This window comes from Pedobacter glucosidilyticus, assembly GCF_002483235.1.
GTDB classification, from domain to species: domain Bacteria; phylum Bacteroidota; class Bacteroidia; order Sphingobacteriales; family Sphingobacteriaceae; genus Pseudopedobacter; species Pseudopedobacter glucosidilyticum_B.
Genome location: NZ_DLHN01000024.1, coordinates 57,672 through 115,342, shown reverse-complemented (window position 1 = coordinate 115,342; position 57,671 = coordinate 57,672). Strand labels below are relative to the sequence as shown.

At 33.2% G+C, this 57,671-nt stretch carries 51 protein-coding genes and 1 tRNA gene (2 of these 52 cut by a window edge); 27 read left to right on the top strand and 25 right to left on the bottom strand.

The features are described 5' to 3' along the window. The 4 genes from B2745_RS09870 to B2745_RS09855 all read left to right on the top strand — a co-directional run. Positions 1 to 3,118, top strand: partial view of a TonB-dependent receptor gene (locus B2745_RS09870; protein WP_304065920.1) — the 3' portion only. The gene continues 203 nt to the left of window position 1, outside the view; 3,118 of the gene's 3,321 nt are visible here — the last part of the coding sequence; its start codon lies beyond the left edge, outside the window; the stop codon is at positions 3,116 to 3,118. A gap of 36 nt (positions 3,119 to 3,154) precedes the next feature. Beyond that, complete coding sequence (locus B2745_RS09865; RefSeq protein WP_304065918.1) at positions 3,155 to 4,888, top strand: DUF4394 domain-containing protein; 1,734 nt, start codon at positions 3,155 to 3,157, stop codon at positions 4,886 to 4,888. A gap of 141 nt (positions 4,889 to 5,029) precedes the next feature. Next, a complete protein-coding gene (locus tag B2745_RS09860; RefSeq protein WP_304065917.1) occupies positions 5,030 to 6,550 on the top strand; it encodes a DUF4394 domain-containing protein in 1,521 nt (506 codons plus the stop codon). Between the two features lie 127 nt (positions 6,551 to 6,677). Further along, complete coding sequence (locus B2745_RS09855) at positions 6,678 to 8,846, top strand: S46 family peptidase (RefSeq protein WP_304065915.1); 2,169 nt, start codon at positions 6,678 to 6,680, stop codon at positions 8,844 to 8,846. Positions 8,847 to 8,865: 19 nt separating this feature from the next. Here the strand turns inward: B2745_RS09855 and B2745_RS09850 are convergent, their stop codons facing one another. The 3 genes from B2745_RS09850 to B2745_RS09840 form a co-directional block, all read right to left on the bottom strand. Then, positions 8,866 to 9,912 carry an acyltransferase family protein gene (locus tag B2745_RS09850; RefSeq protein WP_304065912.1) on the bottom strand — a complete coding sequence of 349 codons (1,047 nt, stop codon included), beginning with the start codon at positions 9,910 to 9,912 and terminating at the stop codon, positions 8,866 to 8,868. A 7-nt stretch (positions 9,913 to 9,919) separates the two neighbouring features. Next, the gene (locus B2745_RS09845) at positions 9,920 to 11,095 is read right to left on the bottom strand and encodes an AIR synthase related protein (RefSeq protein WP_304065910.1); all 1,176 of its coding nucleotides are present in this window, start codon (positions 11,093 to 11,095) and stop codon (positions 9,920 to 9,922) included. 256 nt (positions 11,096 to 11,351) lie between these two features. Beyond that, positions 11,352 to 13,526, bottom strand: a complete 2,175-nt coding sequence (locus B2745_RS09840; protein WP_304065908.1) for a glutamine synthetase III — start codon at positions 13,524 to 13,526, stop codon at positions 11,352 to 11,354. 503 nt (positions 13,527 to 14,029) lie between these two features. On the opposite strand from B2745_RS09840, the gene B2745_RS09835 reads away from it, so the two are divergent. The 4 genes from B2745_RS09835 to B2745_RS09820 all read left to right on the top strand — a co-directional run bounded on the left by B2745_RS09835 (position 14,030) and on the right by B2745_RS09820 (position 18,420). After that, the gene (locus tag B2745_RS09835) at positions 14,030 to 15,343 is read left to right on the top strand and encodes an ammonium transporter (RefSeq protein ID WP_304065906.1); all 1,314 of its coding nucleotides are present in this window, start codon (positions 14,030 to 14,032) and stop codon (positions 15,341 to 15,343) included. A 95-nt stretch (positions 15,344 to 15,438) separates the two neighbouring features. Further along, complete coding sequence (locus B2745_RS09830) at positions 15,439 to 16,479, top strand: outer membrane beta-barrel protein (RefSeq protein ID WP_304065903.1); 1,041 nt, start codon at positions 15,439 to 15,441, stop codon at positions 16,477 to 16,479. A 117-nt stretch (positions 16,480 to 16,596) separates the two neighbouring features. Beyond that, positions 16,597 to 17,442, top strand: coding sequence for an energy transducer TonB (locus B2745_RS09825; protein ID WP_304065900.1), 846 nt, complete (start codon positions 16,597 to 16,599; stop codon positions 17,440 to 17,442). Between the two features lie 39 nt (positions 17,443 to 17,481). Continuing rightward, positions 17,482 to 18,420 carry a hypothetical protein gene (locus B2745_RS09820; protein WP_304065899.1) on the top strand — a complete coding sequence of 313 codons (939 nt, stop codon included), beginning with the start codon at positions 17,482 to 17,484 and terminating at the stop codon, positions 18,418 to 18,420. On the opposite strand, the gene B2745_RS09815 is transcribed toward B2745_RS09820, so the two are convergent. Next, entirely contained in the window at positions 18,410 to 18,835 is a 426-nt protein-coding gene (locus B2745_RS09815) for a hypothetical protein (protein ID WP_304065897.1), read from the bottom strand. The genes B2745_RS09820 and B2745_RS09815 overlap by 11 nt on opposite strands. 424 nt (positions 18,836 to 19,259) lie before the next feature. Beyond that, the gene (locus B2745_RS09810; RefSeq protein ID WP_304065896.1) at positions 19,260 to 19,664 is read right to left on the bottom strand and encodes a hypothetical protein; all 405 of its coding nucleotides are present in this window, start codon (positions 19,662 to 19,664) and stop codon (positions 19,260 to 19,262) included. 202 nt (positions 19,665 to 19,866) lie between these two features. On the opposite strand from B2745_RS09810, the gene B2745_RS09805 reads away from it, so the two are divergent. Both B2745_RS09805 and B2745_RS09800 read left to right on the top strand, forming a co-directional pair. Further along, positions 19,867 to 20,838 (top strand): hypothetical protein, encoded by a 972-nt coding sequence (locus B2745_RS09805; RefSeq protein WP_304065894.1) that lies wholly within the window; start codon positions 19,867 to 19,869, stop codon positions 20,836 to 20,838. Further along, positions 20,835 to 22,022, top strand: coding sequence for a polysaccharide biosynthesis C-terminal domain-containing protein (locus B2745_RS09800; RefSeq protein ID WP_304065893.1), 1,188 nt, complete (start codon positions 20,835 to 20,837; stop codon positions 22,020 to 22,022). The genes B2745_RS09805 and B2745_RS09800 overlap by 4 nt, the downstream gene beginning before the upstream one ends. Here the strand turns inward: B2745_RS09800 and B2745_RS09795 are convergent. After that, complete coding sequence (locus B2745_RS09795) at positions 22,012 to 26,898, bottom strand: C25 family cysteine peptidase (RefSeq protein WP_304065891.1); 4,887 nt, start codon at positions 26,896 to 26,898, stop codon at positions 22,012 to 22,014. The genes B2745_RS09800 and B2745_RS09795 overlap by 11 nt on opposite strands. Positions 26,899 to 26,986: 88 nt before the next feature. Here B2745_RS09795 and purL point away from each other — a divergent pair, with 88 nt between their 5' ends. The 4 genes from purL to fbp all read left to right on the top strand — a co-directional run bounded on the left by purL (position 26,987) and on the right by fbp (position 31,578). Next, positions 26,987 to 29,209 carry a phosphoribosylformylglycinamidine synthase subunit PurL gene (gene purL, locus B2745_RS09790; RefSeq protein WP_304065890.1) on the top strand — a complete coding sequence of 741 codons (2,223 nt, stop codon included), beginning with the start codon at positions 26,987 to 26,989 and terminating at the stop codon, positions 29,207 to 29,209. A 108-nt stretch (positions 29,210 to 29,317) separates the two neighbouring features. Further along, entirely contained in the window at positions 29,318 to 30,031 is a 714-nt protein-coding gene (locus tag B2745_RS09785; protein ID WP_304065888.1) for a tRNA1(Val) (adenine(37)-N6)-methyltransferase, read from the top strand. Positions 30,032 to 30,039: 8 nt separating this feature from the next. Then, complete coding sequence (locus tag B2745_RS09780; RefSeq protein WP_304065886.1) at positions 30,040 to 30,534, top strand: metallophosphoesterase family protein; 495 nt, start codon at positions 30,040 to 30,042, stop codon at positions 30,532 to 30,534. Between the two features lie 24 nt (positions 30,535 to 30,558). Beyond that, on the top strand, positions 30,559 to 31,578 hold the full coding sequence (gene fbp, locus B2745_RS09775; protein ID WP_304065884.1) for a class 1 fructose-bisphosphatase: 1,020 nt from the start codon (positions 30,559 to 30,561) through the stop codon (positions 31,576 to 31,578). A 22-nt stretch (positions 31,579 to 31,600) separates the two neighbouring features. Here the strand turns inward: fbp and rnhA are convergent, their stop codons facing one another. Further along, positions 31,601 to 32,074 carry a ribonuclease HI gene (gene rnhA, locus B2745_RS09770; RefSeq protein ID WP_026903619.1) on the bottom strand — a complete coding sequence of 158 codons (474 nt, stop codon included), beginning with the start codon at positions 32,072 to 32,074 and terminating at the stop codon, positions 31,601 to 31,603. 145 nt (positions 32,075 to 32,219) lie between these two features. On the opposite strand from rnhA, the gene B2745_RS09765 reads away from it, so the two are divergent. Beyond that, a tRNA-His gene (locus tag B2745_RS09765) sits at positions 32,220 to 32,293 on the top strand. Between the two features lie 131 nt (positions 32,294 to 32,424). Here the strand turns inward: B2745_RS09765 and B2745_RS09760 are convergent. Further along, positions 32,425 to 32,613, bottom strand: coding sequence for a hypothetical protein (locus B2745_RS09760; protein ID WP_026903620.1), 189 nt, complete (start codon positions 32,611 to 32,613; stop codon positions 32,425 to 32,427). 340 nt (positions 32,614 to 32,953) lie between these two features. On the opposite strand from B2745_RS09760, the gene B2745_RS09755 reads away from it, so the two are divergent. Then, on the top strand, positions 32,954 to 33,532 hold the full coding sequence (locus tag B2745_RS09755) for an RNA polymerase sigma factor (protein ID WP_304065883.1): 579 nt from the start codon (positions 32,954 to 32,956) through the stop codon (positions 33,530 to 33,532). Further along, positions 33,529 to 34,626, top strand: coding sequence for a S1C family serine protease (locus B2745_RS09750; protein ID WP_304065882.1), 1,098 nt, complete (start codon positions 33,529 to 33,531; stop codon positions 34,624 to 34,626). Before B2745_RS09755 ends, B2745_RS09750 begins: the two co-directional genes overlap by 4 nt. Positions 34,627 to 34,693: 67 nt before the next feature. Here B2745_RS09750 and B2745_RS09745 read toward each other — a convergent pair whose 3' ends face one another. The 3 genes from B2745_RS09745 to pdxH form a co-directional block, all read right to left on the bottom strand. Continuing rightward, positions 34,694 to 35,818 (bottom strand): NADH-quinone oxidoreductase subunit D, encoded by a 1,125-nt coding sequence (locus B2745_RS09745; RefSeq protein ID WP_304066330.1) that lies wholly within the window; start codon positions 35,816 to 35,818, stop codon positions 34,694 to 34,696. Between the two features lie 64 nt (positions 35,819 to 35,882). Next, entirely contained in the window at positions 35,883 to 36,383 is a 501-nt protein-coding gene (locus B2745_RS09740; RefSeq protein WP_304065880.1) for an NADH-quinone oxidoreductase subunit C, read from the bottom strand. Continuing rightward, positions 36,380 to 37,036 (bottom strand): pyridoxamine 5'-phosphate oxidase, encoded by a 657-nt coding sequence (pdxH, locus tag B2745_RS09735; RefSeq protein WP_304065878.1) that lies wholly within the window; start codon positions 37,034 to 37,036, stop codon positions 36,380 to 36,382. Before pdxH ends, B2745_RS09740 begins: the two co-directional genes overlap by 4 nt. Before the next feature lie 116 nt (positions 37,037 to 37,152). On the opposite strand from pdxH, the gene B2745_RS09730 reads away from it, so the two are divergent. Continuing rightward, positions 37,153 to 37,716, top strand: a complete 564-nt coding sequence (locus B2745_RS09730) for a YqgE/AlgH family protein (protein ID WP_304065875.1) — start codon at positions 37,153 to 37,155, stop codon at positions 37,714 to 37,716. On the opposite strand, the gene purE is transcribed toward B2745_RS09730, so the two are convergent. The 4 genes from purE to B2745_RS09710 are packed head-to-tail and all read right to left on the bottom strand — an operon-like array spanning position 37,713 to position 40,461. Beyond that, on the bottom strand, positions 37,713 to 38,225 hold the full coding sequence (gene purE, locus B2745_RS09725) for a 5-(carboxyamino)imidazole ribonucleotide mutase (RefSeq protein ID WP_304065872.1): 513 nt from the start codon (positions 38,223 to 38,225) through the stop codon (positions 37,713 to 37,715). The two genes, B2745_RS09730 and purE, sit on opposite strands and share 4 nt — an antisense overlap. Then, positions 38,225 to 39,364, bottom strand: a complete 1,140-nt coding sequence (locus B2745_RS09720) for a 5-(carboxyamino)imidazole ribonucleotide synthase (protein WP_304065869.1) — start codon at positions 39,362 to 39,364, stop codon at positions 38,225 to 38,227. Before B2745_RS09720 ends, purE begins: the two co-directional genes overlap by 1 nt. 33 nt (positions 39,365 to 39,397) lie before the next feature. Continuing rightward, positions 39,398 to 39,880, bottom strand: a complete 483-nt coding sequence (locus B2745_RS09715; protein WP_026903629.1) for an NADH-quinone oxidoreductase subunit B — start codon at positions 39,878 to 39,880, stop codon at positions 39,398 to 39,400. Beyond that, on the bottom strand, positions 39,877 to 40,461 hold the full coding sequence (locus B2745_RS09710) for an NADH-quinone oxidoreductase subunit A (RefSeq protein WP_304065866.1): 585 nt from the start codon (positions 40,459 to 40,461) through the stop codon (positions 39,877 to 39,879). Before B2745_RS09710 ends, B2745_RS09715 begins: the two co-directional genes overlap by 4 nt. 94 nt (positions 40,462 to 40,555) lie before the next feature. Between B2745_RS09710 and B2745_RS09705 the strand changes: the two genes are divergently transcribed. From B2745_RS09705 to B2745_RS09690, 4 genes are all read left to right on the top strand, one after another. Beyond that, positions 40,556 to 41,755, top strand: a complete 1,200-nt coding sequence (locus B2745_RS09705) for an NAD(P)/FAD-dependent oxidoreductase (RefSeq protein WP_304065864.1) — start codon at positions 40,556 to 40,558, stop codon at positions 41,753 to 41,755. Between the two features lie 237 nt (positions 41,756 to 41,992). Continuing rightward, complete coding sequence (locus B2745_RS09700; protein ID WP_304065862.1) at positions 41,993 to 42,223, top strand: hypothetical protein; 231 nt, start codon at positions 41,993 to 41,995, stop codon at positions 42,221 to 42,223. Beyond that, positions 42,213 to 42,548: a type II toxin-antitoxin system PemK/MazF family toxin gene (locus B2745_RS09695; protein ID WP_304065860.1), complete on the top strand. Its 336-nt coding sequence runs from the start codon at positions 42,213 to 42,215 to the stop codon at positions 42,546 to 42,548. Before B2745_RS09700 ends, B2745_RS09695 begins: the two co-directional genes overlap by 11 nt. 562 nt (positions 42,549 to 43,110) lie before the next feature. After that, positions 43,111 to 44,499 (top strand): hypothetical protein, encoded by a 1,389-nt coding sequence (locus tag B2745_RS09690; protein WP_304065857.1) that lies wholly within the window; start codon positions 43,111 to 43,113, stop codon positions 44,497 to 44,499. Between the two features lie 150 nt (positions 44,500 to 44,649). On the opposite strand, the gene B2745_RS09685 is transcribed toward B2745_RS09690, so the two are convergent. Both B2745_RS09685 and B2745_RS09680 read right to left on the bottom strand, forming a co-directional pair. Then, positions 44,650 to 45,123 carry a hypothetical protein gene (locus B2745_RS09685; protein WP_304065854.1) on the bottom strand — a complete coding sequence of 158 codons (474 nt, stop codon included), beginning with the start codon at positions 45,121 to 45,123 and terminating at the stop codon, positions 44,650 to 44,652. Positions 45,124 to 45,220: 97 nt separating this feature from the next. After that, on the bottom strand, positions 45,221 to 45,913 hold the full coding sequence (locus B2745_RS09680; protein WP_304065852.1) for a class I SAM-dependent methyltransferase: 693 nt from the start codon (positions 45,911 to 45,913) through the stop codon (positions 45,221 to 45,223). 57 nt (positions 45,914 to 45,970) lie between these two features. On the opposite strand from B2745_RS09680, the gene B2745_RS09675 reads away from it, so the two are divergent. Then, positions 45,971 to 46,183, top strand: coding sequence for a DUF3820 family protein (locus B2745_RS09675; protein ID WP_304065850.1), 213 nt, complete (start codon positions 45,971 to 45,973; stop codon positions 46,181 to 46,183). Here the strand turns inward: B2745_RS09675 and B2745_RS09670 are convergent, their stop codons facing one another. The 6 genes from B2745_RS09670 to B2745_RS09645 form a co-directional block, all read right to left on the bottom strand. After that, positions 46,184 to 46,390 carry a hypothetical protein gene (locus B2745_RS09670; protein WP_304065847.1) on the bottom strand — a complete coding sequence of 69 codons (207 nt, stop codon included), beginning with the start codon at positions 46,388 to 46,390 and terminating at the stop codon, positions 46,184 to 46,186. It lies immediately after the preceding gene. 84 nt (positions 46,391 to 46,474) lie between these two features. Further along, entirely contained in the window at positions 46,475 to 48,193 is a 1,719-nt protein-coding gene (gene lysS, locus B2745_RS09665; RefSeq protein WP_304065844.1) for a lysine--tRNA ligase, read from the bottom strand. 105 nt (positions 48,194 to 48,298) lie between these two features. Further along, a complete protein-coding gene (locus B2745_RS09660) occupies positions 48,299 to 48,493 on the bottom strand; it encodes a DUF4287 domain-containing protein (RefSeq protein WP_026903639.1) in 195 nt (64 codons plus the stop codon). A gap of 55 nt (positions 48,494 to 48,548) precedes the next feature. Then, the gene (locus B2745_RS09655; protein ID WP_304066327.1) at positions 48,549 to 49,841 is read right to left on the bottom strand and encodes a DEAD/DEAH box helicase; all 1,293 of its coding nucleotides are present in this window, start codon (positions 49,839 to 49,841) and stop codon (positions 48,549 to 48,551) included. A 117-nt stretch (positions 49,842 to 49,958) separates the two neighbouring features. Beyond that, positions 49,959 to 50,591 carry a hypothetical protein gene (locus tag B2745_RS09650; RefSeq protein WP_304065842.1) on the bottom strand — a complete coding sequence of 211 codons (633 nt, stop codon included), beginning with the start codon at positions 50,589 to 50,591 and terminating at the stop codon, positions 49,959 to 49,961. A 1-nt stretch (position 50,592) separates the two neighbouring features. Beyond that, entirely contained in the window at positions 50,593 to 51,471 is an 879-nt protein-coding gene (locus B2745_RS09645; RefSeq protein ID WP_304065839.1) for an SDR family oxidoreductase, read from the bottom strand. Between the two features lie 67 nt (positions 51,472 to 51,538). Between B2745_RS09645 and B2745_RS09640 the strand changes: the two genes are divergently transcribed. The 4 genes from B2745_RS09640 (at position 51,539) to B2745_RS09625 (ending at position 54,456) form a co-directional block, all read left to right on the top strand. Beyond that, the gene (locus B2745_RS09640) at positions 51,539 to 52,486 is read left to right on the top strand and encodes a Smr/MutS family protein (RefSeq protein ID WP_304065836.1); all 948 of its coding nucleotides are present in this window, start codon (positions 51,539 to 51,541) and stop codon (positions 52,484 to 52,486) included. Between the two features lie 49 nt (positions 52,487 to 52,535). Continuing rightward, positions 52,536 to 53,615 carry a lipase family protein gene (locus tag B2745_RS09635; protein WP_304065834.1) on the top strand — a complete coding sequence of 360 codons (1,080 nt, stop codon included), beginning with the start codon at positions 52,536 to 52,538 and terminating at the stop codon, positions 53,613 to 53,615. Positions 53,616 to 53,632: 17 nt separating this feature from the next. Beyond that, a complete protein-coding gene (locus B2745_RS09630; protein ID WP_304065831.1) occupies positions 53,633 to 54,097 on the top strand; it encodes a DUF4268 domain-containing protein in 465 nt (154 codons plus the stop codon). Between the two features lie 65 nt (positions 54,098 to 54,162). Next, complete coding sequence (locus tag B2745_RS09625; protein ID WP_304065828.1) at positions 54,163 to 54,456, top strand: hypothetical protein; 294 nt, start codon at positions 54,163 to 54,165, stop codon at positions 54,454 to 54,456. Between the two features lie 131 nt (positions 54,457 to 54,587). On the opposite strand, the gene hscA is transcribed toward B2745_RS09625, so the two are convergent. Beyond that, positions 54,588 to 56,426 carry a Fe-S protein assembly chaperone HscA gene (gene hscA / locus B2745_RS09620; RefSeq protein WP_304065826.1) on the bottom strand — a complete coding sequence of 613 codons (1,839 nt, stop codon included), beginning with the start codon at positions 56,424 to 56,426 and terminating at the stop codon, positions 54,588 to 54,590. Between the two features lie 126 nt (positions 56,427 to 56,552). Then, positions 56,553 to 57,671, bottom strand: partial view of a dihydroorotase gene (locus tag B2745_RS09615; RefSeq protein ID WP_304065824.1) — the 3' portion only. Its footprint extends 219 nt past the window's final position; only the last 1,119 of its 1,338 coding nucleotides appear in the window; its start codon lies beyond the right edge, outside the window; the stop codon is at positions 56,553 to 56,555.

The window sequence follows — 57,671 nt, the reverse complement described above, 5'->3', positions numbered from 1 at the left end:
TTCCCTTCTAAACATGAGACCGGGCGGTCCTTACACAGTTCAAGTAACTTATGTAGGTTATCAAGCAAAAACTTCAAGTAATATTTTCTTAACTCTAGGAGAACCGTTTGTCTTAAATATTACTTTATCACAAGCGAGTACAGAATTAAGTGAAATAGTTGTAACTGCCGGTGGTAACTCAATTTTAAGTTCAGACAGATCAGGCTCTGTTACAAATATTGGTACAGCACAAATTAATGAAATTCCTTCAATTAATAGAGGTATTAACAATTTAACCAGAGTAACTCCACAAGCACAAGGTAATAGTATTGGTGGGGGTAACTATCGTCAAAATAATATCACAGTTGATGGCGCTAATTTTAACAATAGTTTTGGTATAGGAACTAATTTACCTGGAGGTCAAGCAAATCCAATTGTACTAGACGCTTTAGGTGAAATTTCTGTTAACGTTACGCCTGTAGATGTTAGGCAATCTGGTTTTATAGGTGGGGCAGTTAATGCTACAACACGTTCTGGAACAAATGAATTTTCTGGTTCTGCTTATACTTATTTTAGAAATCAAAATAATGTAGGTACAAGAGTGGGGGGATATGATGAATTAATACCAAATCCTAATGATGTAAAAATTTACGGATTTAGACTTGGTGGTCCTATTATCAAAAACAAGTTATTCTTCTTTGCCAGTGTTGAATCTGATAAGCAATCTAGACCTGGTCAAAATAGATTAGCTTCTGTTGACCCATCTGATTTTGGAGTTAACCCAAGAGCTAATAGACCAACAAGAGCTGAGCTAGATGAAATAAGCCAATATTTAAGAGATACTTATGGTTACGAAACTGGTGGATACGATGGTTATGGTTTCGAAAGTGAGCGTTTAAACTTATTAGGTAGATTAGATTGGAATATCAATAAAGATCATAAGTTTACACTCCGTTATTCTCAGCTAGAAAGTAAAAGTCCATCTTTCTTGAGTAATTCTACAAACCCTTTTATTGGTAGCCCTTATCCTGTAAATGGTTCAAGAACAGATAATAATGCTTTAGCTTTCGAAAATTCAAATTATTTTACTGATAATAATTATTATTCATTAGTAGCAGAATTAAACTCTACTTTTGGTGGAGGTAGATTTTCTAATACTTTAAGAGCTTCATACTCTAACCAAAACGAACCAAGAACTTCAAATAGTTCTTTATTTCCTTTCGTTGACATTTTAAAAGACGGAAGACCTTTCACTTCTTTTGGATACGAGCCTTTTAGTTTTGGTAACTTAAGAGACGTAGAATCTTACAATGTTATAGATTATGTACAGACTACAATAGGGAGACATAATTTATTAGGAGGTATAGAGTTTGAAACAAGTACAACACAAAACGGTTTCCAACGTTTCGCAACTAGCTACTATATTTTTAATTCTTTTGATGATTTTAGAAATAATGCAGATCCAATTGGTTATGCAAAAACCTTTTCTTTAACTCCTGGATACGCTCAGGCTTTTCCAACTTTTAAAGATTCTAAGTATTCTTTATACGCACAAGATGACTTTACCGTAAATGATAGATTACGTTTATCTTTTGGTATTAGAGGAGATTTATACACTTATAAACAAGATTTATTAAGCCATCCATTACTAACACCATTAACGTTTGCTAACGGCGAAAAGTTAGACACAGGTGTTTTACCAAGTTCTGCTTTATTAGTATCACCAAGGTTTGGTTTTAATTATGATGTAAAAGGTGATAGAACTTTACAATTTAGAGGCGCAGTAGGTGTTTACTCTGGTGGTATTCCTAAAGTTTGGATTGTTAGCCAGGCAGGAGATTCTGGGTTACTTCAGTTTTCTGAAGTATTGCAAAATAATTTTAACCCTATACCAAATAGAAAATTTAATCCTGATATTAATGCTTATTTACCTGCTACACAACCTACACCAGGTCAAGCATTACCAAACGCAATATCTTTGTTAACACCAAATGTAAAAGCACCGCAAGCTTTTAAAACTAGTTTAGCTATGGATGTTAAGTTACCATTTGGTTTAATAGGTACTTTAGAGGGTATTTACAATTATGATATTAATCAGGTTTTCTTTAGAAATCCAAATTTAGATCCAACTAAAGCTGCCCCACTAAATACTGCTGGTTATCCTGACAATAGAATTATTTATCCTAATTCAAATACAGATAAGTATATCAATAAATTAAGCGGTGCTGGTTTGCCAAGTACAACGGAATCAGGAGCATTAAATACCTATGTTTTAGATAATGCAAGTGGAGGTTATAATTATTCTATTACTGCTAGAATAGAGAAACAATTTAGTAAAGGTTTTTCTTCATTTATAGCTTATACAAGACAAGAGGGTAAAAACTATTTTGATGGAGGTGGTGATCAACCTTCTGGATCTTGGTTAAATAATCCAACTATTAATGGCTCTAATAGTAAAGAGTTAGGGTATAATGGTTTTGTACCTGATAGAGTAGTTGCGGGCATTACTTACAAAAAGGAGTATTTACGCAATTTAGGAACAACAATCTCTTTAATTTATGAAGGCTCAAGCCAAGGTAGGGTTTCATATACCTATTCTCTGGATATGAACAGAGATGGCGCTAATGCCGACTTAATTTATGTTCCAAGAAATCCTAGTGAAATTACCTTTACTCCTTTTACAGCTGGTACTGGACCTAACGCAATCACTTATACTGCGCAACAACAAAGTGATTTGTTCTTTAGATTAATTGAGCAAGATAAATACTTAAATTCTAGAAGAGGTAAATATGCAGAGCGTAATGGTGGTTTATTACCATGGGTTAATAATGTAGATTTAAACTTGTTTCAAGATTTATTTGTTAATGTAGGTAAAAAGAAAAATACGTTACAATTTAATGTTACAGTAGAAAACTTTGGTAATTTAATTAACAGAAACTGGGGTGTACGCTATTTCTTAGTTAGAAACCAGTTATTAGTTCCTACTAATTTAGCAGCACTTGATGCAAATGGAGCAACAAGACCTACTTTTAGATTACAATTTGATGGAAATGCACCATCTCCAACAATTTTGAGAGATAATGTTGGCTTTGCATCAACATATAGTATGCAATTTGGGTTAAGGTATATATTTAATTAATATATCTATTTGTTAATTAACAATAATAAAATAAAGATGAAACTGATAAATTTAGATATAAAAATACTGGGGCTTTTCGCCTTATTCATCAGTTCTATAACTTCTTGTAAGCAAGAAGAAGAACTATCAATTAATCCAAGTGGGGTTAGACCAAATATTGCTTTTGTTGGTTTAACCAATACGAATGCCACAACTAGTCCGGCTGGACAGTTAATAAGATATAATGCAAATAATGTTAATCAGGTTGTTGGAGCTGCTGTAAATATTACTGGAGTTCAAACAGGTGAAAGCATCATTGCAATAGATTATCGTCCGGCTACAGGGATGCTTTATGGTATAAGTAACCAAAGTAGGTTATATATTTTAAATCCACTAAATGGAAATTCTAGAGCAGTAAATTCAACGCCTTTTGCTCCTGCATTACCTACTACAGCAGGTATAGTAGCAGGTTTTGATTTTGATCCAACATTAGACATTATAAGACTAATTACTAAGACTGGTCAGAATTATAGATTAAATCCTAATGATGGAAGTATATTAGCAACCGATGGTGCAATTAGTGGTGTTTCTGATGCTGTATTGGCGGAAGCTGCTTACACTAATAATTTAAATGGAGCCGCTACAACTGAGTTATATAATTTGGATTTAATTAATGCAAGGTTGTATAAACAAGTACCAAATACTGGTGCTTTAACAACGGTTGGTTCTCTAGGTGTAAGACCTATTACAATTAATACTAATTCTACATTTTCTACTGCCTACAATAACAATATTACCAACTTTAGAAATTCTGCTCTAGCAGGCTTTGATATTGCTCCAACTGGAGAGGCACTAGCTGTATTTACTAATTTAAACGGAGCTGCTCCTGCTATACCAGTAGGTGGTATTTCTGCTGGTCCTCCTGCTAATCCTTCCTCCGCAGTTAATGCTGTTCTAGGTAATCCAACCCTATTTCAAATAGACTTGGCTACCGGCAAAACAATTGATTTAGGAGTAATTCCTCTTCCCGCACCAAATAACGCACTTGCAGCAACAGCTTTAATAGGTATAGCAATAGCTCCAGCTCCGGTTGGCTATGCTATAGATGATGCTAATAATAACCTTTTAATATTTAATTTAACTAAACCAGAACCTGTGTCAAAAACTATTACTGGCTTACAAGCAAGTGAAACCATTGTAGGTTTAGATTTTAGACCATTGAATGGGCAACTATATGGCTTAGGTAGTTCTAGTAGAATTTATGTAATTAATCCAGCTACTGGTGTTGCTACAGCTGTAGGTGTTTTACCGTTAGTTCCATTATTATCAGGTACTTCTTTTGGATTTGATTTTATTCCTAATGCTGATTTAATAAGAATAGTTAGCAATACAGGTCAAAATTTAAGAGTAAACCCTACAACAGGGCTAGTATCAAATATTGATGCTACTATAAATGGATCTAATAGTGTAACATTCTCTGCAACAGCGTATAATAATAATCTTGTTCCTTCTACCAATCCTGTTTTCTTCTTGATGAATACAGCTACTGATAGTTTGTATAGAATTAACGATGCGGCAAATGGAAGAGTAACAAGAGTAGGGAAATTAAATGTAACTGCTGATGCTGCTAATGGTTTTGATGTTGGTGCTGTAAGTAATACTGCGTATGCTATTCTTACCAAAGGAACAGAAACTAGGATTTATACTATTAATACATCTTTAGGTTCTGCTACACCAGGATTAGTTTTCCCAAGAAAAGTTAGAGCCTTTACGGTAGGTTTAGGGTTCTAAAATAAAATCTATTTTGCATAAATATTAGCCACTAGCTATTGCTGGTGGCTTTTTTATTTATAAATCTTTTAAAAAAATCCATATTCATTATAACCTCGTAAATAGTTCTAAAAATTAGTAAATAACCTTAAAAGAACTATTATGACAACAACAGTTAACTATCCAACAGCTAAGCTTAAACTACTTTGCTTTTTAATTATAGCTACGCTATTTGCTGCTTGTAAAAAAGATGATGATGGTATCAGAAAGCCAGATGTATTTTTTTACGCTTTAAGCAGCAATAACCAATTGGTACAATATAATGCCAATAATACCCAAATGCCTGTTGGCAATACCCTAACAATTTCTGGTTTACAAGCTTCAGAAACTATTTTAGCTATAGATTTTAGACCTGCAACTGGTCAGCTTTATGGTTTGGGTAGTTCTAGCAGAATTTATGCTATTAATTTAAATACAGGTACCGCAACAGCTATTGGAGCTGGTGCTTTTTCTCCGGCAATAGCAGGTAATGTATTAGGTTTTGATTTTAATCCAACTGTAGATAGGATTAGGTTAGTAACTTCCACCGGGCAGAATTTACGTTTACATCCAGAAACTGGAGTAGTTGCAGCGGTAGATGGTAATATCAATGGTATAAATGGTGTGGCTATTTCATCATCTGCCTACACAAATAATAAAGCTGGGGCTACTTCAACTACTTTATTTAATATAGATGTAGTAACTCAGAAATTATATAAGCAAGACCCACCTAATGATGGTACTTTAGTTGAAGTAGGGTCTTTAGGTATTCCAGCTTCTTCAGGAAATTCTGGTTTCGATATTTCGCCAGAAGGAATTGCTTTGGCAAGCATAGCCAATGGTTCTAGTACTACCCTATATCAGGTTGATGTAAATACAGGTACAACTATTAATCTTGGAAATTTAGCCAATAATGCTGTAGGCATTGCTATACCTACAGAGCCTGTTGCTTATGCGGTTGATGATACAAATAACCTTCTGATTTTTAATCCTGCTAATCCAAACTTAATCACTAAGGCTATAACAGGCTTGGGTAGTGGAGAAAATATTGTAGGGATAGATTTTCGTCCGGCTAATGGGCAGTTGTATGCATTAAGTAGTGGAAGTAGGTTATATACCATTAATCTGGCAAGTGGAGCTGCTGCTGCAGTTGGTTTGCCACCTTTATTGCCTTACTTATCAGGGACATCATTTGGCTTTGATTTTAATCCAACAGTAGACAGAATAAGAGTAGTTAGTAATACCGGACAGAACTTACGTCTTAACCCTAATGATGGTGCGCTTGCTGCAACAGATGGTGCGCTTAATCCAGGATCTCCAACAGTAAGTGCTGCTGCTTATACCAATAATTTTGCTGGGGCTACCAGTACAGTGCTGTTTGATATTGATGTTAATAGTGATAGATTATTTACACAAATTCCGCCAAATGATGGAACTTTGGTTGGTGTTGGTATGGGCTTGGGGGTAAATGTAGATGCCGCTAACGGGTTTGATATTGGCGGAACATCTGGTGTTGGATACGCTATACTAACATCAAGTAATGTAACTAAACTTTATTTGATAAACTTAAACAGCGGAACTGCAACTGCTATTGCTGATTTTCCTAAACAAGTACGTGGTTTTGCTTTAGGTTTAGGATTCTAGCTTTTATTTTAATTTAATGGTTGGCCATCAGGATATTATTCTGATGGCTTTTTTGTTTTGTAACAATTGCATGAAAAAAAACACAATCTTGTTTTTAACGTTAATTTTGAATCATAACACTAGTAAAATGAAGAAAATCAAATTATTTGCAGTTTTATCGCTTGCTTTTTTATTACTTCTGGGTAATCTAGCTAAAGCTGATGAAGGGATGTGGATTCCGATGCTGATTGGTAAAAATTATGATCAGATGAAAAAACAGGGTTTTAAATTAACACCTGAGGACCTATATAGTATAAATAAAGCCAGTTTAAAAGATGCAATTGTTTCCTTTGGTGGTTTTTGTACCGGAGAAATTGTTTCTAAAAACGGGTTGATATTTACCAATCACCATTGCGGTTACGATGCCATCACTTCAAAATCAACACCACAAGATAATATTCTGGATAATGGTTTTTATGCTAAAAACTATGGCGAGGAGAAACCAATTCCAGGTCTTTTTGTAAACTTTTTAGTGAAAATGGAAGACGTTACCCAAAAGGTAATGGATGCGACTAAGGGCTTGTCTGATAAAGAAAAAGCTACAAAAATTATGGAAGTGGGTAAAAGTTTAGCGGCAGAAGCTACTAAAGGAACCAATTATGAAGCTTTTGTAAGGGATTTTTACAAAGGCAACCAGTATTTCCTTTATATTTTTGAGAAATTTAATGATATCAGATTGGTGGGTACACCACCACAATCTATTGGCAAATTTGGTGGCGATACAGATAACTGGGAATGGCCACGTCATACAGGAGATTTTTCAGTTTTTAGAGTTTATGCAGATAAGGATAATAAACCAGCAGCTTATGCTGCCGATAATAAACCATATACGCCTAAAAAATATCTACCTATCTCTATTAAAGGTATAGAAAATGGTGATTTTGCTATGGTTTATGGTTTCCCTGGAAGAACAGACAGATTTTTAACATCTCATGGCGTAAAACTAGCTACCGAATATGTTTCTCCTGAAATAGTAAAATTAAGAGATATACGCTTAAAAGCATGGAAAGAGGAAATGGACAAAGATGTAGCTTTTAGACTAAAAATTTCCTCTCAATATGCTCGTATTGCCAATTATTGGAAATATTTTATTGGCCAAACAGAACAGTTAAAAAGGTTAAAAATTTACGATAAAAAACAACAAGAAGAAGCTAGTTTTACTACTTGGGCAGCCAATACACCAGAATACGCTTCTTTAATGCAAAAGTACAGCGATACCTATAAAGCGTATGAAGCCTATGCTGTACATAGAACTTTTATTAATGAAGGTTTTATGGCTTCAGAATGGGTAAAAATAGGTATGCAATTAGGTCCAATTGTTAATGCTTTAGAAAGAGCAAAAAATAATCCCGAGGCTTTAAAGAGTATTAAAGATAGGGTAGAGGAAACAGTGAGTGCTTACGAAGCAGTTTATAACGAATCTGCGGATAAGAAGATATTTGCACAAATATTGAACGCTTTTTATACCGATGTTCCAAAAAATCAACATCCACAATTTATCACGCTAATTGTAGAGAAATATTGGGATGGCTCGCCAGAAGCTACATTTAAAAAGTTTGCTAACGAGGTTTGGGAAAAATCTTTGATTGTTAAACCAGAATCTTTAAGAGCTTTTTTAAATAATCCAGATTTAAAAGCTTTAGAGAAAGATCCAGGATATCAATATGCTAAAAATTTAATTCCATCAGAATATATTAAAACTAATTTTGGAAGTATCATTACTGAGTTTGAAGAAAGTAAAGCTAAACTAGATCATTTGTATCTTCAAGCCCTATTAAAGAAAAATGAGGGCAAACTCATGTTTCCTGATGCAAACTCAACCATGAGGATTTCATACGGTAATGTCCAAAATTATTCTCCTAAGGATGGTATCTTATATCAAACCACAACTTCTATAGATGGGATGATGCAAAAGTACGTTCCCGGCGATGATGAGTTTGATTTACCACAGAATTTAATAGATGCTTACAATGCTAAGAACTTTGGAAGATATGGTAAAAACGGATCTTTAACAGTTGGTTTCATTAGTAATAATGATATTACTGGTGGTAACTCGGGTTCTCCGGTAATTAATGGTAAGGGAGAGCTTATTGGATTGGCATTTGATGGTAATTGGGAAGCCATGAGTGGCGATATCGCTTTTGACAAAAACTATAAACGTACCATAAATGTGGATGTAAGATTTGTTTTATGGTGTATTGATGTACTTGGCGGTGCAAAAAATATCATTGATGAATTAGATATTAGGACTAAATAATAATGGTTAAAGCACATTATTAATTAATGGTGTGCTTTAATTTTAAATATCTTCTTTCTACAAAGAACCACGATAAATAGCCTAGCAAGAATGAAGCGAAATAAATAGACAAAATATATTTTGAGGATATATTTAGTTGAAGAAATAGATTGATAATTAAACAATGATATAAATAAGTCCCATAAGAGATATCTGTGTCGCCAATTAGTTTAAAGCTTAGTGACTTATAAGAAAAGGCTAAAGAAAATAGCGTTGAAACTAATAGAATTAAATATAAAAAGCTAGTAAACTCAAATTGATACCTTCTGATAGGTATATCATGATAAGTTATTAAAATTATAACTAGAGTAAGTCCTACTATCCAAAACGAGAACTTTTCTTCAAGTAAATTTCTTAGCTTATCAATATTTATCCATATTAATATTCCGATTCCAAAGAAAGAGAAGTTATAAAAAATGCTATTAAATATTAGTTTATAAAGAATACTCTCATGTTCTAAATATTCATTTGAATAATAGTTTATAAAAGATGAAAGAAGTATTAAACTAGCGATAATAAGCGTTTTAAATTGTTTTGTCTTCTTTTTCCACTTTAAGGCATATCCTATAATACAAAATAAAATATAGAACTGAATTTCTACACTGATAGTCCATAATGCCCCGTTTGGATGACCTAAACCAAATCTCTTAATACTTTCAGGAACAAAAAACTGAAATAGCGTAAGTTGACAAGCTAAATATTTTATAAAATCGAAATTGAAGGCTATTAATCCGAAAAAATAAAGAATTACAGTAGTTATGATAATATTAACAGCTAATCCAGGATAAATCCTTAAAAATCTTTTTTTTATGAAAGAATTAACATTATTTATTTCAAACGATCTAGTAATTAAAAAGCCGCTTATTGAAAAGAAGATAATGACACCGGGAAAGAGCCACCAAATTTTGTAGAAAAGGTTATTAAACCAAATGTTATAAAAATCTAGGCTATGAAGTACTAAAACTTGAATACAAGCAAATAATCTAATGAGATTAAAATTATTTGCTTGGTTATTCAATAAATCCATTTAGAAACTAATAAACAAACTCTCCTTTATCACTCTTAACAGTTACTTGCTTCTTATCCGATACCTCTACTCTTCCTACAATTTGTGCTTTAACACCAAAAGATGTTGATATTGCTATAATATCTTGAGCGATATTTTCATCTACATACAATTCCATACGATGTCCCATATTGAAAACTTTATACATTTCTTTCCAGTCTGTACCAGATTGTTCTTGTATCAATTCAAATAAAGTAGGGGTAGGGAATAAATTATCTTTTATCACATGTAGGTTTTCTATAAAATGGAGCACCTTTGTTTGTGCGCCTCCACTACAATGTACCATGCCGTTTATTTGACTTCTATATTTGTCTAATATTTGCTTGATGATAGGGGCATAAGTTCTTGTTGGAGATAAAACTAATTTTCCGGCGGTTAAAACAGTGGTATCATTAACTTTTATTTCATCGGTTAGTTTTTTACTACCCGAGAATAATAAATCATAAGGAACTGCTGGGTCATAACTTTCTGGATATTTTTCTGCTATATATTTATGAAAAACATCATGTCTGGCAGAAGTAAGACCGTTAGAACCCATGCCTCCATTATAAAAGCTTTCGTAATTGGCTTGCCCGTCTGAAGCTAAACCAACAATTACATCTCCAGCTTTTATGGTATGGTTAGAAATAACGTCAGAACGTTTCATTCTGCAAGTAACGGTAGAGTCTACGATGATGGTTCTAACAATATCCCCAACATCAGCAGTTTCTCCGCCTGTTGAGTAAATATTTACACCCATAGAGCGTAAATCTGCTAAGATTTCTTCTGTACCATTAATAATTTCGGCAATAACTTCACCTGGGATTAAATTTTTATTTCTTCCAATGGTTGATGATAATAGAATTTTATCAGTAGCACCAACGCAAAGTAAATCATCCAAGTTCATGATGATAGCGTCTTGTGCTATACCTTTCCATACAGATAAATCTCCGGTTTCTTTCCAATAGATATAAGCTAGAGAAGATTTTGTTCCGGCACCATCGGCATGCATAATATTACAATAAGCATCATCATCACCTAAAATATCAGGAATGATTTTACAAAAAGCTTGTGGGAAAATTCCTTTGTCTATATTTTTTATTGCGTTATGTACGTCCTCTTTACCGGCAGAAACGCCTCTTTGATTGTATCTATTATCACTCATGGTTTGCAAAGATAATAAAGTAGAAAGTAGAAAGTAGAAAGTAGGAGGTAAAAAGAATGACTTATGTAAATAATTTACCTTATGGATTATCTCTAAGGGATGTATCTGAGCTTAAAGCAAAAGGCAAAAAGCTGAAATTCTATAATGAGAAGGAGTTGATTTTTGAAAAATAAAAAAAGCGTATCCAGAAATATAGATACGCTTTTATTTTTGCTTCTAGCCCTTAGCTTTGCGCTTTAAGCCTTCTGCTTTTAGCTTATTTGATAAACAATAGCTCTCTGAATTTTGGTAGAGGCCATAAAGTATCATCAACTAATAATTCTAATTTATCAACATGATATCTGATTGGCTCGAAGTAAGATTTAACTTTCTCATCGTAGGCAACAGCTTTTTCACGGCTATCTTCTAAAACGTTAGCTTTTTTACGCTCTTCAACCATTTGCTCAACATTAGATTTAATGAAGTTGATATGTTTTGATAGACGCTCAATAATTTCTAATTGAGAAGCATAAGTATCTTTAGCTAAACCTAAATCTTTCAGTCCTTTTACGTTGGTAATCAATTCTGTTTGATATTTAACAGCAGCAGGAAGAATTACGTTAGTTACCAATTCACCAATTACGCGAGCTTCGATTTGAAGTTTTTTGTAATAAGCTTCTAATAAGATTTCGTGTCTTGCATGAGCTTCTCTTTTTGTGAATACACCAGTTTCTTCAAAAATTTTCTCTGTTTTTTCAGAAACTAATGCGTCTAAAGCTTTAGGTGTAGTTTTGATGTTATTTAAACCACGTTTTTCTGCTTCAGCAGCCCACTCATCACTATATCCATTACCTTCAAAACGAATATTTTTAGACTCTTTGATGTATTTTTTAAGGATAGTTAAGATAGCAACATCTTTTTTGTCTCCTTTTTTGATTAATTTATCAACATCCGCTTTAAACTTGATTAATTGATCAGCAACAATCATATTTAACACAGTCATTGGGCTAGAAGAGTTTGCAGAAGAACCTACAGCTCTAAGCTCAAATTTATTTCCTGTAAAGGCGAAAGGAGAAGTACGGTTACGGTCTGTATTATCCAAAAGAATCTGAGGGATTTTTGGAATACTGTGCCACATAGCAGAATCTTCTTTGGCTTTTTTAGAAATTCTTGAAGTTTCGATTTCATCAAGAACATCATTCAATTGCTCGCCTAAGAAAATAGAGATAATTGCTGGTGGAGCTTCGTTAGCACCTAAACGGTGGTCGTTACTTACCGATGCGATTGATGCTCTTAATAAATCTGCATGCTCGTAAACAGCTTTGATGGTATTCACAAAGAATGTTAAGAACATCAAGTTGTTTTTAGGAGTTTTTCCTGGAGCAAGTAAGTTTTTACCAGTGTTAGTAATTAAAGACCAGTTGTTATGTTTACCAGAACCATTAATACCAGCATAAGGTTTCTCGTGTAATAAAACTTTAAAGTTGTGTCTCTTAGCTACTTTTTCCATTAAATCCATTAATAATTGGTTATGGTCAATAGCTAAGTTTATTTCCTCATAAATAGGAGCGCACTCAAATTGAGATGGAGCAACCTCGTTATGACGAGTTTTCAAAGGAATACCTAATTGTAATGCTTCAGTTTCAAAATCTTGCATGTAAGCTAAAACTCTCTCAGGGATAGAGCCAAAGTAATGATCTTCTAATTGTTGTCCTTTAGCTGATGCGTGTCCAAATAAAGCTCTTCCGGTTAAGAATAAATCTGGTCTTGCATTAAATAATGCTAAATCAACTAAGAAATATTCTTGTTCTATACCTAAAGAAGCATTTACTTTTTCGATGCTTTTATCAAAATAGTGGCAAACTTCTGTAGCAGCTTTATCCATTACAGATAATGCTTTTAATAAAGGAGCTTTATAATCTAAAGCTTCGCCAGTATAAGAAACAAATACTGTTGGTATACATAAAGTTTTACCAAAAATGAATGCTGGAGAAGATGGATCCCAAGCAGTATAACCACGAGCTTCAAAAGTACTACGGATACCACCATTAGGGAAACTGGAAGCATCTGGTTCTTGTTGTACTAAAGCATCACCAGCAAATCTTTCAATAGCTTGACCGTCTGATGCCGGTTCAAAGAAAGAGTCATGTTTTTCTGCAGTAGTTCCGGTTAAAGGTTGAAACCAGTGAGTATAGTGTGTAACACCTTTACTCATGGCCCAAGCTTTCATAGCTGAAGAAATTTGATCTGCAATTTCTCTACTTATAGGAGAACCGCTCTCAATAGAAGCAAGTACTGCCTTAAAAGTTTCTTTAGGGAGATAATCCTGCATTTTCTTCTTATCGAAAACTTTTGAACCATAAAAATCAGAGATTTTAGATGATGGTTGTTTTACCTCAGGAATAGTTCTGGTTAAAACAGTTTGTAAAGCTTGAAACCTGATTGTTGACATTGCTTAGGTTATTTTAATGAATAAATTATGTTTTTGATTAAATTTTGGCTAAAAGTACGGTGTTTTTCCCAATTCACAATAAAAAATTAAAAAAATATGTCAAGAATTTGTGCTTTTTATTGAAAATACCATTTTTCTGAGGATATTTTTTGTTTTGCCTTCATTTTTTTGAGTCTTATCTGACGTTTTTAAGAGTTTTTTTCTCAAAAGCTTCTTAAAAATATGATGTTGGTAATTGATTTACTTTAGAGAAAATATAAAATTTTGGTTTTTTATTTAAAAAAAACTCAATATCACCTTAAATTATATGTCTTTATTTAAAATTATACTAAAAAAATAGAAATATTTTCAAAAATTTTGTATTAAATTATAAAATATACAATTTAGCAGTGTCAAAAGTGATGAATTTTTAAATAAACTTTTAGATAATTGATAATTCAAAAATTAAAATTCAATTATATAATTAATTATTAAATACAAATCCTAAACTAAATTAATCAAACATGAACAACACTTTTATTCAAATCAGTAGTAGTTTGACCGAGTTGGTGAGTTTAACACCTAACTTACTCATGATGCAGGCTGCCGAAACGGTGGATGCTGCTAAAGAAGCTTTTTTAAATGCGAGTAACATCTGGATGATGGTATGTACAGCATTGGTATTTATCATGAACTTAGGCTTTGCGAGTGTAGAAGCGGGTTTCTCTCAAACTAAAAATACAGTTAACATTCTGTTTAAAAATGCTATTACTCCTGTTTTGGGTATTTTAATGTATGCCTTAATGGGATTCAACTTAATGTACCCTGGTTTTGGTGATACACCGGGTTGGTTTGGTTTTGCAGGTTGGAGTTTAGTATTACCAGAGAACGGAAATACTTCAGCTTATGCAGCTAGTGGAGGTTATACTTATTACACAGATTTTCTTTTCCAGGCAATGTTTGCTGCTACCACTGCAACTATCGTATCAGGTGCTGTTGCTGAGCGTATCAAGTTTAGTGCTTATTTAATCTTTACTGTTGTATTTGTTGGTGTTATTTATCCAATTATGGGTAGCTGGCACTGGGGTGCTGGTGTAGTTGCATCTTGGGGTTTCCATGATTTTGCTGGTTCTACTTTAGTACACTCAGTAGGTGGTTGGGGAGCCTTAGCAGGTATTATTTTATTAGGTGCCAGAAAAGGGAAATTTGTAGACGGTAAGGTTCATACTTTCCCTGCTTCTAACATGGCCTTAGGTACTATAGGTGTATTTATCCTTTGGTTAGGATGGTTTGGTTTTAACGGTGGTTCTGTTTTATCATCAGATCCTGGAATGACTTCATTAGTACTAGTAAACACAACTTTGGGTGCTTGTGCCGGTGCTATAGGAGCATTTATCCTAGCACTGATTTTAAACAAAACTTATGATTATGGAATGGTGCTTAACGGTATTCTTGCTGGATTGGTTGGTATTACCGCAGGAGCTGATGTTGTAACTCCTATGGAGGCCATCATTATCGGTTTAATAGCAGGATTATTAGTTGTATTAGCTGTTAAAGCATTAGATGCACTAAAACTTGATGATGTGGTGGGTGCAGTACCAGTACACTTGGTATGTGGTATATGGGCCACTTTAGCTACAGGTATTTTTGGAGAAGGTATGGATGTAGTTGCTCAAATTAAAGGGATAGCCGTTTATGGTGCAGCAGCATTCGGAGGGTCTTTTATCATTTTTGCAGCCTTAAAATATACTATGGGAATCAGAGTATCTGAGCAAGAAGAAATTGAAGGTTTGGATAAATATGAGCATGGCATAGATGCTTATACCACTTCAAAATAATTAAAATATTGAAGTCGGGTTATTATTCTCTCTTTATTAACCCGGCTTCATTTTAAACAATAATAAAAACAACTTAAACTAAACAACAAACAAACATGAAAAAATTATCCTTATTATCTCTATTATTGGCAGCGGGTTTATATACTGCACATGCACAAGATAGCACAGCAACAAGTGCTTTAGAAATTTCTGGTTCTGTTGATGCTTATTACAAATATGATTTCGCTAAAAGACCAAATATAGGAACAAGTTTTGCGTCTGATCAAAATTCAGTTTCTCTAGGTATGGTTGATATTGCTTTAAAGAAAACCACTGGTAAAGCATCATTTGTAGGTGAGGTTTCTTTTGGTCCTAGAGGTCAATCTCAATCTATTTTGCCTCAAGAAGGTCTCGGAGAATCATTCCACATTCAAAATTTATATGCTACCTACGCTTTTACAGATAAATTTAGCATGACAGCAGGTTTCATGGGTACTTTTGTGGGTTATGAAGTAATATCTCCGGTAGGAAATTTTAATTATTCTACTTCTTATTTATTCACTAACGGTCCTTTCCAAAATGCGGGTATCAAAGCAAATTATGCTATTTCAGATAAAGTTGGCGTAATGGTAGGATTATTCAATGATTCTTGGAATACTTATATCGCTAATCCATCTTTTGGTGTAAACACTTTTGGTGCTCAACTATCATTATCTCCTGTTGAAGGATGGAGCGCTTACTTAAATGTGTTATCAGGTTCACAAAGCGGAACCATTTTAGATTTGACAACTGCTTACCAAATCACTGATAAATTTAAATTAGGTTTAAATGCCGCTGATTGGTCTGGTATTAATGACGATGAAGGTTACACAGGTGTAGCTTTATACCCTTCTGTAGCTATTACTGATGGTTTTGCTTTAGGTTTAAGAGGCGAATATTTCAAAGCCAAAGAAAATGCAACAGCTTTATTTGGAGCATCTGCTGACGAGTCTACAACAGCATTAACTTTAACTGCTAATCTTAAACATGGTGGTTTAACTTTCATCCCAGAGTTTAGATTAGACAATGCAAGTAATGAGCAATTCTTAAAAAGTGATGGTTTAACAGGTACTAAATCTGCATCACAATTTTCTTTAGCTGTAGTGTACGCATTTTAATCACTTCATAATTAATTCTGAAAGTCGTCTCTGTGAAAACAGGGGCGATTTTTTTTGCATTTTATTTGGATTTTCTGATTAATATTTTATATTTTTAGTAAAACAATTCTACTCTTTATGTTATACTCAAAATTTAATTTAAATAAGATTGAGTGGCTTAATCTTATTTTTGATGGCAGAAACCAAGTTTACGGAGCTTATGAGCTTAGAAAGAATTCTGGTAACTACCTAGCTAAGGCATTATTTATAGCTTCATTCGGCTTTGCTGTGCTCATTATTGGTCCATCTGCGTATTATTTTTATAAGCAAAAAACGGTAGATGTTTCACCAAATGATATTCCTAAGGAAGATGATGAGAAGCTTTATCGCGTTCATAAAATAGAACTTCCTCCAAAAACTTTAAATTCTGCTAAAGCAGGTACGCAAGTAACTACCCCAAAAGAAGCTGCACAAAAAGAAATTAAGTATACTTCTTTTAAACCAACCCCCGATGATTTAGTTACGAAAGAAGCACCTACTTTGGAGGAATTAGAAACAGGCATTATAAGTTCGGTAGATAAAGCTGGTGAAGCGGGAGGATTAAATGCTACTCATACAGAAGGTACAAATGGTATTTTAGATGCAGGTACAACTACAGACTCAGGAAATGAATATTTAGTTTCTGCAGAAGAAATGCCAGAGTTTCCTGGAGGAATGACAGCTTGGGCTAAGTATTTAAATAGAAACTTACAATATCCTGCTGTAGCTAGAGAAAATGAAATACAAGGGCGTGTTACCGTATCTTTTGTGGTAGAAAGAAACGGAGAAATTACCAATATTAAAGTTTTAAGAGGTATTGGAGCAGGTTGTGATGAAGAAGCGATAAGAGTGATAAAAAAATCTCCATTATGGAAGCCTGGTAAGCAAAATGGTAAAGCGGTGAGGGTTTCTTATGTGATTCCTATTGTTTTTAGGTTGGATTAGATAGCCTTTTCTTTATCTTAGTACTTATATACTTTAAAGGTGTCATATAATTACCAAGAATTTATAGATTATGTTCCAGAGGACTTATTTATTGAGCCAAGCTTATTTGGCAGTGAAAAGTTTCTGAGAATCATTTCAAATGTGTACGAATGTGATATAAAATATGCTGCGGTATTTTTCAAAGGAAAACCGGTATTATTCATGCCTTTACTCATTAAAAACAAAAGAGTCATATCACCTAATCATTATTTTTATCAATTTATTTGGATAAATTCTAATATAATAAATTCATGGTCACAGATAGAAGCTATGGATTTCTTTTTAGAACAATTAATAAAAAGGTATAAATCAATAAAATTCAAATTGCCACCTGATTTAGTGGATGTTAGACCATTTATTTGGAGAGATTTTAAAATAGCTTCTAAATTTACTTATATAAAAGATTTAAATTCTTTAGATTATCATCAAAATATAAAGAGAATATTAAAAAGGAATATAAATGATTTTTCGTTTCAAAAGGATGAGGATTGGGATAAGGTTTGGGTTTTACATTTTAATAATTTATTAGGTTTTGGCTTAAGGAAAAGTAGAGTTGAGAAAATTATTTCTATGATGAAAAAATTAAAAGATAATAATTTTTTACATACGTTTAATATAAGCTACAGAGGTGTTTTTGTTACGTCTATTATTTCAGTAATTGATGTTAAATGTGGTATAGCTTATTTTCCTCTCATTGGGACTACTACTAATTATTCCGAAAAAGGTTTGTCTGCTCATCTTTATGATTTAACTTTTTCTAAGTTAATAGAATTAGGTATAAATGATGTTGATTTAATGGGTGCTAATATGAAGTCAATTTCAAGATTTAAAAATAAATTTAATCCTGAATTGCGCCATTACTATGAAGTTTCTTATAAGAAGAAAATAATGAATTTTAATATAAAAAGAATATTACTGAGATTTCTGATTAAAATTTAAATTCCTTATAAAGAAATAATTTTGATTTTTGCGCTATTTTATGCCAAGTTGTGGTGGAAATTAAGACAATAGATAGTAAACATTGCTCAATAAATAAGGTATCAACAAACAAATATACAGTTAAGTGAATAATAAAAATTGATAAAATCAACAATCCGTCTAGTTTTTTAGTAAAGAATCCTATCACAAAAAGTGCTTCCATTAAGAAAATAGTTAGTGTTCCTAAACTTGTTAATATAGGATTTGATAAAAAGAAAAAATAAAATGAACTCCAGAAACTATTTGGATTTGAATATATATATGAAGCCTGACTGGTTTTAATAATTTCTAAACCGAAAGAAGCTTGAAAAAGTGAACCGTTAATTATTTTCCAAATAAATGCTGAGAAATATATCCAGCATATAAAGTATCTCATAAATTCCCAAATAAAGTTGAAATTTATATCTTTCTTAAATATAAAACATACATTTAATAGTAAAATACAACTCATATAGTGGGCATGAAATGTTAGATAAGTATTTAATACTATAAAATAGGATAAATAAAGTAAAGCATAAATAATCAAGAATGTGCGATTATAAGGGTTTATGATTGGATACACGGTAAAAAATAGTAGTAGAATAGTGAATATATATGAATAATTTTCGTTTGTTAGAATGTGACCAACATTTAATAAATGATAAATAATATATAGAGGGTCAAATCCTAAATTAAATAAGTCAGGATTCTTTAACTGATGAGGTAACACATGTGAATAATACCTCCAAAAAAATATGACTAAGAAAAAAATAAAACTAGTTCTTATAATATAAGCTCTATAAGGTGCTATGTTTCTTATCTCAGTTGTTGGCATAGTGGATGATTTGTTCTTTGTTTTTTACTTTTAAAATACATTTTTCATAGATAGCTACAACTCTATATATTTTTAGATATCTTATCTTTTGTTGAGTTACATCTTCCAGGTAAGATATAAGCCATTTTGCGTAATTTTTATGATTTTGGTATTTATAAGGGTAAAGTGAGTTTTTTTTAAAAAATTCTATTTTAGAGAGATGAGGGATTAGTTTTAATTGGAATCTATCGTAACCATTATTTCTGTAAATATATTGATGGTGTTCAATTGTATAATAAAATAGCATTCTTTTATGGTGATTCCATATTTCAGGAATATTAAATTCTTTATTATTGTATTCTAAAACATAAAATGATACTTCTTCAGTGGTAGGTAAAGTATAGGAGTACATGTTAAAAACAAAAAATGGAATAATTTCTAATTTTAAGAGATTCGCTAAAAGTGTTAAAAACATAAATATCCACAATCCATAATAAAGAATTTTATTATGGATTTTAAGTTGTTTAAAGTATATCACGTGTTTTATATAAGACTTTATCAATTGAGATTAATTAATTCCCTAAATTAAATAAGTATTTAGATTAAAACGAATAATGAAATTTGTTATATATGATGATTTGAATGAATGGAATATAATTACAAAGAGTTTAAACAAACAATCTATACTAAATAGTACTGATTTTATTGAGATTACTTGCAATGTATTTAATTTAACCCCTTTGGCTAGTATTGTTTTTAATGGTGAAATTCCAATTTTGGGTTCAGTTTTATATAAAAGAAAAAATCAGATTGTTCAACCTAACGAATATTTTTATACGTCTATATGGTTAAATTCAAAATCAGATTCTATTATTCAGGAATGTCTTCTACTTTGGATTTCTCAATTAACAAAAAAATTTAAAAGAGTTGAGTTTAATCTACCACCAGAATTTATGGATATTAGACCTTTCTATTGGAATGGGTTTAAAGCTTATGCTTATTATACTTATGTTAATTTTCTTGATAAGAAAATAAGTTTTAAATCGGCTGTACAAAATAAAATAAATAAGAGTAAAAGGTATGGTATTGAACTAAAAATTGATAACTCGCCAAATGAAGAGGTAATTAAATACCATTATAATAGTTTTATTAACTTAGGTTATTCTAAGGATTTTAGTGATAAAATTGTATGTTTTGCTGATAAACTCATAAAAAAAGGATTAGGTTGTTCTATAAATGCTAAATATTCTGATAATACAGAAATTATTGCTTCATCGATAATGATTTTAGATAGTTATTCAAACTCAAGTATTAATTTTCTTGTTACTTCTAATAAAACTTTATATCATACAGGTGTTCATAGCGCTGTTTATGCTGAGAGTTTTTACTTTTTGAAATCTAAAGGGTATAAGTCATTTGATTTATGTGGAGCTACTACCGAAGGTATAGGTAATTTTAAAAGACAATTTAATGGTCAGCTGACCCCATATTATAAAGTTAAATTTAATTATTGGAGATGGCAAGCGATTTTGACTAAACGTAAATTTGATAGATTTGTTGCGATGCTTAGAAAGAAGATGAAATGATTAAAAGTATTTTTTATAATTTTCAAAGTTCGGTTGGATATACAATATTAAATGCTTTTATAGTTATTTATACATTAAAATATATTGGTCTAGATGGTAGAGGCAATATAAGTTTATTTTTACTAAATACTTCTTTAGTACAAATCTTCACAGCTATTATAGGAACAAGTTCTATAGGTTTTGTTTATCACAGAACTTCTTTATCTTCTCTAACATTAGTAACCATATTTTGGTGTTTCATAACTGCGCCAATTGCTAGTTTTATCATGTTCTGGTTAGGGATTATCCCTCAAAACCAGCTATTTCAAACTATATCTGCTGCTATATTATTTACAATTATTCAAAATATAATGGAGATTTTGCTGGTAAACAAGTTTTACAAAAAGTATAATCTTATTAGAATTAGTCAGCCTGTATTACATATACTATTCATATTTTCATTCATTAAGCTATATGATTCGTTTAATGATATTAACTATGTGAACTTATTATTATCTGCATTACTGATAGTATCTTTTTTATCTCTTCTCTTCATTATAAGACTATTTACTTTTGAAAGGAAATTCAGTATTAAGGAAACTTTTTATCAATGCTTCAAAATTGGATTGGTAAATCAACTAAATAACTTAGTGCTTCTATTTAATTTAAGAATAAATTATTTTGTTATTAATAAGTTTCTCGGTTTATCATTATTAGGTATATTTTCTATAGTTACTTTGCTAGCAGAGTCTATATGGATTTTTTCTAAAAGTGTTGCAACTATATTTTTCTCTCAAGTGGTTAAAAATGACGGAGCGGTTAATATTAAGATAATCCGTAATAAAATGTTGACTCTTAGTCTTATAGGTACTTTTTTAATTATGGTAATTATTTTCTGTATTCCAAATTTTTTATATGTAAAAGTTCTAGGTGAGGAATTTAAGCAAATAAAGATGCTTTTATTTTATTTTACGCCAGGAATATTAGCTAAATCCTTAAATACTATTTATATAGAATACTTTGGTGTAATAAATAAAAGACAATTAAATACCGTATCTTTTTTGATTGGCTTATTAACCATTGCTATTTTAGGTTTGCTATTGACTTATAAATATGGGATAGTAGGGGCTGCTATAGCTGGAAGTATTTCACAAGTATCTTCTCTTCTTTTTTCTTTATATGCAGATCGTAAAATTATTTTATGATATAAATTTTACCTATTTTATTTTTAAAGTATTTATCTCCTTGAGAAGCCCTGTGTTCTATGTTATTACTATCTGCGATATCGACTTTATAAAAATAAACTCCATTAGCTAATCTACTTCCAAATTCATCAGTACAGTCCCATGTGTAGTCAGAAATATTATTGCCAATTCTAATATTTCCGAGTTCTTCTTTAGATATTTCTTTTACAACTTTACCACTTACTGTTAATATTTGAATTTTAATATTGTCAGGTATTTTATCTCCAGTAAGTGTGAAAACAAATTTCATCTTATCGGTAACAGGGTTAGGATAAGGATAAAAATTAGTGATAGATTGCTTATTTACTACTTCGAACTCAATCTCATAATCATTTTTTATATCTCTATTACCATTTACATCTTTGGATATAATTTTTAAGCTATATTTTCCATCTTCAAATTTTTCAGGTTTATAATCTATATTAATTTGATTTATACCATTTATATCAGATGAATTAAATGCTAGTTCTGACCCACTAAAATAAACTCTTTTATATGTGTCATTTAAATTTCGAATATAAACTTCAATTAGACTGGTATCTCTCATAATAAGAAACTTATTATTATCGTTACTTATAATTTTAATAAGAGGTTTTGGAGATACAAGTTCTCCATTGGTAATGTATTTTCCATCAAACAGTACATTTAATACTGGTGGAATTTTATCCTTATTTATTGTAAAGGAGGAAGATATTGTATTGTTGAATACGTTATCTTCTTTTAAGCCTACTTGTGATACTGATATTCTAAGTAAGCATTCTCCTGAGAAGCCTGTAGTAGGGGCTTTTATAATAAGATTATTAGTTTCATTTACAGTAAGTAGAAAAGGCACTTTCAAGTTTTTGATTAATGTTTTGTTACCGCTTATGAGTTCATATTTAATTCTTAAAGAATCAGAAGTAACTGGACCGAAATTTTTTAAGCCAATATTCCATCTTATGGAATCTCCTTCATCTAAAGATGTTTTATTCTGCTCATTTTTTAATTCAGGATAGAAAGATATATCAGCAACAGGGTTATAAGTAACTCTTAAAAAGTTTGTTTTGGGAAGTTTTGCTTCTATGTTATTATTGAACTGATAAAAAAGCTTTAGATATGGATAGGTTCTCGTATCTATTTGAGAAATGTCGACTTTTTCACTATTAGAAGTATTGAATAAATTTACCTGATTATTTAAAGTATCTATGCCAACTATTCTAACATTAAAATTGTCATTTGGTGAATTTTCTAAATTAAATTCTATTTCTTTCCAATTTTTAGCAGGTCCTATAACACTCGTTGATAAGCTACCGTTTTTTCCTGGGTAAGATATAGGATTATCTCCAGCTATAGATTGTAAAGCAGGGGGTATAGGAGATGAATAATCAGCTGTAATTTCCTTAACACTTTGTAGATTACCTTTTGTAACCCAAAAACCATAAGGTTCTCCTGCTTTTATAGTTTCTAGTTTAGTTAGTCCAAGTTTCCTAAATTCATTTAATACATATTGCGGTAATTGATTAAAAGCTGCATTAGAACCGTTATACCCCATAATATGGTAATTATCAGGTATTTGTTTAAGATATCTGACTAAGGAATCTAAATCTGTATTATTTCTAATATCATAAGTAAATTGACCTGAAGGTCCCGCATACAAGCCGCTTCCGGATGGATTAATATGATTATAAGGACTTGGGTATTGAAATCTTTCTGTATAGTTTATTGGATTAAATGTCAAAATAGATATTCCATTAAATTCTATAGGTGCATAAGATATCGCTAATCCATCTATTCTAATTCTTTTTTCAATAGTAGTAGGGACTGCATCACCTCTGGTTTTTATATTGGTAAGCATGTTTGACTTATTAAACTCCATTAAAAAAGGACTTTTTACATTTATATTGTCAAATGAATAATCTTGTAATTGTCCAATATGGCCGAAGTTAATAGCTTCATCTGGAAAATCTTTAATATAAGTAAAGCTAGAGGATGTCCAAGCGCCTCCTTCTAAAGGATCTAGGTTCAATCTCACTCGCCAATAATAAACTTTACCATTTTCAAAACTAATATTAGGATTCCAAGATGCAGATAATCCAGAAATTATTATACCTGATTTTTTGCTAAATCCTGAAGTGAAATCAGGTATTGTATCGATTTCAAAAAGATATTCAGCAGTATTTGTGAGCAAATCTTCCGACTGTGCCAATAGACTGATATTATTGGATTTTTCTACACCTTTATCGAGTGGTAAAATAGCTCTTACACTATTACCAGGAAGAAAAAAATCTTTAGATGCACTATTATTTAGATAAGATAATTCTTCTAGAGATTGATCAGGATTAACTTCAACACTAATCTTATTGTTTCCTGTTTTTAAAATATTTGTATTACTAAAAGTTACATTAATGGTATCACTATTAAAAACGGTAATTGAAGTGTCTGGCAAATTAATTTTTGTATTATTTGCTAATATTCTTGAAACTCTTAAAGTTACCTTGTTACTTACCGCTTTTGCTATATTCTTAATGATAATTTTGGCACTGAAGTTTTGATTAGCTGCCGTTTGCCCTGACGGAATTATTATTGATTCACTATCAACATGATAGTCGGATTTTTCTGGCGAATAAAATTTTAAATATGGATCACCTATAATTATAAATTGTCTTGTATGCGCCATATTGAGCCTATCATTAGGATTTTGATAGGTTTTTAGCCCTAAATTTAATCCTTTTGAAACGGACGAACCGTAATAGTCTTTAAACCAGTTATTATAATAATTTAAAGAAGCTCCATTTAGATAAGAGGCAACTCCCTCACTTGTAGTTCCAATCCACAAAACAGCTCCATTTCTTTTTTGTAGGATAAACTGCTCGCTTAAAGATGAAGTTACTGGACTAAATACTGCGCCAGTGCTACATCCATTAACTAGATATATAGCTGGCTTATTCTCGTTATTTAGCCTATTTAAGTCGGCTAAAATTATTTCTGTTGTTATAGAACTGCCATGTCCCAAGTAAGAAATTAATCCGGTACCTTTTTCAGTTTCAACCATAATTTGATTTGTAAGCACATCTGTTACCGGATTACTTACATTTTTTCTCACTCTTACTAGACTAGCTCCAAAAAACTCATTTTCGGCTCTTGAAAATAATAAGTTTTGATAGTTAAAGAATGAAGTGTTTTCTGAGCTGCTGGTACCTCCTGATATATGTAAAATATTTTTCCTCCATATTTCATTAGGTAAGGCTTCATAAACCTTTAGTTTATTTAAATAATTTTCAACCTCTTCATTGGTTTTAGCAGGTACTCTTCCGGTAGCTAAACCGGGCTCTAAGTTACTGCCATTTAAGCCAGAAGTAAGCATATTGTCTGATGCAGGATAGCCCATGGTTGGTACCAAATCATTACTAAAATTGCCTTTAGAAATTTCCATTCCTTTTCCTAGTAACAAAAGATATTCCGGTTTGATATTCCCTCTGGCTAAAGCCCAAGCACAAAAGTTTTTTAAGGCTAATGGATGATGAAAGCCATAATAAAATTCATTGTATAAGTCATCTGTATAAGCAATAGTGGTTTCAATATTTCTGGTATCGTTATAAGCTTTATAATTGTTAGCTCCTGCGGTAAGTAACTTATTCGAAACCATTAAAAAAGGCTTTACTTCAGTTGGTAAGAAATTTCTAAAAGTTACACTTATAAGGTTCGTTGTTTTTAAGTTATCTAAATCAGCTAAAAAATAATTTTTTTGTTGATTAGTGGTGTTAATCACAAAATCAGCATTTGTTGAACTTTTTATTCCTTTAATAAGGAAATCGCTCGTTAAATCCCATAAAACAGGACTTGAAAGAGCTGAGTTTCTAAACCTTAGATAACTTAAGGGTTTGTTATTATTTAATGTGAATTTTAAACTTTGAGTGTTGATAATATTGGTTCCGCGGGCATAAGTAATTTCAGCATAAGAGATAGCCTGAAAATCTGTAAGCGCACCTAAATCATCAATAGCAGAAAAAGTTATCTGGTTATTTGTTGTCGTTAGATTTATTGGGAGTGTTTTTCTAACTGTTTTGTATCCTCTAAATAAAGTGTCAAATACGGTGTTATTATTTAAAAGAATTCTTAGATGGTGATTAAAGCCACTAGGATTTGTAGAAGATGCATTTGACCTGCCTGCAACATATAAAGATAGTTGCGGTTGAAAACTACTACTCACAATATCTGCTACATTTATATTTAAGTTGGTGCTTTGTCCTTTCGCAAAAGTATTACTCATAAAGCCTTCTCCTTCAATATATTCAGAAAGGCTCATGGCTGAAAGTATGAACTCGCCCGGATAGTAGCTATCAGAAAAATTAACTCTTCTTTTGGATAGGATAAAACTTTCTTCGGTAAGACCGTTATTAGTTTCTGAAAATTCTTTTAAACGTAAGCCATCTCTGCTTTCATTATAGGTTAAGAAATAGTAATTATCATTTTCAAAAAGACTAACTTCATCATTAGGTAAATCAGCAGGATTATTGTATAAAACTTTGTCAAGAGAAGCGTCATTAGGTTTACCGTAGAAAACTATTTTATCATTGCTGTCAAAGCTATTATCAGCATCTCCTGTTACCAAAATGGCAACTTCTTTTCCCTTATTAAAAAGTTGAAATTTTTTTGGATTGATGTTTTGTGTAATTAAACCAGCTTGTATAACCTGGTTTACATCTATCCCATACAAACCTTCTTCTGAGATTTTTATTTTTAGGTATTTTTGTGATGGAACAATCCATTCATTACCAAATGGTTGCGCATACAGGTGGTTACAGAAAAACAAACAACTCAATAATAGAAATACTCTAATAAACTTAAGTTTTAGCATATAATTTTATAAAGAAGATATTAAAATCTCTTTTAGTAACTGATTTGAATTCATACCTTTGAGGCCTAATTCAAATATACGTATCAAATTGGAAAATAATAACCTCACCACCCTAGAAACCGCAAAAGATTTAGGTTTACGTCCTGAAGAGTTCGAAAAAATAAAAGAAATTTTAGGCAGAACGCCAAATTTTACAGAATTATCCATATTCTCTGTGATGTGGAGCGAGCACTGTTCCTACAAAAACTCTATCACTTGGTTAAAAACGCTACCTAAAGATGGTCCTAGAATGCTAGCCAAAGCAGGTGAAGAAAATGCAGGAATGGTAGATCTTGGCGATGGTATAGCTTGTGTTTTTAAAATTGAATCTCATAACCACCCTTCGGCTTTAGAGCCTTATCAAGGTGCAGCAACAGGAGTAGGCGGTATTAACCGTGATATTTTTACAATGGGAGCAAGACCTATTGCTCAATTAAATTCATTAAGATTTGGAGATCCAAATCATCCCAAAACACAATGGTTAATTAAGGGCGTTGTAAAGGGAATTGGCGATTACGGAAATGCTTTTGGTATTCCTACCGTAGGTGGAGAAGTGTTTTTTGATGAGTGTTACCATGTTAATCCATTGGTGAATGCTATGTCTGCCGGTATTGTAAAAGTAGGAGAAACAGTTTCTGCAACATCACACGGAGTAGGTAATCCGGTTTATATTGTAGGTTCTGCAACAGGTAAAGATGGTATTAACGGAGCCGCTTTTGCTTCAAAAGATATCACAGAAGATTCTGTAAATGATTTACCAGCAGTTCAGGTTGGCGATCCTTTTCAAGAGAAATTATTGTTAGAGGCTTCATTAGAAGTAATCAAAACAGGTGCTGTTGTAGGTATGCAAGATATGGGCGCTGCTGGTATTATCTGTTCTAACTCAGAAATGTCTGCTAAAGGTGAGCATGGTATGCGTATAGATTTGGATAAAGTGCCTACCCGTCAACAAAATATGCTTCCTTTCGAGATTTTATTATCAGAATCTCAAGAGCGTATGCTTATTGTAGTAGAGAAAGGAAAAGAAGCTTTAGTAGAAGCCGTTTTCGAGAAATGGGATTTAAACTGTGCTATTATCGGTGAAGTTACTGATACCAAACGACTACAATACTTCATGAATGGAGAATTAGTGGCTGATGTACCTGCTGATGATTTAGTTCTAGGTGGGGGTGCTCCGGTTTACCAACGTGAATATAAAGAGCCTGCATATTATCAAGAATTCCAGAAATTTAATATTCATGATGTTAAAGAGCCAGAAGATTTAAAAGCTGTAGCTCAACATTTAACCAATCATCCAAATATTGCATCTAAAAGATGGGTTACCAATCAGTACGATTCTATGGTTGGTACAGCCAATATGGTTACCAATAAACCAAGCGATGCTGCTGTTGTTTCTGTAAAAGATACCAATAAAGCTATCGTGTTAACAGTAGATTGTAACTCTAGATATGTAAACGCAGACCCTCAAAAAGGTTGTGCTATTGCTGTAGCAGAGGCGGCAAGAAATATTACTTGTGCTGGTGGCGAGCCTGTAGCTATTACCAACTGTCTTAATTTTGGTAATCCTTACATTCCTGAAGTTTACTGGCAATTTGTTGGAGCTATCAAAGGTATGGGTGAGGCTTGTACAAAATTTGAAACCCCTGTAACCGGAGGAAACGTTTCTTTCTATAACCAATCATCAGATGAAGGACCTGTTTTTCCAACACCAACAATTGGTATGTTAGGTGTGATGGATGACATCAACAACATGATGACTTTAGATTTCAAACAAGAAGGAGATTTAATTTATCTCATTGGCGAATCTGTTAATGATATTGCTTCATCTCAATATTTAGCATCTTATCATAAAATTTCGGCATCTCCGGCTCCTTATTTTGATTTGGATAAAGAATATGAAACGCATCAAGTGATTAAGCAATTAATCAGTAATAAACACATTCAGTCTGCTCATGATGTTGCTGATGGAGGTTTATATATTGCTTTATTAGAGGCTTCTATGCCAAATCAATTGGGTTTTAATATTAGTTCTGATGCTGAAATTAGAAAGGATGCCTTCTTATTTGGTGAAGCTCAAGGACGTATCGTGGTAAGTGTTAAACCAGAAGAGCAAGAGGCTTTTGTCGAGTTTATGGCTACTACAGAAACAGAATTTAGTTTATTAGGTCATGTAACAGCAGGCTCATTATTGATAGATGATGAAAGTTTTGGTTCTGTACAAGACGCTAAATCAAACTACGATAATGTATTGCACAATATCTTAGGAGCATAAATTCATTATCTTATCAGCATAAATGCTCTTTTAACGTTAAAGTTGAAAGAGCATTTTTTTGTTTACATCTGTTGCTTTTATGGTCTTTTAAAAAGCTAAATTTGTTATATGTCGGTATTTCATTTTAAAGAGTTTGTTGTTAATCAGGAAAATTGCCCTATGAAGATTAATACCGATGGGGTTTTATTAGGTGCTTTATGTGATGTTCAACAAGCTAAAAGTATTTGCGATATCGGGACAGGAACGGGTGTGATTGCTTTAATGTTAGCACAAAGAAATCATCAAAGTAAAATAGATGCATTAGATATAGATTATAGGGCTGTTGATACTGCTAGCGTAAATTTCCAGAACTCTTTATTTCATGAGCGTTTGGCAGCTCACCATCATAGTTTTATTGAGTTTTTTGAGATGCATCCATCCAATAGGTATGATTTAATTGTTTCAAATCCCCCTTTTTTTCTTAATGCTTTAAAATCTCCTCATCATCAAACAAACCTTGCAAAACATACAGACGAGTTTTTTTTTATTGATTTGTTAAGAGTTGCATCAACCCATTTACATAAACATGGTAGCTTAGAAATAATTGTTCCATTAGAAATATCTTTACTTTTGGAACACTTAGCAAACGATTACTATTTACATCTTGAAAGAAAAATAGTTGTTAAATCTTTTCAGGATAAAGAAGCTTTCAGGCATATTTTAAAGTTTCAAAAAAATCCTTCGGTAGAATTGCAAACAGAGGTTTTTACAATTTATGAAAAAGAAGGCGAGCATTCTTTGCAATATAGAAGTGCGCTTAAAAATTTCTTTACTATTTTTTAGTATTTATTATGGTTAAAATTGGCTTATTATCAGATACGCACAGTTATTTAGACGATGCTGTTTTTAAATATTTTGATACCTGTGATGAAATATGGCATGCTGGAGATTTTGGTACTTTAGCTCTGGCTGATGAATTAGCTGCTTTTAAACCTTTAAGAGGCGTTTACGGAAATATAGATGATCAGACAGTAAGAAGAGTTTATCCAGAGCATTTGAAATTTACTTGCGAAAAGGTTAATGTTTGGATGACGCATATAGGTGGTTATCCAGATAGGTATAGCCCAGCTGTAAAAAAAGAAATCTACACTAAGCCGCCTCAGTTATTTATTTCTGGCCATTCGCATATTTTAAAAGTGATGTTTGATAAAAAAATACAATGCTTGCATATAAATCCGGGTGCAGCTGGGAAAATAGGATGGCATAAGCAGAGAACTTTAATTAGATTTTGTATTTCCGAAGAAAAAATTCATACTTTAGAAGTCGTCGAATTAGGCGTAAGATAATGTAAATTATACACTAAGGTATTTATGATAGGAGTTACAACACTAGGTCAGTTTATTATAGAGAAACAAGCAGATTTTCCTTATGCGAAAGGAGAACTTTCCCGTCTTTTAAGAGACATTGGTATTGCTGCTAAAATTGTTAATAGAGAAATTAATAAAGCTGGTTTAGCAGATATTTTAGGTGAATCAGGTATTGTAAATGTACAAGGCGAAACACAAAAAAAATTAGATGTTTATGCTAATGAACAATTTATTTCTGCTTTAAGCAGTGGGGGAGAGTGTTGTTTGGTAGCTTCAGAAGAAAATGAAGAGATTGTATTGTTAAATAAAGAAGTTTCTAAAAATGCCAAATATGTAGTTGCCATAGATCCTTTAGATGGCTCATCTAATATAGATGTTAATGTTGCTGTAGGTACTACATTTTCTATTTATCGAAGAAAAAGTAAAGAAGGCCCTGGTGTTTTGGAGGATATATTGCAAAAAGGAACAGAGCAAGTTGCGGCAGGTTATATCATTTATGGTTCATCAACCATGTTGGTTTATACTACAGGTAAAGGAGTAAACGGTTTTACCTTAGATCCTTCAATTGGTGAGTTTTGTTTATCGCATCCAGAAATGAGAATTCCGGAAACTGGCTCTATTTATAGTATTAACGAGGGTAATTATGTGCATTTTCCCGAGGGTGTAAAAAAATATATTAAGCATTGCCAAGTAGAAGATGCAGCTACTTCCAGACCATATACATCAAGATATATTGGTTCTATGGTGGCCGATTTACATCGTAACCTTATTAAAGGAGGAATTTATATTTATCCTTCTACTGCAAGTGCGCCTAATGGTAAATTGAGATTGGTTTATGAGTGTAATCCTTTAGCTTTTATTGTGGAACAAGCAGGAGGGCGAGCTACCAACGGTTACGAAAGAATTTTAGATATGGAAGTGACAGAGATTCACCAAAGAGCAGCTATTTTTATTGGCTCTACCAAAATGGTTTTAGAGGCTGAAGAAATGATGCGTGAATATTCACCGTTAGTGATGTCTTAAAATATAAATATCAATAAGACTGTTATAAAATGGTCTTATTGTTTTTGTTTTCTATTTCAAAAACAGTGTCTATTTTCAAATCTTTCCCTTTAGCTGCTAACACAGCTAGTTGATCGCATCTTTCATTTTCTGGATGCCCGGCATGCCCTTTGACCCAAACAAACTTTACTTGATGCAGTTTATATGCGTTTAAGAATCTTAACCACAAATCTTTGTTTTTTTTTCCTTCAAAACCCTTTTTAACCCAACCAAATACCCACTTTTTTTCTACAGCATCTATGACATACTTAGAATCAGAAAAAATAGTTACTTGTTGATTTAAGCTTTTTAAAGCTTCTAGGCCAACGCAAGCGGCTAATAGCTCCATTCTATTATTGGTGGTTAACCTAAATCCTTCTGCAAGTTCTTTATAATGATGACCAGACCGTAAAATTACACCGTACCCACCTGGTCCAGGGTTACCGCTAGAAGCACCATCTGTAAAAATTTCAATCATTTAACGAAGATAAAGAAAAGACTAAATACCTCAAGCAAATAAAATAATACGGCTAACTATCAATAATTTAGTTTTATTATTTAAAAAATGTTTGAACAAAATTTGGCATATATCATAAAAGATTCTACTTTTGCAACACCAAACGGCGGTTGTAGCTCAGTTGGTTAGAGCATCGGTTTGTGGTGCCGAGGGTCGTGGGTTCGAGCCCCATCGACCGCCCTTCTTAAAAAGATTGTCTTGAAAGAAGACAATCTTTTTTTGTTTACAGTACTCAAGAGAAATTATATAAACAAAAAAAAGCTCTTACAAATTGTAAGAGCCTTTTCTTAAAATCTTTAAAAGATTTTTGCTTACATAGCAGCAGCAGTATCAACAGCAACTGAATCAGCAGCAACTGTATCAACAGCAGCAGTATCAACTACAACAGAATCAGTAACAACTGAATCAGTTGCTTCTTCAGCTGGTTTGTTAGAGTTACAAGCAACTACTGATAAAGAGATAGCTAAAGCAAAAAATCCGAATTTTAATAAATTTTTCATGTTAATTTCTTTTTTTAATTTTTGATAATTTAATCGTTAATACTGCAAAGGTAAAAAGGTAACCCGATTTTTAAATATTTTTTTAATAAAAAAAGAAAAATCACGTTAACTGCTAATAAATCAGGCTTTTTATTGCGAAAATAATTTTTAGAAATACTTTAGCCACATGATTAGGTCTTATTTTGTATTTATATTTTTAAGAGTAGCTTGTAGTTTTTCATCATTATCCTCATCTAAAACTTATAGCGCATTATTGTTTCAGATGTTCTTCATATTTTAATTGGCTAAAAGTTTTTTTTTACCAACTTTGGGTTACAATTTCGTTTAAATCGTATTAACATTGAATAAAAAGATAAATCATTCGAAGCCAACAGATAGTGAAATTATTTTAGGTATTCTGAATAATTCATCTTCCATTTTAAAGCATTTGTATCTGGCATATTTTCCCATGATACTACAACTGGTTATCAATAACAATGGTGATGAGGATGATGCAAAAGATATTTACCAGGAAGCAATTATTGTATTGCATGGTAAAATTAAAAGTGGAGATTTTGAATTAAGTAGTAAACTAAAAACTTTTATTTATTCTGTTTGCAGAAGATTATGGTTAAAAAAGCTTCATCAGAAAAGTAGATTTAGCGGCGATATTAAAGATTATGAGGATTATATTCCGGTAGAGCAGGAGATAGAACATCATCAAGAAAAAGATAAGCAATTTGCGATGATGCATACTGCGCTGAAAGATTTAGGTGAGCCGTGTAAAACTATTATTGAAGATTTTTATATACATAACCGTTCTATGCAAGAAATCTGCGAAAAATTTGGTTATACCAACGCAGATAATGCTAAAACGCAAAAATATAAGTGTTTACAACGATTGAAAAAATTATTTTTTAATCAAAAAAATGAAAAATGAACAGTGAGTTAGCATTGATTAAAAGAATTGAAGCCTACCTGTATCAGGAAATGTCTGATGAGGAGATGATGCAATTTGAGCAGGAGAGAGCAGAGCAGCCAGATTTGGATAGCAAAGTAATCGCCCATTTGGATTTTTTAAAATCATTAAAAGGTTATGGCGAGGTTCAGGAACTAAAATCATCCATGGATAGTTTCCATAACGAGCTGGATATTGTTTCTTTAAAAGAAGAATTGCAAGAAAAAGAATCAGCATTTGTTTTATACTTCAGAAAATATCAAAGAAACTTTGCTGTGGCTGCATCGGTAGCTATTTTAGCTACTTTGATAACTCTTATATCTACCGGGCAGTTTAGAAAATCTGGTAACTCCTCTACCTATAATGCATTAAAGAGAGATATGGAGTCTATCAAAAAATCTCAAAATGCTTTGATTAGAAATATCAATTCTAAATCTCCTAACAAAGAAATAGCACCTAGCCAGTTTGGAGGAACAGGTTTCGCACTATCATCCAATGGTTATTTGGTTACCAATTATCATGTTGTACAGGGGGCAGATTCTGTTTATATTCAAAACAATAAAGGCGAGTCTTTTAAAGTTCAAACCATTTATATAGATCCATCTTATGATATTGCCATTTTACAAATTGTAGATCCTTTGTTTGAGTCATTATCGCCTTTGCCTTATACTTTTAAAAAGTCATCTTCAGATTTAGGTGAAGATGTTTATACCATTGGCTACCCAAGAGACGAAGTTGTTTATGGTAAAGGTTATTTAAGTGCGCAAACTGGTTTTGGTGGAGATTCTATTGCTTACCAAGTTTCTATACCGGTTAACCCAGGAAACTCTGGCGGACCTTTAATGGATAATAGAGGAAACGTAATTGGTGTGATTAGTGGTAAACAAACTCAGGTTGATGGCGCCGCTTTCGCCATAAAATCAGACTATTTGTTGAAAGCGATAGAAAATATCCCTCAGGATTCTTTAAAGAAGAAACTTAAAATCAATCATAAAAATAGTTTAGCATCATTTAACAGAACACAACAAATTAAAAAGATGCAAGATTATATTTTTATGGTGAAAGTTTATAATTAAGATTAACCTAATCACTAGTAAAAAGCTTCGATTTTGTCGAAGCTTTTTTTGTTAGCTAACATCTATGCTACCTATCAACTTCTCCAAGAACAATATCTATAGAGCCAATAATGGCAACTAAATCAGCGATTAAAACACCTTTAGAAATCTCTGATATAACAGATAAGTTATTAAAACTCGGGCCTCTTGATTTCACCCTGAAAGGTTTATCAGATTTACCATCCGCAATAAAATAGAATCCAATCTCACCTTTAGGATTTTCTGCTCTGCAATAAAAATCTTGCTGCTTAGGAACAACTTTTTTAGGTACTAAAGCTCTAGGATCAAAATCTGGTGTGCGTTTATGTTCATGCTGTAACTTTACTGCACATTGCTCAATAATTTTTAGAGATTCCTCAATTTCATCAACCCTAACTTTATAGCGATTCCAGCAATCACCTACAGTTCCAATTTCTCCTTTAGCGTAAGGAATTTCAAAATCTAATTCTGGGTAAACCGAGTACTCATCCTCTCGTCTTAAATCGTATTTTAAGCCAGATCCACGTAGCATAGGACCAGAACATCCATAATTTATGGCCACATCCAAAGGTAAAACACCTACGTTTGCGGTTCTAGATATAAAGATTTGATTTTCTGTAAGGAGCTCATTTAATTCCTTCATTTTAGGTTTGAAGTATTTTACAAACTCTATGCAACGTTCTTCAAAACCTACCGGAACATCATAAAATAAACCTCCAACCCAAATGTAATTATAAAGCATTCTGGCACCAGAAGTCCATTCTAACATATTCATAATATGTTCTCGGTCTCTAAAACACCATAAAAATGGTGTAAATGCACCAATATCAATACCGTAAGTACCAATGGCAATCAGGTGAGAAGCAATTCTATTAAGTTCGCAAACCAGCACTCTTATGTATTCAACCCTTTTCGGGATTTTATCTTCAATACCTAGCATTTTCTCAACACCCATAACAAAAGCATGGTTGTTGTTCATAGATGCCATATAATCCATCCTATCTGTAAAAGGGATAATTTGACCGTAATTAAGCGCTTCAGCATGTTTTTCAAAACATCTGTGAAGATAGCCTAAATGAGGGATTACTTCTTTTACGATTTCCCCATCAGTAATTAATTCAAGACGTAAAACACCATGTGTACTAGGGTGTTGTGGCCCTAAATTAAGTACCATTTCTTCTGATGAAACGCTATTAATTTTATGTTGATACCTTTCTAATGCTTCTGTATATTTCAACTTACATGTCTATTTTAATGTTGTGATATTGCTCTGCTGTTTTATAATCTTTCCTTAAAGGATATCCTTCCCAATCGTCGGGTAATAAAATTCTTCTTAAATCCGGATGACCTTCAAAATAAATACCTAAAAGATCAAAAGCTTCTCTTTCATGCCAATCGGCTGTTTTCCAAACGCTGGTAACAGATTTAAATGTGGGTAAATTTTGCTCGTCTCTATCATTTTGTTGATAGACTTTTAAAACCAGTTGATGCTTTTTAAGGATAGAGGATAAGTGATAAACCACGCCAAATTTTTGAGCTTCTACACCATAATCTATACCGCTAAGGCTCGATAAGAAATCAAACCAGGTGTTTTCGTTATCTCTCAGCATTAAACAAACTTCAACAATATGATCTTTTTTGATAACTAAAGCAGGTTGTAAGCCTTGTGTTTCCTCTGCTTCAATACTATCAGGACCAAATTTCTGTATTATGAGTTCTTTTATCTCAGTAAATGTCATGGAGCAAGCCTTTCTATGGTCCAAGATTCGTCTTTTTGTCTTTTATAGATAATCCTATCGTGTAAACGGTTAGATCTTCCTTGCCAAAATTCTATCAAATTAGGAATAAGCCTATAACCTCCCCAAAAGTCCGGTTTCGGTACAACTTCTTTATCTTTATACTGTTCTTCTAGTTTTTTCAAGTTTAGTTCTAAAAACTCCCTATTTGGGATTATACTGCTTTGTGGAGATGCCCAGGCACCAAGCTGACTTCCTTTTGGTCTAGAGTGATAGTAAGATGTGGATTCGTGTATGCTAATTTTTTCGATCACACCTTCAATTCGGATTTGTCTTTCCAAATCTCCCCAAAAGAAAACTAATGCTGCAAAAGGGTTTTCTGCTAATTGTTGGCCTTTATTGCTGCTGTAATTGGTAAAAAAAGTGAAGCCATCTTCATCGTAATCTTTTAAAAGAACAATTCTTGCTGATGGTATACCTTCTTTAGATGCAGTGGCCAAGGTCATAGCGTTGGGCTCTAGAATTTCTGCTTTTAACGCATCTTTAAACCATTTTTCAAACTGCTTTAAAGGTGTTTTTTCAATGTCTTCCTCCAGAAGAAAGGCAGAACGATAATCTTGTCTTAAATCTTTTAAATTTAATTTTTGCTCATTCATTTTATACAAACTTACGAATTGCAAATTGGGATAAAAATAATTTAAAATAAATGACATGAATCAGTATTTATTACGATTTTTAAAATCTAAATCGATACATCTTCGTTTATATAGATATGCTGAGTAAAGTTTTACCTAAAGTTGGAGATTTATTAATATCAGAGCCTTTTATGCTTGATGAAAATTTCAAGCGTTCGGTAGTTTTACTAACCGAGCGAAGCGAGGAAGGGGATATTGGCTACGTACTGAATCATAAAAGTAATTTACTGCTGAAGGATATTGTTGCAGATTGCTGGGATGCTAATTTTTTGGTTCATATTGGTGGGCCTGTAGCTAATGATACTTTAAATTTTATACATTGTTCTCCGGATAAAATCCCGGGAGGGATACCTATAGGGAAAGATTTATTTTGGGGTGGCGATTTTGAAACGCTAAAGCTCCAAATTAACAGTTATAACATTACCGAAGCTGAGATTAAGTTTTTTATGGGTTATTCTGGTTGGGATAATGGACAATTGGTAACCGAGATGAATGAAAATAGCTGGATAGTATCTGATCAATACCACCCAGCTATGATTTTTGAGTATTCTGATAAAAATATCTGGAAAGAAGCTATTTTAAATTTAGGCGTTAAATATGCCCATGTAGCTAATTTTCCTGAAAATCCGGAATGGAATTAAAACGCTGAAGGGTATCCTTCTGATTTTAAGCTTTCTGCCGATTCTTCAATTTTTGCTTTTAAATCGTTTTTGAATTTTGCTACTTGTTGCGCTAGGTTTTCATCGGCGGTAGCTAAAATTTGTGCAGCTAATATACCAGCATTTTTAGCGGCATTAAGCGCTACTGTAGCTACAGGAATACCATTTGGCATTTGTAAGATAGATAAAACAGAATCCCAGCCATCAATAGAATTGCTTGATTTTACAGGTACACCAATAACCGGAATTGTAGTGATAGAAGCCACCATACCAGGTAAATGTGCTGCACCACCAGCACCAGCAATGATAACTTTTAAGCCTCTTTCTGCTGCTTTACTTGCATACTCAAACATTCTTTCTGGTGTACGATGTGCAGAAACAACAGTTAGCTCGTAACTTACACCTAATTCTTTTAAAATAGCAGCAGCTTCTTCCATAATAGGAAGATCAGACCGGCTACCCATGATGATACCAACTTTTGGCTTATACATTATGATTTAACTTTTAATTTTTCTTTAACAAATTGTGCTTTTTCTATAGCAGCGTTTCTATCTTGATCTACAATGGTAACATGACCCATTTTACGAAAAGGTTTAGTGAAAACTTTACCATATAAATGCACATAAACACCTTCTTTTTGTAGTACTTCTTTTAAACCTTCATATTCTGCCGGGCCTTCATAACCAGCTTCGCCTAAAAGGTTGATCATAACCGCATTGGATATGCTTGCGGTACTACCCAATGGTAAATTTAAGATAGCTCTTAAATGTTGCTGAAATTGAGAAGTAACATTTCCTTCTATGGTATGGTGGCCACTGTTATGCGGACGAGGAGCTAACTCGTTCACTAAAATTTCGCCATTTTTGGTTACAAACATTTCTACTGCTAACAAGCCTACAATGTTTAGGCAATCTGCAATATCTCTGGCAATTTTATCTGCTTTCTGCTGAATTTCGAAGCTGTAGGTTGATGGGCTGATTAGAAACTCTACCAGATTAGCTTCTTTATTGAAATCCATTTCTACCAAAGGAAAAGTTTCTGTTTGGCCATTTTCATTTCTGGCAATAATAACGGCTACTTCCTTTTCAAAATCAATCCATTTTTCTACAATAGAAGGCTGCTCAAAAGCTTTGTTTAAATCAGATTCATCAACAATTTTAACAACGCCTTTACCGTCATAACCATCTTTTCTTAATTTTTGGATATAAGGAAAAGGTATTTTATCAATTAATAATTGCTCTTTATTTGCAATAAGCTGAAACTCTGATGTTGGAATATCATTTTCTTTAAAGAATTGTTTTTGCAAACCTTTATCCTGTATCAACCTGATGATTCTAGGCTGAGGAAAAACTGTAACGCCTTCTTTTTCTAAATCTTCTAAAGCCTCGATATTTACTTTTTCTATCTCTATGGTGAGTAAGTCAAGGTTTTTACCGAAGTTATATACAGTTTCATAGTCGCTGATAGAACCAACTTCAAAATAGTCGCAGATGTTTTTACATGGGGCATTTGCATCAGGATCAAGAATACTGATAGAAAGATTAAAATTAATAGCTTCCTGAATGAGCATTCGGCCTAACTGACCGCCACCTAGAATACCCAAACGGGTTTGTGTAATATTTGATTTCATTTATATATTCAAAAGCTCTGTGTTAAACAAAACTTAAATTGTGCTTAAAGATTGTGTGCTTATTTTCTTTTGTAATTCTAAAATACCACCTATTAAAGCTTCTGGCCTTGGCGGGCAGCCTTGTACATAAATATCCACCGGGATTATCCTATCCACACCTTTTACCACATGATAACCATGCTCCCAATATGGTCCTCCGCAATTAGAACAAGATCCCATAGAAATAACATACTTAGGTTCTGGCATTTGCTCGTAAAGGCGTTTTATTCTTTCGGCCATTTTAAATGTTACCGTACCAGCAATAATAATCACGTCTGCCTGGCGTGGACTAGGTCTAGGGAAAACTCCAAACCTATCTAAATCATAATTAGAAGCCATAGAGCCCATCATTTCTATGGCGCAACAGGCAATACCAAAACTTAATGGCCATAAAGATGATAGTCTTGCCCAGTTTAGCAAATCATCTAATTTGGTAACTACAACACCACCATTTTCTAATTGCTGTTCTAAGCTCATGATTTTTTAAATCTTGGGACAAATTTTGGTTTTATATTTTCTGTTTCGATGTTATTTTCCTGTACAATCGGGCCGTTTTCTAGCTGTTTATTTTTTAAGCCAGGCTGATATTTTTCCTCATTTATAGCATGATAGGCACTTAATGGAATTTTGGTGTCAACTGTTGGCAGTTTTAATACAGGTTTTATCCAATCTAAATCTTTTTTTCTCAAAACATAAACTAAGCCTAATAATAATATGCTAATGAAAATTAACATTTCAGTGAAACTTAGCCATCCCCAACGTTGGTCTTGTGCAATTAGGCTTGCATCGCTAAAAACGGTTGCCCAAGGGAATATGAAAACCATCTCTACATCAAATAATAAGAAAATAAGGGCTATAACGTAAAAACGACTGTTAAATTGAATCCATGAACTACCAATAACTTCTTCACCACATTCATAAGAGCTATTTTTTTCTGGATTTGGCTTATTTGGAGCTATGATTTTATTGGTGATAAAAGCCAACATCACAAATACAATTCCCATGATAAGGAAAATGAGAACTTTACCGAATGCCGAGATTTGGGAGTATTCTTCCATGATTTGTTACAAAAGTAAGATTATTAAGCCAAATGCTGCAAACTTAAGCAGGATATTCTTTGGTGATGCTTCATAAAAATCTCATTTTTGCTGCATGTTAGAAACTAAATACGATGCCGTTATTATTGGTGGTGGTGCTTGTGGATTAATGTGTGCCGTACAAGCGGGATATTTAGGTAAGAAAACATTAATTCTTGAGAAAAACCCACAAGTGGGAGCCAAAATATTGATTTCTGGTGGTGGCAGATGTAATTATACCAATTATTATACCTCGGCAGAAAATTTTATATCAGAGAATGAACATTTCTGCAAGTCTGCTTTATCACAATGGACAGTGGATGATACGATCAGTTTTTTTGAGACTTATGGGATAACTGGGCAAGAAAAAACCTTAGGACAACTTTTCCCTACCAGCAATAAAGCGAAAGATATTGTGGAAGTTTTTAAACAAATTTGTGATGATTTTGGACAGGATATTTACTTAAATAGCAACGTTTTAGCTATAGAAAAGCAAGATGAGCTTTTTAAAGTAAGTTTTGAAAGAAACGGAAAAACAGAAACTTTATATAGCCCCAAAGTGGTAATGGCTAGTGGTGGTTTACCTATCGCTAAAATGGGTGCTACAGATTTTTCTTTGAAAATTGCCAAACAGTTTGGGTTACAGGTAGTGCAAACTGCACCAGCTTTAGTTCCTTTAACCATTACCGGTAAAGATGCAGATTGGTTTGCTCATTTATCCGGCAATAGTATACCTGCGATTGTGAGTAATGATGAAATAAGCTTTGAGGAGAATATTTTATTTACGCATTGGGGTTTAAGTGGACCTGCTATTTTGCAAATATCTTCTTATTGGCGACCGGGCCAAAGTATTGTGATTGATTTATTACCACATCAGAATATCATAGAATTGATAGAGCAGGAGCGGAGCGTGAATGGTAAAAAAATATTAGCTAACTATTTGACTTTATTTTATACCCGTAAATTTGTTGACGCTTTAAGCGATATTATACCTACTCATAAGAATCTAGCCTCTTTAACAAAAGATGATTTTATCACCATCAACGAATTTATCCATCATTTTAAAGTTAAACCGGCAGGAGATAAGGGTTACGATAAAGCTGAGGTCATGCGTGGTGGTGTAGCTACAGATGAGTTATCTTCTAAAACTTTAGAAGCTAAAAAATTACCCGGTTTATATTTTGGAGGCGAGTGTGTGGATGTTACCGGATGGTTAGGAGGTTATAATTTCCAGTGGGCTTGGGCTAGTGGTTATGTAATTGCGCAGAGTATTTAGTTTGTTAGGTGGTTAGTTGGTTAGGTTTTAGTTGGTTAGGTTTTAGTTGGTTAGGTTTTAGGTGGTTAGTTGGTTAGTCCCGATAGTTATCGGGAGTTAGTTTGTTAGTTGGTTAGGTTTTAGTTGGTTGGTTTCAAGACTTGACTTATTCATCATCAAATACCTAATAAGTTAAATTTTCAAAATTATTGTCTAAAGATATTCTTGGTATATACCAAAAATATATACTTTTGTAGTATGAAAGTATTATCACTAAAATTAGATGATGAAATCTTCAATGAGGCTGAGGAGATTACTCATGAGTTACACATAGCTAGAAATCGTTACATCAACGAGGCTGTTAGAATTTATAATCTTGTTCATAGAAAGAGATTATTGAAGAAACAACTTGCTAAAGAATCTGCATTAACAAGTAAAGAATCTTTGGATATTCTTCATGAATTTGAAAGCTTGCTAGATGAAAATTAAACAATTCGACATTTGGTTAGCAGATCTTAATCCAAGTAGGGGAACAGAGCCTGGCACAATAAGACCGGTAGTGGTTATTCAAACTGATTTATTGAATGAGATTCATCCATCTACCATTATTTGTCCTATCACTACCAATGTACAGCAAGATATACAAATATTGAGGGTTCATCTAAAGGAAAATCAACTGGATAAATTAAGTGATATCTTGGTAGACCAAATCCGGGCGATTGACAACAAAAGGCTCATAAACAGACTAGGAGAATTAACTCCAAATCAACAAGAAAAGCTGAAAGCTAACCTAAGAATTGTGCTTGATATTTAGCTAGTATCTTTGTACCATCTCCGCTAGTTGTTCGCAAAAATGGGGTGTTTTGCAAAGGTGATGTGAACAACTAGCGAACACCTGTAGATGAGCTTTACAGCTGATAAGTTTTTAAATAGTACCATTCTTTTGCTTTTAAAAACTGTAAGTTATTAAATTAATTTATCACTCATACTCCTTTTTTAAATGTTAAAGTGATATTTTAATAGCTAGTCTGCTTTTATTATAACGAAATCAATATCTTTATCTCTAAAGTTAAATCTGCTTTTTGAATTTGTGTTATGGATTTTAATGTATTTGGCTTTAATAAATTAGTTAATTGATATCCGTAAGACCAACAATTCTTAAAATTGGTAAATAAAGTTTATCACATTCATAACTGAAAGTAAAAAAACAAGCAAGGATAAATTTTAAAGCTATTGTTTAAACAAGAATAAATTCCGAAGATACATTTACGGTTAGTCAAATGTTGGGTTATCAAGTATCAATATTTGGGATAAAATCTTCACTTTCACCAAGCCCAAAAACATTATATTTATGAGTCAATATTCACTTAACCAATATGAAAAAGTTGTTTTTATTATTTCTGTTGACATTTTTCTGCTTTTGCTCTTATGCTCAAGAGAATCTTAGTTTTATATGCCCTTCAAATTCTAATCAAACCATAGCGTATTTTGGAGCAGTAAAAAATGGTAAGGCAAATGGATATGGTGAAGGAATTGTGAAATATTTGGGTAAACCTGGGGGTTCTTATAAAGGATACTGGAAAGATAATTATTTTCATGGGCAAGGAACTTTTGACTATGGACATATCAATGCACCAAAAGGGGATAAATACGTAGGAGAATGGGCGTATGGAAAATTCCATGGAAAAGGAACTTACTATTACCAAATAGGGGATAAGTATGAAGGTGAGTGGGTAAATGGCCAAAAAACGGGAAAGGGAACCTATTTCTTTATTAGCGGAAATAAATATGAAGGGGAGTGGCAAAATAGTTATCGGACTGGATATGGTAAATTTACCTACGCTAATGGAAAAGTTGAGGAAGGTCTATTTGATAAGAATAAATTTATAGGAAACCATTCTAAGGTGGCATCGGTTCCATTGAACAATCAAAATAAAACTTCTCCAATTGCAGTTGCAAGTAAATCGGTTGGAAAGCTTGTTCTTAATGTTGGTATATATGAAGGTGAATTACAAAATGGTAAAGCGAACGGAAAGGGAAAAATGGTTTATAATGATGGTAGGATATTAGAAGGGGTTTTTCAAAACAATTCACCAAATGGAAATGGAAAAATGATAGATTCTTCTGGTAAATTAATTTATGAAGGAGATTATTTGGATGGAAAGCCAAACGGGAAAGGAAAACTTTGGTATCAGAACGGAGATTATTATGAGGGCGATTTTGTCATGAACGTTAAACAAGGAAAAGGAGTTTATACCTTTAAAAATGGTGAAGTTTATGAGGGCGATTATGACAATAATACCATGCATGGCAATGGTAAAATGAAATATAGAAATAATATGATTTATGTAGGTCAATTCAAAAATGGATTGGAAAATGGATTTGGTACCATTACTACATCTCGTGATGTTTATAAAAGTGAATTCCAAAATGGGAAGTGTATAGGTAAAGGCACTATTTCTTATAAAAATGGAAATAGGTTTGAAGGAAAACTTGTCTCGTTAGTTGTAGGAGGAGTTCCTGTACCGTTAAATGGCATAACTTTTTACCCTAATGGAGATTTTTTTGAAGGAGAACATAGTCTTTTTGGAGAGTTTAAAGGTACTCTTTATTACAAATCTTCAGGGAAAAAATACGTAGGTGAAGTGGATCATGGATTACCAAACGGAAAGGGAATTATGTATGATAAATCTGGTGAAATTTTAAATAATGGTTGTTGGAAGAAAGGTGTTTTTGACGCTCTAGATAAAAGCTGTGGATTATAAACATTCTAAATTGCCAGAGATTTTTACATCAAATAAGGTAGAGACTTTTAATATTCATTAAAATTTAACGGGACGCAAACGTCCCATACATAAACTTAAGTTTCATGTTTGCTCTAGATGACTTATCGATAAGCTTTATGATGTTTGTTTTTAAACCCTAACCAACTCTTTTTCTCCTTTTACATCCTCTAAGCTGATCGTATCAATAAGTTCGTTTTCTAAAACTTTTACCCAAGTTTTTAGATAGAAAATAACATCTGCTTTTTGGTTGTGCTTCAAATATTTTCTATCTGCTGGTAACTGACGTAAGATTTTTGGGTCTGATAATTTTTCTAGATGTGCTAAATCTGATCTGGTAAAGCCAAAAGCCACCATTTCATCAATAATATGGTCTATGGGTAAGCCACTGGTAGGGCAATAGTCTATGAGCTGTTCGTTCCAGTCGCCATGTCTGCTACGCATTGCAGATTTATGAATTTCGGCTTTGTCTCTATTGGTAATTACTTGAGCCAAATTACCACAGTTGCAGCTCCCCATGTGTCCCCACTGGTATGCAGCGCCTTTTTCTAGGTTTTCAACCGTTTTCAGCAGCGCTTGAATTACAGAAATTGATGCCTTTGCCATTTTTTATGTTTTGAGTATTTTTTCTTTTAAACTAAATGTTTAATATAAAGTCTTTAACATTTAGACTTGCTTTTTTGTTCTTTAAAAATATAAATTATCATGATTTTAAACTCAACCTTGCTAAATACTGGTCGCTACCATCGTCAAATAAAACTTCCATTTGGTAGCCGCATTTGGTAGCAATTTCTTCCATTACATCTCGGGCAACGTAAATCCAGGTAAACCAATCTCCCTTTTTGCCTTTGTACTCGTATTGGTAGTCAATCTCGCCGTAATAACCGTCGTCTTCGTATTTTTTACTTTCGTACAGATACAAAACATCTGATGAATCAAACAAAATTTGTCCATTTGGTTTTAATAGTTTTTTAGCATGATGTAAAAATCGCTCAATCTCATCCAGATATTGGCAAAAACCAATACCATTCATCATTAACAATAAAGTATCATATTGCTCATCCTGATAATCAAAAATATTGGTATTGATGATTTTTTGAACGCCTCTTTTTTGCATTACCTCTACTGCACCGGGTGATATTTCTAAAGCTGTAACATCAAAACCTCGTTTTTGTAAAATAAGGGATATAGCGCCAGCACCTGCGCCAACATCCAGCACTTTACCTTTGCATTGCCTAAGGGCGAAAGCTTCTAAATCGGTAATTTCATAGGCTTTACGGAAGAAAACTTCGGCAGGCATTTCTTCTGCCTCGGCGTAATTGTTGTGTAACCAAATGGTAGAAGTTTTTCCTTTAGCGAGGTAATCTTTCAAAAAATCGCCATAAACATCATTCATAAGCACAAAGGTAAAATCTATTCCTCATGTTCGGTATTAAATTGCTTAATTTGAGCTATGAACCCCGAGATACTGTTAGATTTAGTTAAAGTGCGTATGCCTTTTGGTAAATATAAAGATCGCATTTTGTGCGATTTACCTGTAAGTTATCTAGAATGGATGTATAGCAAAGGTTGGCCAGCTGGTAAATTGGGGCAACAGCTAGCCACCATTTACGAGATTAAAATTAATGGCTTAGAGTATTTATTAAAGCCTTTGAGGAATAGATGATTATTTTTCACTAAGGTGATCTATATCGCGGTCTTCTAAAAACCTGCCTTTAGCGATGATATCATCATCGTCCCAAATTTTAGAGAAAAAAGCTTTTTCTGATTGTATCCTCTTTAAAAGTGCATGTATAAAAGATAAATCGAACTCTTGTTTGTTGAGTTTAATCAGGTATTCCTGTTCTGTGATTTCTAAAACTGAGCTTTGCATAATTTTTTATCTTAATTTTTCCTAAAATAAAAAAGGCCGAATAACTTATCGTTAACCGGCCTTTAAGCTTTTGTTAAGTTTGGCTTATTTAAACCACTCCATAACTTCCTCTTTTTGAGGCATGGTTAAATCTAGTTTTAGCTTTTTACGCATCCCGCCTAAATCATTAAATACTTTATTAGGGTTGGCTGCTTTTAAATCTTCTACAGTATTGATGCCCATTTTACGGATAACCTGTACCCAAGCTGCCGGAACGCCTGCTTTAACAAAATCCTCATCGGTGGTTACTTTGGCTTTTTTCTCTGGGCGCATTTGCGGGAAAAATAATACTTCTTGGATAGATGATTGGTTGGTCATTAACATCACCAAACGGTCTATACCAATACCCAAACCTGCTGTTGGAGGCATACCATATTCTAAAGCTCTAATGAAGTCATCATCCATAGCCATAGCTTCGTCATCACCACGAGCGGCTAAAGTTAATTGATCTTCAAAACGCTCTTTTTGATCAATGGCATCGTTCAACTCAGAATAAGCATTAGCAATTTCTTTACCTTGTACAAATAACTCAAAACGCTCTACCAAACCTTCCGTAGTACGGTGTTTTTTAGCTAGAGGCGTCATTTCAATAGGGTAATCTGTAATGAAAGTAGGTTGGATTAAGTTATGTTCTACTTTTTCGCCAAAAATAGCATCCACTAATTTACCTTTACCCATACTGGCATCAACTTCAATATTTAAGCTTTTGCAAGTTTCTATCAATTGCTGCTCGTTCATCTGAGAAACATCTATACCTGTATATTTCTTAATAGCATCATACATAGAAAGTTTTTCATAAGGGCCAGCAAAATCAATTTCATCTTGACCTACTTTAATGGTGGTTTTACCATGTATAGCAGTGGTAACTTTTTCTAAACATTCTTCTACCATGCCCATCATCCAGATATAGTCTTTATAGGCTACATAAATTTCCATGGAGGTGAACTCTGGGTTATGAGTACGGTCCATACCTTCATTTCTGAACATCTTACCAAACTCGTAAACACCATCAAAGCCAGCAACAATTAACCTTTTTAGGTAAAGCTCGTTAGCAATACGTAAGAAAAGCGGCATGTCTAAAGTATTGTGGTAAGTGTTAAATGGTCTTGCAGCGGCACCACCATGTATGGCCTGTAAAATAGGTGTTTCTACTTCCATCCAACCTTGCGAATCAAAATAATTACGCATGGTACTGATGACTTTAGAACGTGTTTTGAAAATTTCTTTAAACTCCGGGTTAACCGTTAAATCCACATAACGCATACGGTAACGCATCTCAGGGTCGGTAAAGCCATCATAAACATGGCCATCATCATCGCGTTTAACAATAGGCAATGGTTTTAAAGATTTACTTAAAACCTTAAATTCTGTTACATGTATAGAAATTTCTCCGGTTTGTGTAGTAAAAACAAAACCATTAACACCAATATAATCACCAATATCTAAAAGCTTTTTAAATACGGTATTGTATAAGGTTTTATCTTCTCCGGGGCAAATATCATCTCTTCTGATGTAAGCTTGAATTCGGCCTGTAGCATCTTGTAATTCTACAAAAGAAGCGTTTCCCATAATTCTACGGGTCATGATTCTGCCAGCTAAGCTGATATTTTTATAAGAAGTTTTATCTCTTTCGTAATTTGAAGTAATATCTAAAGCATTTGCATTAATCTCAAATGCCTCTGCAGGATAGGGATTGATACCTAAATTTCTTAGTTCTTGTAAAGACTGGCGTCTTTGTATTTCCTGTTCTGAAAGTATACTCATTAATTTGAAAATTTCGGACAAAAATAAGCTTTTCTTTGTTTATTTATAGTCTAAATACAACACCGAAAAGCCTATTGTTTTAATGAGTAAGAAATATGGGATAAATTATGAGTTCCCTTTTGCTTTTTGAGCTATCAATTCGGCCAATAGAGGGTTTAACTGATGTTTCGTGATTAAGAAGTTAATGATTTCCTCACAATCTGGTTTACCACTTTTTCTAATAGTTTCTATCCAATACTCTAAAGGATGACCGGTATTTTCTTCAATAGCGGTCATCAAAGTTTCTGTTGTTGGGTTCATAGCCAGTGTTTATAAAAACTTACAGCTATAATTTTGCCAAAAAATGCAGACTTAACTAATTGGTTTCTTTTCTTTTTCTAAAGAACTTCTTTTTAGCAGTTGGAGCAGCATGATTTTTAACATTTCCTTGTGCAGACTTATGTGAAGTAGATACGTTACTTCTTCCAGATTTACCACTTTTTTTAGCACTTGGTGTAGCAGTAAACTTAGTCATCGGGAAGGGGTTTTCTTCTGCTTTAGGAATGGTTTTCCCTATAATTTTTTGGATATCCTGTAAAAACTCTTTTTCATCTATTTCACAAAAAGAAAAAGCTGTACCGTTTGCTCCGGCTCTACCTGTTCTACCTATACGGTGTACATAAGTTTCTGGGATATTCGGGATTTCGTAATTGACCACATAAGCTAAATCATCCACATCTATACCTCTTGCAGCAATATCTGTAGCCACTAGTACTCTTATTTTGTGAGATTTAAATTCTTCTAAAGCCCTTTGTCTGGCATTTTGAGATTTATTACCATGTATGGCAGCAGCTTTAATACCATGGTTAAGCAGCATTTTTACTACTTTATCTGCCCCATGTTTGGTTTTGGTAAATACCAAAGCGGTTTTAATGTTTTTATCTTCTAAGATATGGATTAACAATTTATTTTTGTTATCCCGATCTACCATATACACAAACTGGTTAATGGTATCTGCGGTAGAAGATTCTGGCGTTACTTCAACTTTTACTGGGTCTTTTAATATTTCTGATGCTAGTTTCTGAATAACAGGAGGCATGGTAGCAGAGAAAAATAAAGATTGCCTTTTTACCGGTAAAGCTGCTATCAGCTTTTTAACATCATGAATAAAGCCCATATCTAGCATACGGTCTGCCTCGTCTAAAACAAATAAACTAATGCTTTTTAGGCTGATATAGCGCTGATTCATCAAATCTAACAACCTACCTGGGGTAGCAATTAAGATATCTACACCTTTAGCTAAAGCATCCGTTTGTGCTTTTTGCCCAACACCGCCAAAAATAACAGCGTATTTTAAAGGCGTATTTTTACCATAAGCAGCAAAGCTATCTGCAATTTGTATAGCCAATTCTCTGGTTGGAGTTACAATTAAAGCTCTAATAGCTCTTATACCTTTAGCTTGTTGGTGCGATGAGTTATGCAACAATTGGATAATAGGTATGGCAAAGGCGGCAGTTTTACCTGTACCTGTTTGTGCGCAACCTAATAAATCATTTCCGTCTAAAACTAATGGAATTGCTTGTGCCTGAATAGGAGTGGGTTTGGTATAGCCTTCTGTTTGTAAGGCTTTTTTTATCGGATTTATTAAATCCAATTCATCAAATGAAATCATAAATGGGGTTAAGGCAAAATCCCATTATTGATATCAAAATAGGCAAACCTTCTTTTTAAATTTTTACAAAGGTGCTTATAATTTCTGGGATTGTTGCTTTTGATGACGATGTTGTTACTTATGAGGTATGCTTACTTGCTCATTATCAGCTAATAAGCCTTTAACTAAAGATTTCCATTGGAAGTAAGAAAAACCCAAAAAAGAGGCTAAAGCAACCAATATGTTTCTGATTTTTCCTGCTAAACTATGTACAAACGTATTGGGTGTTTCATTTCTACCATGTACCAAAGCGGTAATTTTAGTGCCTTTACGCAGTACAGAAAAGGTAGAACTTGCCTCGGCATCAAAAAAATGAGCAGTTTCTGTATCAAAAGGAGGGTGAGCAGGCTTTACCAGCATAGAAAATATTTGTTCATCTTGCTGCTGGTTATTTTCTTCTTTTATTTCTTTTACCTGTACCCAATCATAACCCTTTCCTCTGTCTAAACCAGGGAAAGGGATGTTAATTTGAAAATAATCGCCTAAAGTAACTTGACGCTTTACTTCAATGCCGTTTTTATCACGTAAAGTAAACTTAGTTTCTAGATGTTGGGTAACTAAATGCCAGTGGTTTACATCTTTTAAGCGATTTACAGCTACATCATAAAACTGAATAGCTTCTTCTAAACCAGATAAAGTAATACTTTCTTTAATGTCAGTGGCTATACCTTTTTGTTGTTTAGGTATAATTTCTTTGTGATTTTCCATATTAGCCATTTACTACTTCACCACCATTTGGATGCATCATTTGTCCAGAGATATAAGATGATTCATCAGAAGCTAAAAAAACATAGCAATAAGCTACTTCATTGGGTTGCCCCGGACGTTTCATAGGCACATTCGAGCCAAATTTAGAAACCTTTTCGGCATCAAATGTTGCTGGGATTAAAGGTGTCCAAATGGGACCTGGTGCTACACCATTCACACGAATTCCTTTTTCTACTAAAGACATAGATAACGAGCGGGTAAAAGCTACAATAGCACCTTTTGTTGAGGAATAATCTAATAATTGCGGATTACCTTTATAAGCCGTTACTGATGCTGTATTGATGATAGAAGAGCCTTCTTTAAGATGGGCTAGTGCCGCTTTTACAATATAAAATTGAGAGAAAATATTGGTTCTGAAAGTTTGTTCTAGTTGCGATGAGCTTATATCCTCGATACTTTCTTGCGGGAATTGTACAGCAGCATTATTCACCAAAATATCAATTTTACCAAATTTTTCTATGGTTTTATCAATAATCAATTGACAGTGTTTTTCTTCAGAAATATCGCCTGCAATTAATAAACAGGCGGTACCATATTCTTCAACTTCTTTTTTGGTGAGTTCTGCATCATCAAATTCATTTAAGAAGGAAATAACTACATGGGCGCCTTCTTTAGCGTAGGCAACGGCAACTGCTCGTCCTATACCACTATCTCCACCGGTTATAATAGCAACTTTTCCATTTAAACGTTTTCCGGTTTGTATAATACTCTCAAATTCTGGTTTCGGATTCATTTCCGATTCAATACCTGGTTGCTGGTCTTGTTCCTGTGCTGGTAATGTTTGTTCGTTTTTCATAGCGTGATGTTTTTCTGTAATCATGCTATTTTTGTACCAAACCTGTTCTTTAGGCAGATATTAAACTTATATTGTACAAAAATTAGAAAAGATGAATTTTAAGCTGGGCGAATTTGTAAGATTTGTTGATGAAAATAGAGAAGGTTATATCACCAAAATTATTGATGAGCAGTTGGTAGGTGTAACAGGCGAAGATGATTTTGAGATTCCTGTTTTAGTTACACATATCACCCGTGTTCATGGGCGTCAGTATCAAGATGTTGAAGATTTAACTAGCAATGCGACTCAGCAAACTGTGGTGGATAATTTTGTTAAAAGAGGTATTCATTTAGCGGTTATCCCGGATGCTAATAAAGGTTCTATAGTGCATTTTTATGTTATCAATGAAACTTCTTTTCAGCTTTTAGTGGCTATACAAACAGATAAAAATAATAAAATAAAAGGCGAGTTTGCAGGTTTGATAGAATCTCATCAAAATAAAAAAGTTTATGCCGCAGCTTTGCCAGAATTAGATATTTGGCCTACTTTACATATTCAAGTTTTAACTTACGCTACGCTGGATGTTAAATCTTTGGAGCCTTTAAACACGAGTTTTAAATTTAAGGCTAAGGATTTTTCTGGCGCTAAAGTAAATGTGCCACAAATAAAGCAAAATGGTTGGTTGTTAAGGATTGATGAAGACGAGCTTAAAATAGATGTTAACAAATTAAAAGAAAGCTTTTTTAAACCTAGCACAGAAAAAATAGCCTTAGAAAGGCCAGCCAAAGAACTTGACTTGCATATAGAAAAGTTGAGAGACGACCATCAGTTTTTAAATAAAAACGAGATTTTAACCATTCAACAAGACATCTTTACAAAGAGTTTAGATGCTGCAATAGCACATAAATATCCTCAAATGATTTTTATCCATGGGGTAGGCAACGGTGTTTTAAGAGATTTTATTCACAAAACGGTAAGTAAGCATCCGCAAGTAAAAACCTTTATGGATGCTCAAAGGGAAAAGTTTGGCTATGGTGCTACTCAAGTTATTTTTAAATAAAATAAACCAAATAATAGGGTTATACGTATTTTGAGTTAAACATTTAAAGATGAAAAATATATTTACGCTTGTTTTTTTTATCCTTTTCGGATTTTCTTCTTTTGCGCAGTTAAAACCAGGTTTCATGGTTGATGAATATTTGGAAATGTTAAGCGTTTCCAGAGGACATATAGATACTATTATTCCGGGGGATAAAACCCCGGCATCAACACGGTTTAAAAAATCGTATCGCTCTAAAGAAGTGGGGCTTTTAAATAGATGGGAGTTATGGGAAGATGCCACAACTGCTGTGATTAGTATAAGAGGTACAACTGCTGATTTACCTAGCTGGATGGAAAATTTCTACGCCGCTATGGTACCCGCTACAGGAAGTATAAAATTAGAAAATAGCTTTACTTTTAATTATCAATTAGCTAAAAGCGAAGAAGCCAAAGTTCATGTAGGTTGGTTGCTAGGTTTGGCTTATTTACAAAGAGATATTTTACCAAAACTAGATTCTTTAGATAAAGTAGGGAAACATCAAATTTTGATTATGGGGCATAGCCAAGGCGCTGCTTTGTCTTATTTGTTGCGTTCTCATTTACATTATTTACAACAGCAGGGTAAACTTAACAAAGCTTTCCAATTTAAGACTTTTTGTAGTGCGCCACCTAAACCAGGTAATTTATATTATGCTTATGATTTTGAAGCAATAAATTATGGTGGCTGGGCTTTTTCTGTTATCAATACGGTCGATTGGGTGCCTGAAACGCCATTTTCTATACAAACGTTAAGAGATTTTAATCCAACCAATCCTTTTGTTAATCTGGATAAAGCTTTAAAAAAACAGCCTTTATTGGTACGCTTATATGCTAAAAGATTATTCAATAGGATTGATAAAAGTACCAGCAAAGCACAACAAAGATTTGAGCATTATATGGGCACTCAGGTTTTTAAAATTTTGAAAAAGACTTTCCCCGAAATGGAGGAGCCAAAATACGAGTCTTCTAATGCTTATACCAGAGTAGGTACGCCTATTGTTTTAACGCCAGATGAAAAGTACTTAAAAGAGCGCCCTTTAAAAGATGGTAAAGTTTTTTCTCATCATACCTATTGGGCCTATTATCAACTGGCTTTAAATTTAAAATAAGCTATTTTTGTGCCTTCATGTATACAAGAGAAGAAGCCTCAAGAATAAAGGAAGAATTTTGGACTAGCTTTGGTAAATACTTAGCACCGCAACCATCTATTTTTGGCACTAAAGTAAATTGGGTTAACTATAAAACCGGAGTAAAGGATATTTATTTTAGGATGCAAGCTGATAAAAGAAAAGCATCTATTTGTATCGCTATAACCCATACAGATTTAGGTCTTCAAGAAATATTTTTTGAACAATTTCAAGAATTTAAGTTGCTATTGGAGCAAGCCTGCGGAGAGGAATGGAATTGGCAATTACATACTCAAGATGATTATGGCAGAGCCATATCTCGTATTGGTTTAGAGCTCAATCAAGTAAATGTTTTTAATAAACAAGATTGGCCGGCTATCATTTCTTTTTTAAAACCCCGTTTGATAGCACTTGATGATTTTTGGTATGATGTTAAAGATAATTTTGTTGAGCTAAGCAGATAAATTAGGCTATTTCTTTTCTGGCATCATTTATGGTTTACACATGATGAACTAAAATTAAGATCATTATGGATAAGTTGAAAAAATTTGCATTGATGGAGAAGATCTCACATGAGCTAGAAGATCTTAAAAATAGCCAAATAGCTGTTTTAAATAAGATGGCAAAGATTGAGATTGATAACATGGAGCTTAACAATAAAAAGCTTGAAGATAAATTACCCGATATGCACCAAAGTGCAGCCGATATGGTTGATAGTATTCAAGAAATATTAAGCGATTTCGATAATATTAAATCTTCTTACGAAAGCAAAAATAATATAGAAGCGCTAAAAGAACAAGAATTAGTGCAGCGTATAAAGTAGAAAGTGCAAAGTTAAAAGTATAAAGTACAGAGTATAAAGTATAAAGACTCCTAAAAGTAGGATATTTTGGAGTATAATTGAATTGAAGTTAAGTAAACAAAAAGGGCCGTTCTTGAACGGCCCTTTTTATTTTATATATTTTTACCTTTCATGGCTTGTGCAATGGCTTGGTCCATCAATCTTTCAGCAAAGGGTCTAGTATATTCATTTAAAATATCAATGTTATTTAAGATAGTGTCTTTATCTGCTTTGCCTAAACTTTCTTTTAAAGCTTCAATAAGTTTTTGGGTTTCAGCAATTTCTGCTTCGTTTAGGTAAGCGCTGTTTTTAGCTATAAATCTTTCTGCGGTGTAAACCATTTGTTCGCCTTCAGTTCTGGCTTCTATAACCATACGCTGGGCAACATCATCTTTTGCATGGGTTACAGAATCTAAAAGCATTTTTTCTACTTCTTCATCTTTTAAACCATAAGTTGGTACTACATCAATTTCTTGTTTTATACCAGATCTTAACTCAACAGCTTGTATTTTTAGGATACCATCTGCGTTAAGTAAAAAATTAATATCAACTTTCGGGAAACCAGCAGGCATTGCCGGGATACCTTTTAAATCAAACTCAGCAAGTTTTCTGTTCTCTTTTACCAAATCTCTTTCGCCTTGGTAAACCGATATTTTCATGTTTACCTGCCCGTCTATAGAAGTAGTATACTGTCTGCCAGCTTTGGTAGGTACTTTAGAGTTACGCGGAATGATAACATCCATTAAACCTCCCATGGTTTCAATCCCTAAAGAAAGTGGTGTTACATCTAATAATAAAATATCTTTTCTATTGCCAGCTAAAACATCAGCTTGTATAGCAGCACCTAAGGCTACTACTTCATCTGGGTTGATGCTATCGTTAACAGGTTTATTAAAGAAAGCAGCAACTTTTTGTTTAACCAAAGCCGTTCTGGTAGAACCGCCAACCATCACTACTTCATCAATATCGGTAATACTGAGGCCTGCATCCTGTAAAGCATTTTGGCAAGCTTTAATAGTTAAATCAACCTTATCGGTAATTAAGTTTTCAAAAGTATGTTTGTCTATAGCACAAGCTATATCTCCAATTTTTTCGTTAAATAAGTTTTGATGACTTAAAGCTTTTTTAGCTTCCTCTGCTTTTAATCGCAAGGCTTGCATAGGAATAGCATCTCCAGCAAGATTATTTTGTGTTACCCAATAATCTATAATGGCTCGGTCAAAATCATCGCCACCTAAAAAAGTATCTCCATGAGTAGCTAGTACTTCAAAAATGCCGTTTTGTATTTTAAGTATCGATACATCAAAAGTTCCTCCACCAAGGTCATAAACGGCAATGGTTTTAGATTCATCAGGGTTTAACCCGATACCATAAGCCAAAGAAGCTGCTGTAGGTTCGTTCACAATACGTAAAACATCTAAACCTGCTAGCTTACCAGCATCTCTGGTTGCTTGCCTTTGCGAATCGTTAAAATAAGCTGGAACTGTTATAACTGCTCTGGTAACTTTTGTTTTAAGGCTGTGCTCTGCTCTTTCTTTTAATTCTTTTAAGATGAGTGATGAAAGCTCAATAGGAGTATAAAATTGTTCGCCAACTTTAATTTTAACTAAAGACTCATCGTTATCATCATCAATCACTTTATAGGAAAAATAATCCTCGTGTTTTTGGATGTCTTTATAAGAGCGTCCTAGAAGTCTTTTAACAGAAAATATAGTGTTTTGCGGATCGCTAATTAAATATGCTTTAGCATCGTTACCTACAATGGTTTGGTTATTTTGGAAGTGTACAATAGAAGGAACCAAAACACCCCTGCCCATATCATTAATAACTTGTGCATTTCCATCAGGATTGATAAAAGCCACCAAAGAGTTAGTGGTACCTAAATCTATTCCTACAATAATATCCTCTTTTTGTAAAGAACCTGTTGCCAGGTTAATTGAAACTTTAGCCATAATTAATTAACAGGCTGCAAAGGTAATGAGTTTTAAATTAGGGTATGTTATTAAAATGTCATTCAAAGGGAGGTTAATGAATTTTCCTGTCTAAAAAAGCTTAGACAGGAAAAATGCTTGTAGTTATTATCTATTAAATGTTAATCTCTTTCCTTTTACAGATTCATCAAACTTGCCATGTTCATAAGCTAAATGCCCGCTTACAAAAGTGTGGGTAATTTCTGAGTGGAAAGTTGTACCCTCAAAAGGAGACCATTTACATTTTGCTAAAATATTATCTTCTTTAACGGTGTATGAAGCATTTAAATCTACCAAAACTAAATCTGCCCAGTAGCCTTCTCTAATAAAACCTCTATCAGCCAATTGGAAACAAATGGCTACGTTGTGGGCCATTTTTTCAACTATTTTTTCTAAGCTTATTTTGCCTTGTTTATGCATTTCTAACATCGCATTTAAGGCATGTTGTACCAATGGTCCACCAGAAGGAGCGTTTAAATAAGTTTGTAATTTTTCTTCCTTGGTATGTGGTGCATGGTCGGTTGCAATTACATCTATTCTATCATCTAATAAAGCTTTTAGGATTTCGTCTCTATCTGCCATTGTTTTAACAGCAGGGTTCCACTTGATCCAATTTCCTTTGGTTTTATAGTCTTCATCATGAAACCATAAATGGTGTATACAAGCTTCGGAAGTTATTTTTTTATCAGCTAAAGCTGTTTTATTATCAAATAAGAAGGTTTCTTTACCGGTAGAAATATGTAAAATATGTAATCTGGTTTGATGTTTTTTAGCTAAATCAACCGCAAAAGAAGAAGATAAATAACAAGCTTCTTCATTTCTAATGATAGGATGCATTTCTGGTGTAATAGCATCGCCATATTTTTCTTTAAATAATTGTAGGTTATGTCTTATGGTAGCTTCGTCCTCGCAATGTGTTGCTACTAACATAGGGGCGTTTTTAAATATACCTTCTAAAGTTTTTTCGTCATCTACCAACATATTTCCTGTAGAAGAACCCATAAAAACTTTAATTCCGCATACATTTTTAGGGTCAGTTTTTAAGACTTCATCTAAATTGGTATTGCCAGCACCCATGTAAAAAGAATAATTGGCTAATGATTTTTGCTGGGCAATTTGATATTTATCTGCCAACAATTCTTGGGTTAAAGCATTAGGTACGGTATTTGGCATTTCCATATAAGTAGTAATACCTCCAGCAACAGCCGCCTTTGCTTCGGTATAAAT

Bases quoted from the DNA above. Each gene is read 5' to 3' on its own strand.
- B2745_RS09865 (WP_304065918.1), top strand. From the start codon at position 3,155: ATGAAACTGATAAATTTAGATATAAAAATACTGGGGCTTTTCGCCTTA.
- B2745_RS09860 (WP_304065917.1), top strand. From the start codon at position 5,030: ATGACAACAACAGTTAACTATCCAACAGCTAAGCTTAAACTACTTTGC.
- B2745_RS09855 (WP_304065915.1), top strand. From the start codon at position 6,678: ATGAAGAAAATCAAATTATTTGCAGTTTTATCGCTTGCTTTTTTATTA.
- B2745_RS09850 (WP_304065912.1), bottom strand. From the start codon at position 9,912: ATGGATTTATTGAATAACCAAGCAAATAATTTTAATCTCATTAGATTA.
- B2745_RS09845 (WP_304065910.1), bottom strand. From the start codon at position 11,095: ATGAGTGATAATAGATACAATCAAAGAGGCGTTTCTGCCGGTAAAGAG.
- B2745_RS09840 (WP_304065908.1), bottom strand. From the start codon at position 13,526: ATGTCAACAATCAGGTTTCAAGCTTTACAAACTGTTTTAACCAGAACT.
- B2745_RS09835 (WP_304065906.1), top strand. From the start codon at position 14,030: ATGAACAACACTTTTATTCAAATCAGTAGTAGTTTGACCGAGTTGGTG.
- B2745_RS09830 (WP_304065903.1), top strand. From the start codon at position 15,439: ATGAAAAAATTATCCTTATTATCTCTATTATTGGCAGCGGGTTTATAT.
- B2745_RS09825 (WP_304065900.1), top strand. From the start codon at position 16,597: ATGTTATACTCAAAATTTAATTTAAATAAGATTGAGTGGCTTAATCTT.
- B2745_RS09815 (WP_304065897.1), bottom strand. From the start codon at position 18,835: ATGAGATACTTTATATGCTGGATATATTTCTCAGCATTTATTTGGAAA.
- B2745_RS09810 (WP_304065896.1), bottom strand. From the start codon at position 19,664: ATGTACTCCTATACTTTACCTACCACTGAAGAAGTATCATTTTATGTT.
- B2745_RS09805 (WP_304065894.1), top strand. From the start codon at position 19,867: ATGAAATTTGTTATATATGATGATTTGAATGAATGGAATATAATTACA.
- B2745_RS09800 (WP_304065893.1), top strand. From the start codon at position 20,835: ATGATTAAAAGTATTTTTTATAATTTTCAAAGTTCGGTTGGATATACA.
- B2745_RS09795 (WP_304065891.1), bottom strand. From the start codon at position 26,898: ATGCTAAAACTTAAGTTTATTAGAGTATTTCTATTATTGAGTTGTTTG.
- B2745_RS09785 (WP_304065888.1), top strand. From the start codon at position 29,318: ATGTCGGTATTTCATTTTAAAGAGTTTGTTGTTAATCAGGAAAATTGC.
- B2745_RS09780 (WP_304065886.1), top strand. From the start codon at position 30,040: ATGGTTAAAATTGGCTTATTATCAGATACGCACAGTTATTTAGACGAT.
- fbp (WP_304065884.1), top strand. From the start codon at position 30,559: ATGATAGGAGTTACAACACTAGGTCAGTTTATTATAGAGAAACAAGCA.
- rnhA (WP_026903619.1), bottom strand. From the start codon at position 32,074: ATGATTGAAATTTTTACAGATGGTGCTTCTAGCGGTAACCCTGGACCA.
- B2745_RS09760 (WP_026903620.1), bottom strand. From the start codon at position 32,613: ATGAAAAATTTATTAAAATTCGGATTTTTTGCTTTAGCTATCTCTTTA.
- B2745_RS09750 (WP_304065882.1), top strand. From the start codon at position 33,529: ATGAACAGTGAGTTAGCATTGATTAAAAGAATTGAAGCCTACCTGTAT.
- B2745_RS09745 (WP_304066330.1), bottom strand. From the start codon at position 35,818: ATGGTACTTAATTTAGGGCCACAACACCCTAGTACACATGGTGTTTTA.
- B2745_RS09740 (WP_304065880.1), bottom strand. From the start codon at position 36,383: ATGACATTTACTGAGATAAAAGAACTCATAATACAGAAATTTGGTCCT.
- pdxH (WP_304065878.1), bottom strand. From the start codon at position 37,036: ATGAATGAGCAAAAATTAAATTTAAAAGATTTAAGACAAGATTATCGT.
- B2745_RS09730 (WP_304065875.1), top strand. From the start codon at position 37,153: ATGCTGAGTAAAGTTTTACCTAAAGTTGGAGATTTATTAATATCAGAG.
- purE (WP_304065872.1), bottom strand. From the start codon at position 38,225: ATGTATAAGCCAAAAGTTGGTATCATCATGGGTAGCCGGTCTGATCTT.
- B2745_RS09720 (WP_304065869.1), bottom strand. From the start codon at position 39,364: ATGAAATCAAATATTACACAAACCCGTTTGGGTATTCTAGGTGGCGGT.
- B2745_RS09715 (WP_026903629.1), bottom strand. From the start codon at position 39,880: ATGAGCTTAGAACAGCAATTAGAAAATGGTGGTGTTGTAGTTACCAAA.
- B2745_RS09710 (WP_304065866.1), bottom strand. From the start codon at position 40,461: ATGGAAGAATACTCCCAAATCTCGGCATTCGGTAAAGTTCTCATTTTC.
- B2745_RS09705 (WP_304065864.1), top strand. From the start codon at position 40,556: ATGTTAGAAACTAAATACGATGCCGTTATTATTGGTGGTGGTGCTTGT.
- B2745_RS09700 (WP_304065862.1), top strand. From the start codon at position 41,993: ATGAAAGTATTATCACTAAAATTAGATGATGAAATCTTCAATGAGGCT.
- B2745_RS09695 (WP_304065860.1), top strand. From the start codon at position 42,213: ATGAAAATTAAACAATTCGACATTTGGTTAGCAGATCTTAATCCAAGT.
- B2745_RS09690 (WP_304065857.1), top strand. From the start codon at position 43,111: ATGAAAAAGTTGTTTTTATTATTTCTGTTGACATTTTTCTGCTTTTGC.
- B2745_RS09685 (WP_304065854.1), bottom strand. From the start codon at position 45,123: ATGGCAAAGGCATCAATTTCTGTAATTCAAGCGCTGCTGAAAACGGTT.
- B2745_RS09680 (WP_304065852.1), bottom strand. From the start codon at position 45,913: ATGAATGATGTTTATGGCGATTTTTTGAAAGATTACCTCGCTAAAGGA.
- B2745_RS09675 (WP_304065850.1), top strand. From the start codon at position 45,971: ATGAACCCCGAGATACTGTTAGATTTAGTTAAAGTGCGTATGCCTTTT.
- B2745_RS09670 (WP_304065847.1), bottom strand. From the start codon at position 46,390: ATGCAAAGCTCAGTTTTAGAAATCACAGAACAGGAATACCTGATTAAA.
- lysS (WP_304065844.1), bottom strand. From the start codon at position 48,193: ATGAGTATACTTTCAGAACAGGAAATACAAAGACGCCAGTCTTTACAA.
- B2745_RS09660 (WP_026903639.1), bottom strand. From the start codon at position 48,493: ATGAACCCAACAACAGAAACTTTGATGACCGCTATTGAAGAAAATACC.
- B2745_RS09650 (WP_304065842.1), bottom strand. From the start codon at position 50,591: ATGGAAAATCACAAAGAAATTATACCTAAACAACAAAAAGGTATAGCC.
- B2745_RS09645 (WP_304065839.1), bottom strand. From the start codon at position 51,471: ATGATTACAGAAAAACATCACGCTATGAAAAACGAACAAACATTACCA.
- B2745_RS09640 (WP_304065836.1), top strand. From the start codon at position 51,539: ATGAATTTTAAGCTGGGCGAATTTGTAAGATTTGTTGATGAAAATAGA.
- B2745_RS09635 (WP_304065834.1), top strand. From the start codon at position 52,536: ATGAAAAATATATTTACGCTTGTTTTTTTTATCCTTTTCGGATTTTCT.
- B2745_RS09630 (WP_304065831.1), top strand. From the start codon at position 53,633: ATGTATACAAGAGAAGAAGCCTCAAGAATAAAGGAAGAATTTTGGACT.
- B2745_RS09625 (WP_304065828.1), top strand. From the start codon at position 54,163: ATGGATAAGTTGAAAAAATTTGCATTGATGGAGAAGATCTCACATGAG.
- hscA (WP_304065826.1), bottom strand. From the start codon at position 56,426: ATGGCTAAAGTTTCAATTAACCTGGCAACAGGTTCTTTACAAAAAGAG.